General features: G+C 58.4%; 52 protein-coding genes (2 of these 52 running past the window's edge). 30 read left to right on the top strand and 22 right to left on the bottom strand.

What is annotated here, in order from left to right; genetic code table 11:
* From ACZ5FP_RS13260 to ACZ5FP_RS13240, 5 genes are all read left to right on the top strand, one after another.
* Positions 1–997: the 3' portion of a homoserine dehydrogenase gene (locus ACZ5FP_RS13260; protein WP_464660638.1), read on the top strand. 320 nt of this gene lie to the left of the window's left edge; 997 of the gene's 1,317 nt are visible here — the last part of the coding sequence; the start codon falls outside the window, past its left edge; its stop codon occupies positions 995–997.
* A gap of 214 nt (positions 998–1,211) precedes the next feature.
* Positions 1,212–2,201 (top strand): class II fructose-bisphosphatase, encoded by a 990-nt coding sequence (gene glpX / locus ACZ5FP_RS13255; RefSeq protein ID WP_105732619.1) that lies wholly within the window; start codon positions 1,212–1,214, stop codon positions 2,199–2,201.
* A 151-nt stretch (positions 2,202–2,352) separates the two neighbouring features.
* The gene (locus ACZ5FP_RS13250; RefSeq protein ID WP_464660636.1) at positions 2,353–2,994 is read left to right on the top strand and encodes a hypothetical protein; all 642 of its coding nucleotides are present in this window, start codon (positions 2,353–2,355) and stop codon (positions 2,992–2,994) included.
* A 71-nt stretch (positions 2,995–3,065) separates the two neighbouring features.
* Positions 3,066–4,856 carry a single-stranded-DNA-specific exonuclease RecJ gene (gene recJ, locus ACZ5FP_RS13245; protein WP_464660634.1) on the top strand — a complete coding sequence of 597 codons (1,791 nt, stop codon included), beginning with the start codon at positions 3,066–3,068 and terminating at the stop codon, positions 4,854–4,856.
* 98 nt (positions 4,857–4,954) lie between these two features.
* A complete protein-coding gene (locus tag ACZ5FP_RS13240) occupies positions 4,955–6,199 on the top strand; it encodes a Y-family DNA polymerase (protein ID WP_464660632.1) in 1,245 nt (414 codons plus the stop codon).
* A gap of 237 nt (positions 6,200–6,436) precedes the next feature.
* Here the strand turns inward: ACZ5FP_RS13240 and ACZ5FP_RS13235 are convergent, their stop codons facing one another.
* Entirely contained in the window at positions 6,437–6,694 is a 258-nt protein-coding gene (locus ACZ5FP_RS13235; RefSeq protein ID WP_464663263.1) for a YjhX family toxin, read from the bottom strand.
* Between the two features lie 67 nt (positions 6,695–6,761).
* Here ACZ5FP_RS13235 and ACZ5FP_RS13230 point away from each other — a divergent pair, with 67 nt between their 5' ends.
* Positions 6,762–8,099 (top strand): DUF6538 domain-containing protein, encoded by a 1,338-nt coding sequence (locus ACZ5FP_RS13230; RefSeq protein ID WP_464660630.1) that lies wholly within the window; start codon positions 6,762–6,764, stop codon positions 8,097–8,099.
* A 111-nt stretch (positions 8,100–8,210) separates the two neighbouring features.
* On the opposite strand, the gene ACZ5FP_RS13225 is transcribed toward ACZ5FP_RS13230, so the two are convergent.
* The gene (locus tag ACZ5FP_RS13225; protein ID WP_464660628.1) at positions 8,211–8,678 is read right to left on the bottom strand and encodes a hypothetical protein; all 468 of its coding nucleotides are present in this window, start codon (positions 8,676–8,678) and stop codon (positions 8,211–8,213) included.
* 65 nt (positions 8,679–8,743) lie between these two features.
* On the opposite strand from ACZ5FP_RS13225, the gene ACZ5FP_RS13220 reads away from it, so the two are divergent.
* From ACZ5FP_RS13220 to ACZ5FP_RS13175, 10 genes are all read left to right on the top strand, one after another.
* Positions 8,744–8,923, top strand: coding sequence for a hypothetical protein (locus tag ACZ5FP_RS13220; RefSeq protein WP_464660627.1), 180 nt, complete (start codon positions 8,744–8,746; stop codon positions 8,921–8,923).
* Positions 8,924–9,227: 304 nt separating this feature from the next.
* Positions 9,228–9,812 carry a hypothetical protein gene (locus ACZ5FP_RS13215; RefSeq protein WP_464660625.1) on the top strand — a complete coding sequence of 195 codons (585 nt, stop codon included), beginning with the start codon at positions 9,228–9,230 and terminating at the stop codon, positions 9,810–9,812.
* Between the two features lie 131 nt (positions 9,813–9,943).
* Positions 9,944–10,501 (top strand): recombinase family protein, encoded by a 558-nt coding sequence (locus ACZ5FP_RS13210; protein ID WP_464660623.1) that lies wholly within the window; start codon positions 9,944–9,946, stop codon positions 10,499–10,501.
* A 1,190-nt stretch (positions 10,502–11,691) separates the two neighbouring features.
* Entirely contained in the window at positions 11,692–12,435 is a 744-nt protein-coding gene (locus ACZ5FP_RS13205; protein WP_464660621.1) for a hypothetical protein, read from the top strand.
* 938 nt (positions 12,436–13,373) lie between these two features.
* The gene (locus tag ACZ5FP_RS13200; protein WP_464660619.1) at positions 13,374–14,015 is read left to right on the top strand and encodes a hypothetical protein; all 642 of its coding nucleotides are present in this window, start codon (positions 13,374–13,376) and stop codon (positions 14,013–14,015) included.
* Between the two features lie 65 nt (positions 14,016–14,080).
* On the top strand, positions 14,081–14,728 hold the full coding sequence (locus tag ACZ5FP_RS13195) for a hypothetical protein (protein WP_464660618.1): 648 nt from the start codon (positions 14,081–14,083) through the stop codon (positions 14,726–14,728).
* A gap of 9 nt (positions 14,729–14,737) precedes the next feature.
* Positions 14,738–15,259 carry a hypothetical protein gene (locus ACZ5FP_RS13190; protein ID WP_464660617.1) on the top strand — a complete coding sequence of 174 codons (522 nt, stop codon included), beginning with the start codon at positions 14,738–14,740 and terminating at the stop codon, positions 15,257–15,259.
* A gap of 433 nt (positions 15,260–15,692) precedes the next feature.
* Positions 15,693–15,932: a hypothetical protein gene (locus ACZ5FP_RS13185; protein WP_464660615.1), complete on the top strand. Its 240-nt coding sequence runs from the start codon at positions 15,693–15,695 to the stop codon at positions 15,930–15,932.
* 307 nt (positions 15,933–16,239) lie between these two features.
* Complete coding sequence (locus ACZ5FP_RS13180; RefSeq protein WP_464660613.1) at positions 16,240–20,079, top strand: hypothetical protein; 3,840 nt, start codon at positions 16,240–16,242, stop codon at positions 20,077–20,079.
* 505 nt (positions 20,080–20,584) lie between these two features.
* The gene (locus tag ACZ5FP_RS13175) at positions 20,585–20,872 is read left to right on the top strand and encodes a hypothetical protein (protein ID WP_464660611.1); all 288 of its coding nucleotides are present in this window, start codon (positions 20,585–20,587) and stop codon (positions 20,870–20,872) included.
* A gap of 334 nt (positions 20,873–21,206) precedes the next feature.
* Here ACZ5FP_RS13175 and ACZ5FP_RS13170 read toward each other — a convergent pair whose 3' ends face one another.
* The gene (locus ACZ5FP_RS13170; RefSeq protein ID WP_464660609.1) at positions 21,207–22,160 is read right to left on the bottom strand and encodes a GlxA family transcriptional regulator; all 954 of its coding nucleotides are present in this window, start codon (positions 22,158–22,160) and stop codon (positions 21,207–21,209) included.
* A 114-nt stretch (positions 22,161–22,274) separates the two neighbouring features.
* Between ACZ5FP_RS13170 and ACZ5FP_RS13165 the strand changes: the two genes are divergently transcribed.
* Positions 22,275–22,916, top strand: coding sequence for an HD domain-containing protein (locus tag ACZ5FP_RS13165; RefSeq protein WP_464660607.1), 642 nt, complete (start codon positions 22,275–22,277; stop codon positions 22,914–22,916).
* A gap of 9 nt (positions 22,917–22,925) precedes the next feature.
* Here ACZ5FP_RS13165 and ACZ5FP_RS13160 read toward each other — a convergent pair whose 3' ends face one another.
* The 5 genes from ACZ5FP_RS13160 to ACZ5FP_RS13140 form a co-directional block, all read right to left on the bottom strand.
* Positions 22,926–23,549, bottom strand: a complete 624-nt coding sequence (locus ACZ5FP_RS13160; RefSeq protein ID WP_464660605.1) for an ATP-dependent Clp protease proteolytic subunit — start codon at positions 23,547–23,549, stop codon at positions 22,926–22,928.
* A 36-nt stretch (positions 23,550–23,585) separates the two neighbouring features.
* Complete coding sequence (locus ACZ5FP_RS13155) at positions 23,586–23,966, bottom strand: SRPBCC family protein (RefSeq protein ID WP_464660603.1); 381 nt, start codon at positions 23,964–23,966, stop codon at positions 23,586–23,588.
* Positions 23,963–24,277 (bottom strand): ArsR/SmtB family transcription factor, encoded by a 315-nt coding sequence (locus ACZ5FP_RS13150; RefSeq protein ID WP_105732628.1) that lies wholly within the window; start codon positions 24,275–24,277, stop codon positions 23,963–23,965. The genes ACZ5FP_RS13155 and ACZ5FP_RS13150 overlap by 4 nt, the downstream gene beginning before the upstream one ends.
* Before the next feature lie 132 nt (positions 24,278–24,409).
* The gene (locus tag ACZ5FP_RS13145) at positions 24,410–24,895 is read right to left on the bottom strand and encodes an anthrone oxygenase family protein (RefSeq protein ID WP_346305993.1); all 486 of its coding nucleotides are present in this window, start codon (positions 24,893–24,895) and stop codon (positions 24,410–24,412) included.
* Position 24,896: 1 nt separating this feature from the next.
* Positions 24,897–25,757, bottom strand: a complete 861-nt coding sequence (locus tag ACZ5FP_RS13140; RefSeq protein ID WP_464660600.1) for an NAD(P)H-binding protein — start codon at positions 25,755–25,757, stop codon at positions 24,897–24,899.
* Between the two features lie 107 nt (positions 25,758–25,864).
* On the opposite strand from ACZ5FP_RS13140, the gene ACZ5FP_RS13135 reads away from it, so the two are divergent.
* Positions 25,865–26,512, top strand: a complete 648-nt coding sequence (locus tag ACZ5FP_RS13135) for a TetR/AcrR family transcriptional regulator (protein WP_464660598.1) — start codon at positions 25,865–25,867, stop codon at positions 26,510–26,512.
* A gap of 625 nt (positions 26,513–27,137) precedes the next feature.
* Here the strand turns inward: ACZ5FP_RS13135 and ACZ5FP_RS13130 are convergent.
* Complete coding sequence (locus ACZ5FP_RS13130) at positions 27,138–27,773, bottom strand: cysteine hydrolase family protein (protein ID WP_464660596.1); 636 nt, start codon at positions 27,771–27,773, stop codon at positions 27,138–27,140.
* 201 nt (positions 27,774–27,974) lie between these two features.
* Between ACZ5FP_RS13130 and gatB the strand changes: the two genes are divergently transcribed.
* From gatB to ACZ5FP_RS13105, 5 genes are all read left to right on the top strand, one after another.
* On the top strand, positions 27,975–29,477 hold the full coding sequence (gene gatB, locus ACZ5FP_RS13125) for an Asp-tRNA(Asn)/Glu-tRNA(Gln) amidotransferase subunit GatB (protein ID WP_464660594.1): 1,503 nt from the start codon (positions 27,975–27,977) through the stop codon (positions 29,475–29,477).
* Between the two features lie 3 nt (positions 29,478–29,480).
* Positions 29,481–29,990, top strand: a complete 510-nt coding sequence (locus ACZ5FP_RS13120; RefSeq protein ID WP_464660592.1) for an N-acetyltransferase family protein — start codon at positions 29,481–29,483, stop codon at positions 29,988–29,990.
* Positions 29,987–30,475: a GNAT family N-acetyltransferase gene (locus tag ACZ5FP_RS13115; RefSeq protein WP_403175128.1), complete on the top strand. Its 489-nt coding sequence runs from the start codon at positions 29,987–29,989 to the stop codon at positions 30,473–30,475. The genes ACZ5FP_RS13120 and ACZ5FP_RS13115 overlap by 4 nt, the downstream gene beginning before the upstream one ends.
* Positions 30,476–30,545: 70 nt before the next feature.
* Positions 30,546–30,944, top strand: a complete 399-nt coding sequence (locus ACZ5FP_RS13110) for an NADH:ubiquinone oxidoreductase subunit NDUFA12 (RefSeq protein ID WP_223613204.1) — start codon at positions 30,546–30,548, stop codon at positions 30,942–30,944.
* Between the two features lie 84 nt (positions 30,945–31,028).
* Positions 31,029–31,466: a DUF2155 domain-containing protein gene (locus tag ACZ5FP_RS13105; RefSeq protein ID WP_404928114.1), complete on the top strand. Its 438-nt coding sequence runs from the start codon at positions 31,029–31,031 to the stop codon at positions 31,464–31,466.
* 44 nt (positions 31,467–31,510) lie between these two features.
* Here ACZ5FP_RS13105 and ACZ5FP_RS13100 read toward each other — a convergent pair whose 3' ends face one another.
* From ACZ5FP_RS13100 to ACZ5FP_RS13065, 8 genes are all read right to left on the bottom strand, one after another.
* The gene (locus tag ACZ5FP_RS13100; protein WP_464660589.1) at positions 31,511–31,918 is read right to left on the bottom strand and encodes a VOC family protein; all 408 of its coding nucleotides are present in this window, start codon (positions 31,916–31,918) and stop codon (positions 31,511–31,513) included.
* A 159-nt stretch (positions 31,919–32,077) separates the two neighbouring features.
* A complete protein-coding gene (aat, locus tag ACZ5FP_RS13095; protein WP_464660587.1) occupies positions 32,078–32,692 on the bottom strand; it encodes a leucyl/phenylalanyl-tRNA--protein transferase in 615 nt (204 codons plus the stop codon).
* Positions 32,689–34,053 (bottom strand): acetyl-CoA carboxylase biotin carboxylase subunit, encoded by a 1,365-nt coding sequence (accC, locus tag ACZ5FP_RS13090; protein ID WP_403175109.1) that lies wholly within the window; start codon positions 34,051–34,053, stop codon positions 32,689–32,691. Before accC ends, aat begins: the two co-directional genes overlap by 4 nt.
* A 12-nt stretch (positions 34,054–34,065) precedes the next feature.
* Positions 34,066–34,542 (bottom strand): acetyl-CoA carboxylase biotin carboxyl carrier protein, encoded by a 477-nt coding sequence (accB, locus tag ACZ5FP_RS13085; RefSeq protein WP_346306235.1) that lies wholly within the window; start codon positions 34,540–34,542, stop codon positions 34,066–34,068.
* Positions 34,543–34,580: 38 nt separating this feature from the next.
* A complete protein-coding gene (gene aroQ, locus ACZ5FP_RS13080; RefSeq protein WP_105732638.1) occupies positions 34,581–35,024 on the bottom strand; it encodes a type II 3-dehydroquinate dehydratase in 444 nt (147 codons plus the stop codon).
* Positions 35,025–35,263: 239 nt separating this feature from the next.
* Complete coding sequence (locus tag ACZ5FP_RS13075) at positions 35,264–36,052, bottom strand: DsbA family protein (RefSeq protein WP_223613208.1); 789 nt, start codon at positions 36,050–36,052, stop codon at positions 35,264–35,266.
* Positions 36,053–36,104: 52 nt separating this feature from the next.
* On the bottom strand, positions 36,105–37,499 hold the full coding sequence (locus tag ACZ5FP_RS13070; RefSeq protein WP_403177643.1) for a M48 family metalloprotease: 1,395 nt from the start codon (positions 37,497–37,499) through the stop codon (positions 36,105–36,107).
* 185 nt (positions 37,500–37,684) lie between these two features.
* On the bottom strand, positions 37,685–40,612 hold the full coding sequence (locus tag ACZ5FP_RS13065; protein ID WP_464660583.1) for an Rne/Rng family ribonuclease: 2,928 nt from the start codon (positions 40,610–40,612) through the stop codon (positions 37,685–37,687).
* Between the two features lie 767 nt (positions 40,613–41,379).
* On the opposite strand from ACZ5FP_RS13065, the gene ACZ5FP_RS13060 reads away from it, so the two are divergent.
* The 5 genes from ACZ5FP_RS13060 (at position 41,380) to ACZ5FP_RS13040 (ending at position 48,058) form a co-directional block, all read left to right on the top strand.
* Positions 41,380–42,648, top strand: a complete 1,269-nt coding sequence (locus ACZ5FP_RS13060) for an N-acetylmuramoyl-L-alanine amidase (RefSeq protein ID WP_464660582.1) — start codon at positions 41,380–41,382, stop codon at positions 42,646–42,648.
* 289 nt (positions 42,649–42,937) lie between these two features.
* A complete protein-coding gene (locus ACZ5FP_RS13055; RefSeq protein ID WP_464660580.1) occupies positions 42,938–45,397 on the top strand; it encodes a penicillin-binding protein 1A in 2,460 nt (819 codons plus the stop codon).
* A gap of 113 nt (positions 45,398–45,510) precedes the next feature.
* Positions 45,511–46,639 (top strand): peptide chain release factor 2 gene (gene prfB, locus ACZ5FP_RS13050; RefSeq protein ID WP_288191627.1). Its coding sequence is split into 2 segments (ribosomal slippage): positions 45,511–45,579 and positions 45,581–46,639, totalling 1,128 coding nucleotides; the frame shifts between segments, so codons are not numbered across the junction.
* Between the two features lie 245 nt (positions 46,640–46,884).
* Entirely contained in the window at positions 46,885–47,328 is a 444-nt protein-coding gene (locus ACZ5FP_RS13045) for a hypothetical protein (protein WP_223613214.1), read from the top strand.
* Positions 47,329–47,491: 163 nt separating this feature from the next.
* Complete coding sequence (locus ACZ5FP_RS13040) at positions 47,492–48,058, top strand: GNAT family N-acetyltransferase (protein ID WP_464660578.1); 567 nt, start codon at positions 47,492–47,494, stop codon at positions 48,056–48,058.
* Here ACZ5FP_RS13040 and ACZ5FP_RS13035 read toward each other — a convergent pair.
* From ACZ5FP_RS13035 to bcp, 3 genes are all read right to left on the bottom strand, one after another.
* Positions 48,025–48,348 carry a pyrophosphatase gene (locus ACZ5FP_RS13035; RefSeq protein WP_464663261.1) on the bottom strand — a complete coding sequence of 108 codons (324 nt, stop codon included), beginning with the start codon at positions 48,346–48,348 and terminating at the stop codon, positions 48,025–48,027. The genes ACZ5FP_RS13040 and ACZ5FP_RS13035 overlap by 34 nt on opposite strands.
* 83 nt (positions 48,349–48,431) lie before the next feature.
* A complete protein-coding gene (locus tag ACZ5FP_RS13030; protein ID WP_464660577.1) occupies positions 48,432–49,724 on the bottom strand; it encodes a M23 family metallopeptidase in 1,293 nt (430 codons plus the stop codon).
* Between the two features lie 106 nt (positions 49,725–49,830).
* Entirely contained in the window at positions 49,831–50,298 is a 468-nt protein-coding gene (bcp, locus tag ACZ5FP_RS13025) for a thioredoxin-dependent thiol peroxidase (RefSeq protein WP_288191625.1), read from the bottom strand.
* Positions 50,299–50,506: 208 nt separating this feature from the next.
* Here bcp and ACZ5FP_RS13020 point away from each other — a divergent pair, with 208 nt between their 5' ends.
* Positions 50,507–53,845: an RNA-binding protein gene (locus tag ACZ5FP_RS13020; RefSeq protein WP_464660576.1), complete on the top strand. Its 3,339-nt coding sequence runs from the start codon at positions 50,507–50,509 to the stop codon at positions 53,843–53,845.
* A gap of 165 nt (positions 53,846–54,010) precedes the next feature.
* On the opposite strand, the gene tyrS is transcribed toward ACZ5FP_RS13020, so the two are convergent.
* Positions 54,011–55,264, bottom strand: coding sequence for a tyrosine--tRNA ligase (gene tyrS, locus ACZ5FP_RS13015; protein WP_464660575.1), 1,254 nt, complete (start codon positions 55,262–55,264; stop codon positions 54,011–54,013).
* Positions 55,265–55,373: 109 nt separating this feature from the next.
* On the opposite strand from tyrS, the gene ACZ5FP_RS13010 reads away from it, so the two are divergent.
* Positions 55,374–56,552: an anhydro-N-acetylmuramic acid kinase gene (locus tag ACZ5FP_RS13010; RefSeq protein WP_464660574.1), complete on the top strand. Its 1,179-nt coding sequence runs from the start codon at positions 55,374–55,376 to the stop codon at positions 56,550–56,552.
* A 117-nt stretch (positions 56,553–56,669) separates the two neighbouring features.
* On the opposite strand, the gene ACZ5FP_RS13005 is transcribed toward ACZ5FP_RS13010, so the two are convergent.
* A protein-coding gene (locus ACZ5FP_RS13005) for an alpha/beta hydrolase (protein WP_342588452.1) crosses the window boundary here: on the bottom strand, positions 56,670–57,127 show its 3' portion. It continues 286 nt past the right edge of the window; only the last 458 of its 744 coding nucleotides appear in the window; the start codon falls outside the window, past its right edge — the gene reads right to left on this strand; it ends in the stop codon at positions 56,670–56,672.

The following is a 57,127-nucleotide window of genomic DNA, read 5'->3' as shown; positions in this document are numbered from 1 at the left end:
GGCGCTTCTGGCCAAGCATGGCGTGTCTCTCGCCAGGATCGCCGAGGAAAAGGGTGTCCTGTTCAACTTCGAAGCGGCGGTGGCTGGCGGCATTCCCGTCATCAAGGCTTTGCGCGAGTCCCTGACCGGCAATACCGTGTCGCGCGTCTACGGCATCATGAACGGCACCTGCAACTACATCCTGACGCGGATGTGGGACGAAGGTATTTCCTTCGAGGATTGCCTCGCCGATGCCCAGCGTCTCGGCTATGCGGAAGCCGATCCGACATTCGATATCGAGGGCAACGATACCGCGCACAAGCTGGCGATCCTGACCAGCCTTGCCTTCGGCACGCAGATTGCCGCCGATGACATTTATCTCGAAGGGATCAGCAATATCTCGCTGGCCGATATCAAGGCCGCCGATGAACTCGGCTACCGCATCAAGCTGCTTGGCGTTGCGCTGAAGACAGACAGCGGCATCGAACAGCGCGTGCATCCGACCATGGTGCCGGTCGAATCGGTGATTGCGCAGGTGCATGGCGTAACCAATGCGGTTGCCATCGAGACCGATCTTCTCGGCGAATTGCTGTTGTCGGGTCCGGGCGCCGGTGGTGCCGCCACGGCATCCGCCGTCATCGGTGATCTCGCCGACATCGCCAAGAGCCGTCCGGGCTTCCAGCACGGCCCCGTCTTCGGCACGCCGGCAAAATCGCTGGCTCCGTACAAACGCGCCAAAATGCGCTCGCACGAGGGCGGATACTTCATCCGCCTGACCGTGCATGACCGCGCGGGTGTCTTTGCGGCGATTGCCAAGCGTATGGCCGACAATGATATTTCGCTGGAATCCATCGTCCAGCGTCAGAGTGCGGAAAGCCACCCGGATGCGACCAAGACAGTCATTCTCGTCACGCACGAAACCACCGAGGCGGCTGTCAAGAAGGCGCTTGAGGGCATCGTGAAGGATGGTCATTCCACGGACAAGCCGCAGATGATCCGCATCGAACGCGCCGGCTGACACGGCCGGCCTATGACCGTTTGTAAAAGGCTTGTATTGCTTCGTGAACGGCCGCTACCCCGTTTAATCGATTAGCTTTTTCGGTGAAGGCACTTTCCTGCCGGCGGGGTCTTGCCGCTGCTCTGCGACTTTGACAAAAGGTTTGCACAGCAATGCTAGGAAGTACCCTGTTGATCCGCAAAAGGGTAATTCCCACACGAACGCAGGATAGATTATGCCGAAAACTTCTGACCAGACTTCGATGGGCCTCGACCGTATTTTGACCCTTGAGCTCGTCCGCGTGACCGAGCGTGCCGCCGTTGCCGCTGCCCGTCTGCGCGGGCGCGGCGATGAAATGGCTGCCGATCAGGCTGCCGTGGATGCCATGCGTCAGGAACTCAATCGTCTTCCCATCAGCGGTACCGTTGTCATCGGCGAGGGCGAGCGCGACGAAGCGCCGATGCTCTACATCGGTGAAGAAGTCGGCACGCGCACAGGCCCCGAGGTCGATATCGCGCTTGATCCGCTTGAAGGCACCACCATCTGCGCCAAGAACCTGCCCAACTCACTCGCCGTGATCGCGATTGCCGAAAAGGGCAACCTGCTTTACGCACCCGACGTCTACATGGAAAAGATTGCCGTCGGACCGGGCTATCCCGCCGGAATCATCCAGCTGGATGCGCCTGCGGCGGAAAACATCGCTGCTGTGGCCAAGGCCAAGGGCGTTCCGGTCAACGAGATCACCGCCTGCATCATGGACCGCCCGCGCCATGCGCGCCTGATCGAGGAAGTGCGCGCAACCGGCGCCTCCATTCGCCTCATCGGTGATGGCGATGTCGCCGGGGTGATCCACACGACCGATCCCGATGAAACCGGCATCGATATCTACATCGGCATCGGCGGTGCGCCGGAAGGCGTTCTTGCCGCAGCGGCTCTGCGCTGCATCGGCGGCCAGATGCAGGGCCGGTTGCAGCTCAACAGCGACGACAAGATTGCCCGCGCCGCCAAGATGGGCATCAGCGATCCGAAGAAGATCTACACCATGGAAGAAATGGCCAAGGGCGACGTGCTGTTCGCGGCCACGGGTGTCACCGACGGCAATATGCTGTCCGGCGTGAAATTTGCCCGCGACTACATCCAGACCCATACGATCGTCATGCGTTCGCATTCGCAGACCGTGCGCGAGATCAAGGCGAAACACCAGGACATGACAAAATTCCAGTAAGAACTGGTATTTGAAACACTTTTTGCCCTGCAGTTCCTTCGGGCTGCAGGGCATTTTGTTAACTGCGTTGATGGCTCAATAGGAAATGCCCTATTGAGGCCATGCTTTTTGAGGTATTTTCAGAGCGGGAGTTCAGATCGGTGGAACAGCCATGAATATCCGAACGAAAATAACCGGTTGCCTCGTATCAACGCTCGTTCTTCTGGGCTCGCTGAACGGTGCTTTTGCGCAGGACCCATACCTTGATCTCATTCAAGGCTATCGCTCCAATTCGATTGCCGACCGGTTTCCGCAGATGGTCGGAGCCTTTACCCTCGTCAAACACAGCGTCAATCCGCAGGATTTCAGCGTGACGGCCGAATATGAAGCCGTTGACGCCAGGGCGACGGTGACAATGGCTGGCGTCAGGGCCAGCAACAAGGATGCCGCCTATCCGATCAAGGACGGTCCCGACGATCCCGTTGTGCGCGATCTCTTTGAAAAGGCCACCCAGTACCATTCGACCCAGCCCGGCGAAATCGCGGTGCAGACAACATTGCCTTACAGCGCAGGCCGGGCAATGCCGTGCGTGACGGCGGATGCGGCACAGGAGAAGCACGCCTTCCTGGTCTGCGTGATCGGCATGCACAGCCGCTATCTGCTGATCCAGCCCGTTGCCAACTATGCCAAAGGCAGCAAGGATGCGGCCGAGCGCAGCCTTGCCGATTTCGCGACCTCGATTGCCACGACGATGAACGATCTGGGGGCACCGGCGGTCAATGGTCAGGTCGCACCCGCGACAGCCCCGCAGTAATTGCAGGTTTGTGCACCGGATTGATCGTTCGAAGCATTGCATTCGGCGCAGCCGGATGATTGAACCCTTGCATGGCACCAGAACGGCTTTTCCTCGGCATTGAACATTCTGCAACCGGTCTGAAATGGGTTGACCGGCTGGGAGCGCGTGAAGCCAATATTGCGCTCGCCATGGCGCAGAACCATGGTTTTCCCGATCTCGTCACCCGCGTTCTCGCCGGGCGCGGCGTCGGAGTGGACGATGCGCCCGCTTTCATGGACCCGACCATCAAGGGCCTGATGCCCGATCCCGCGTCACTGACCGATATGGAGAAAGCGGCCGCTCGTATCGCGCAGGCCATCGGCAAACACGAGAAGGTGGCGATTTTCGGCGATTACGATGTGGATGGCGCCTGTTCATCGGCCATTCTCTCGCGTTTTCTCACCCATTACGGCGTTGCCAACCATATCTATATCCCCGACCGGATTTTCGAGGGGTACGGGCCCAATCCGCAGGCCATGCGCGAACTGGCGCAAAATGGCGCTTCCCTGATCGTGACGGTGGATTGCGGCACCAACAGTGCAGCGGCCATCGAGGCTGCGCGCGAGGTGGGTGCCGACGTGGTTGTCCTCGACCATCATCAGGTCGGCGGCGAACTGCCGGCTGCCGCCACGGCGGTGGTCAATCCCAACCGCGAGGACGATCTGTCCGGGCAGGGCCATCTTTGCGCGGCAGGGGTGGTGTTCCTCAGCCTGGTGCAGGTTCTGCGCACGTTGCGCGCGCAGCGCATTGCAACGGGAACACTGGCGCCTGATCTGTTGTCGATGCTCGATCTGGTGGCGCTTGCCACCGTGTGCGATGTGGTGCCGCTGAAGGAGCTGAACCGCGCCTTCGTGGTCAAGGGGCTGCTCGTCGCGCGGGCGCAGCAGAATGCCGGGCTGGCCGCCCTGGCGCGGGTGTCGCGCATCGGCGAACCGCTCAGCGCCTTTCATTTCGGCTATCTCATCGGTCCGCGCATCAATGCGGGCGGGCGCATCGGCGATGCCGGGCTTGGCGCGCGGCTGCTGACGCTGGACGATCCGAACGAGGCGGCGCGGATTGCCGCCGAGCTTGACCGGCTCAACACCGAGCGGCAGGCGATGGAAACCGTGATGCTGGAGCAGGCGGAAGCCGAAGCCATGCTGGAAATGTCGAGCGGTGGCGGACCCGCCGTTCTGGTGACGGCCAGCGACGACTGGCACCCGGGCATTGTCGGCCTGATCGCGGCGCGGCTGAAGGAACGGGCCCGGCGCCCGGTCTTTGCCATCGCCTTCAATGTCAACGGCACCGGCAGCGGTTCCGGCCGTTCGATCAGCGGGTTTGATCTGGGAAAACTGGTTCGAAGTGCTGTCGACGCGGGATTGCTGGTCAAAGGCGGCGGCCATGCCATGGCGGCTGGTATCACGGTGGAGCGCGGCAAGATGGGCGCGCTGCGGGCCTTTTTCGAGGAGCAGGCGGCCGAAATGGTCGGCCAGCTGCGCGAGAACCAGTCATTGGCCATTGACGGTGCGCTCAGCGCATCGGGCGCAACGGTGCCGCTCTACGAGACCATGGAACGGGCCGGGCCGTTTGGTTCCGGCCACCCGCAGCCGGTGCTGGTGTTGCCGCACCACCGGCTCGTCGATGCCCGCACCGTCGGGACGAACCATGTCAAGGCGACGCTGGCGGGCGCCGACGGCAAGCGTATCAACGCGATTGCCTTCCGTGCAACGGGCGGGCCGCTGGGTGATTTCCTGTTCGGCAATCTCGGCCAGTCCATGCATGTGGCGGGCAATCTGGCCTTGAACCACTGGAACGGCTCGACAACCACCCAGTTCCGCATCATGGATGCCGCGCGGGCCTGATCATCTGTCAGCAGGAAATGGCAGCACCTTCTGATTCAGTTGCATTCAATGGATCGATGTTCTATTTTTGTTCTCATTCTGCAGCGAGAACAGAACCCATGCGTAAACCGACCCATCTGGAAAAGCTCTATCTGGATTTCGACAGCTTTTTTGCCAGCGCCGAGCAGCAGCTCGATCCGGCGCTGCGCAACCGGCCCATCGCGGTGGTGCCGCTGGATTCGCCGCATACAAGCGTCATTGCCGCCAGCCGCGAGGCAAAACCCTTCGGCATCAAGACGGGCACCTCTGTGCGGGATGCCCGTGCGCTCTGCCCGGATATCGTGTTTCTCGAAGCGCGGCCCGATGTCTATGTGAAGATGCATAACCGGATTCTGTCGACCATCGAGACCTGCGTGCCGATTGCCGCCGTGCGCTCGATTGACGAGGTGGCGTGCACGCTGCTGGCCTCCGAGGCCAGGGACCCGCAGGGGTTGGCGGCGCGCATCAAGCGGGCGCTGCACGATGAAATGGGCGCGGTGCTGACCTGTTCGATCGGCATTTCCCTCAACGAGCTTCTTGCCAAGATCGCCGCCGAAATGGACAAGCCCGATGGCTGTGTCGTGCTCGGCCATGACGACCTGCCGGGACGGCTATTCGACCTCCGGCTGAAGGATTTGCCCGGTATCTCCAAGGGGATGGAACAGCGCCTGGGGCAGTCCGGCGTGAACGATGTGCGCGGTCTCTGGGCGCTGGCGCCCAAACATGCCCGCGCGATCTGGAACAGTGTCGAGGGCGAGCGTTTCGTCTCGGCGCTGCATGGTTATGCCGTGGAAAAGCCGGAGACCGTCAAGCGCATGTTCGGTCATGGCCGCAATCTGCCGCCGGATTGGCGGGCGCCGGACAAGGTGCTGCAATGTGCGCGGCTGCTGTGCCTCAGTGCGGCGCGCCGTTTGCGCCGATCGCATTACCGTGCCGGAGCGCTCAGCTACACCGTCGGGACACGCTGGGATAGCCGCGTGACGGTGGAAGGCCAGTTCCGCCCGGCGCGGGATGATCACAGTTTTCTCAATTGTCTCAATGATTTGCATGAGAAATTGATCAAGGCAGGTGAAATGAAGAAGGTCAATTCGGTCACCGTCGTGCTGCATGATCTTTCCGGCGAGACGGAAGCAAGCCTTGATCTGTTCGACACGCGGGGGATGACCGAGCAGCGCGGCCAATGGGAGCGCGTTTCGGACCTACTCGACAAGGTGCGGGTACGCCATGGCTCCAAGGCGCTCAATCTCGGGCTGACGACCGGCCCCGGCAATTACATCGGCTCCAAGATTGCCTTTGGCCGGATTCCGGAACCGGAAGATTTTTGAGGAGAGATACGGGCCATATTTGCATCAGCATTGTGCGTGGTTCGACAAGCTCACCATGAGGGAGAGTGAGGATTGCAGGGAGCCAAGTTCTGCAACGTTTGTGATTGATCTTGCACCAAACCACATCCCTCATGGTGAGCTTGTCGAACCACGCACGATATGGCTCTGCAAACGCATGGTTTGTGGAAACTCGTTGCATAAAACCGGCGGCGTGTTTCCACGCCGCCGGCCATGCCATTACCGGTTGTCCAGTTCTGCGCGCACCAGTTGCAGGCCGCGCCGGGTTACCCGGTAAGGGCCGCCGCCTGACGAGGCGATGGCCCTTTTCTGTTTGAGCTTGCGGAAGAGCCTGAGGTCGCAGGCCGTGTAGCGGGCACCATCGCGGGTCAGGCAGATGATATCCGTGATGGCCTTGCGCTCATCTTTTTCAAGCAAGATTTTGCCGCCCTGGGCGAGCAGGTGAAGTATGCGCTGTTCGTGATATTCCATAGGTATCCCCTTGTTATCCTTAGTTTTCAAGGTTATAGGTGGATATCAATGGTCTAAATACGAGGTCTAAAAGATGAAAACACCTAAGAAGATTGACCGGCTACTCATCCTCAAGACCAACATCTATCAGGTGAAGATAGGCATCCCAGCCAACCTTAGGCACCATTTCGGCGGAAAGACATCATGGGTCCAATCGACAGGGACCGGGGACATCAAGACTGCAAGGCTGCGGCGTGATGAGATTGAGCATCGTGTCAGGGCCATGTTCAGGAGTTCAGGCTCAGGGGAAACCGTAAGGGAACTGGGGGCTAACCTACGTGCTCTATGGTCAACCGCAGACTACCATAGCGAGCCGGGGGAGTTCTCCCAGAGAGACCACGCTGTAGATGCCGCCCGGACTGCCGCTGGAAAGCTCACAGGACATGACAAGGAAACCTTTGAGGATGCATGGCAGGGGTTGGAAGACGTCAACTCTTACATGGCTGACTGGTTAGGAGAGGCGGGTCTCACTCCGCAGACTACCAAGGAATATACCGGCCAGATTAACAGGTTGAGCGAATGGTTCTCTAAGGACGGCATAAAACTTTCTCAGGTGACACGTAAGGTCGCTGGCAAGTATGCATCCGAGGTGATGTCAGCGATGCACCCAGCTACAGCCCGTAAACAGTTGTCAGTGTTCAAGAGCTACTGGGGATACCTGCTTGCGCGGGGCCATGCTGACGAAGACTTAGGGAACGTTTGGAAGGACCAGCTACTCCCAAGGAAATCCAAGATGGGCGATAAGGAAGCCATGGACAAGGAGAGGGAGCTTACGAGGGCTGAAATCAACACTCTGGTCAACGGTGGCGGCACAGCCGATGCATTCCGGGCTGACGTGCTGGCCGAGCTTGTCAGGTTTGGCATCCTATCAGGGATGCGATTGAGCGAGATACTCCGGCAGACCGTAGAGAGCGCCACTGTGATCAAGGTTGCTGCGGACGGCACACCTATACAGTGCTTTGACCTAGCCAAGAGCAAGACCCGTGCTGGCGTTAGGGTCATCCCGGTGCACTCTGGTTTGATAGCAGCCGTTGCTAAGAGAGCCGAAGGGAAGCGCAAGGGTGACCTTCTGTTCCCTGAGTGGTCCGACACAGAGAACCCAAAGGGCGAGGTGAGCAAGGCGTTCAGGAAGTACCGGGAGGAGTTGGGCGTTGATGACAAGCGTATCGGGCGTAGGAGATCGCTGGTTAACTTCCACAGCACAAGGAAGACCTTCGTTGAATTTGCGCGTCATGCGGGTCAACCTGAGACTACCATAGCGGATACGGTGGGCCATAGTACGGGCGAGAAGAAGCTCATCACCTTTGAGGTGTATTCATCCGGGGCAAGCATCGAGCAGAAGAAGGCATGCGTAGAAGCTGTGAAGCTTTGAGAGGGGCGGGTGTTGCTGGGTACTGTAGGAACCACCCCTTGGTCATACCAACGCAGGGACCGGAGGCCGCTATGGATCAGACAACGCCCGGATAGTTGCCACGATAAATGGCTACGGAGAGGTCTCCGCTAAATGCTCCTCGGTGACCTCATCAAACCAGAAGCAAATCTCGATATTCCTCAGGTCATTCCATGATGTCCGTGCGTCCAGTGCGAGCTTGAGAATGCGATCTAAGTTGATGTCGGTGTTTTTTCTTCGCTGGATATCTCGTATCGAAAACTCACCGTTGGGGTCTTGATCAAGATGGCCGTGGGCTAGTTTATTCCGTTCCCCACCAAGCCTTCGAAGCTCACTCACAGGAAGACGATCTAGCTGGGGCAGCGCGGACGCGAGCAGTTCAAGAGCCGTAACCCGTCTTTCGAAATTGTCTTCGATCAGCCTTTTTGTGAGATGACCTTTTCTGGTTTCGGCAAGCGCCAAGATCACAAGATCAGTTGTTAGGCTTTCGATACTGTTGAAGGCCACGAGAAACTGACCCAGTGCGGCCTCATATTGCTGTTGAAAATCGTCTACTGCCATCTGTTATCTTCCTATCCACTCCAACATTCGCTGTAGTTTTAATTCCCTAACTGGAGAATGATTCGATGACCACTAAAGACGAGTCCCAAATAGACGAATACGTATTTATAAAAGCCAAAGACACGACGACGGATGTACGTATAGCAGTGGCGCTAGAGTTCATCGCATCGCAAGTGGGTGAAATAAATCGCGGCATTGATCATCTTAACACGCAGATGGACTCGCTGATCGCCAACGTTTCATAAGGTAGCCGATAGCGAACCCGGGGCCCGAATGGTGGAATAAAAATGCCACAAAAGTTCGAGGTCCCCAATCAGAATGGGGAATGACGCAAAATCCCCCGGGTGGGTGTCGTCGCCCCAGATGGCCTGCCGAGGAACATGACTCAGCGTGGCATGTCCAACTTGTGGCAACTCACGTCACCAGCGCCACCTGAGAGCAACGTGGGGAGGCATGCGTTCACTTGCGATCTCTTTCCCGTTCATCCTAGACGGGCCCCGACGTTGCCCCTAGGCTCTGGCGCGTCTCCACACCAATTAGAAGGTGATTATGTCTCAACTTGAACATGCCGATTGGCAAGGCCCTGAAGATCGGATGCCTGAGGCTGAGGTCTCGATACGCTTAGCGGAATACCTCAGTGAGCTAGACGGGTTCGATGGTCACGTTGATGTTGCCATTGATGGCGCTTCGGTGGCCGTGCAGGGTGCGGTCATCTTCGACATTGCATCTTACATGCGCACTTACGGCTGGTCTTTGATCGCAGGATCATCAACGGGCAAGAACGCTTGGGCTGCCACGTATGGGAGGAACGGTGCCACAATGAAAGTGCACTCCCATCCCGGCAAAGGCGATGTTGTGGCCTCTATAGGTGGTCGTAAGGTTATTGCTGAGTGCAAGAAGGGGCCGCTCATCATGAAAGTGGGTAGTCCAGAGCTTCCACTTCTCTATGCAGCGCTTGGGCAGGCCATCCTGTTCAACGCGGATGAAGACGACATTGTTATTGCTGCGGTCCCTGACACGTCGAGGTTCCAGCGCATAGCGGCAGACTGGCGGGAGCGACCACGATTGAAAAGGGCTGGCATTCAGATTGTCTTGGTTAGCAGAACGGGGGCTGTGTCGGGTTTAGTTCTCTGAGTGCAATCTCTGTCTTAAAAGTATACTCACAAGACCTCTTTCGTGCCCCTCATCAAATGCCCTGTTTACAATGTCTCGCGAATGTCTTAGAAGATGCATTCTTATTACTCTTAACAAGCGAGACAAGCAGAATGGCAATGATTGGATACGGGCGGGTTTCATCAGTCGGGCAATCCCTTGATGTTCAGGTGGAGAGGCTGACCATGGCTGGGGTTGTGGCTGAGCACCTTCACACTGAGAAGCTGAGCGGCAAGGACAGGGACCGACCAGCCCTTAAGCAGGCGCTGATGACGCTACGGTCGGGGGACGTGTTCGTGGTGACCAAGATCGACAGGCTTGCCAGATCGACATCCGACCTCTTGAACATCATCAAAGAGATCGAAGCGAAAGGTGCATCCTTCAAGGTTCTGGACCAGAGCATCGACACAGCGACATCATCAGGCAGGCTGACATTGTCCATCCTTGCGAGCGTGGCTGAGTTCGAACTGAGCATCCGGGCTGAGAGGCAGGCGGATGGCATAAGGAAGGCCATGGTGGACCCAAAGACGAAGTTAGGTGCACGGGTGGCACAGAAGGGAAGCAGGCAGGTTGAGGTGAAGCGGCTGCATGCGGAGAAGCGGTCTATCAAAGAGATCATGGAACTGACCGGGATATCCAAGGCTAGCGTTTACAGGCTCTTGGAATTGTGAAGCCGGGCATGGGCAACACTTAAAGCGTTGTCTTTTTTGCGAAGGACTGCGGAAGGCAAAGTGAATTCGTTTCACTTAGCGCTGGCATCAGTGCACCAGAGCAGGCATCAGCGGCCTAACATGCACCTCTAGCTACAACGAAGCGCTTTCGGTCATCGCAGGACCTAACATGCACCACTAGCTATATGAATGCCGTTGCTCGCAGGCGCTCCGCTCCCCGGTTCTTCTAGGACACCTTGGCTCACTCTGGCGGGCCTCTGGACCTAACCACCCCCTCTGGCACTACGAAATGCTTTCGGCTGGCGCGTAGGCAGGTGCCGAGCATCAGGGACGTTAGGTGCCCCCCTAGCTATCTCATGACGAAATGGCCGGCGGACATTGGCCCACCCCCTAGCTACAACGAAACGCTTTCGGGTCTCACTCGCGATTTCGAATAACCCCACCCCTAGCATTAATCTCATGATTTCGGCCTTTTGGGGGGTTAGGTATACCCCTAGAACTACGAAGCAGCTTTCGTGTCTCTCAGGACACCTTGGCCCACTCCGGTGAGTGCCTCGGCATGAATGCCTGTAGGCTTAGGACCTAACCACCCCATCTAGCACTTTCCCGCGATGGTATTTCTGATTGCCGCTCTTTGGACGTTATGGTGAGGCCTAGCTGTACACCGGCAAGTTCGAAGCTATGGGGCCCCACTAGGTACGACAACGGCGTCTCAGGACGTTAGGTACCCCCCTAGCAATTCACATCCGCAAATCTGGTGTGCTCCGAAGTCAAACCCATGGGCTCCTACGTGGGGGATGGTTTCGTTGAGCACCCTTGGTTTGCGGATTGTTTTTCGGAGGATGAGCACACCTTCCCTACCATGTAGTGGGCCAAATCCTCGCCGATGTCTTTGTGGTCATCAGTGCTTTTGGAACATGAGCAGAAATAGACCAACCCCAGCCACCCAAGCCCACCGAGAGGAACTTAAGCCAATGAATATAACACCAGCACCAACTTATGCCGCCCTTTCGCGGGGCCGGATACGCCATGCAGTACACCCCGACATCGTCAATTCATGGGCTGTGTGCGCTGCCGACATTCAGATCATGGAACGCGAACGAAAGCGGGACGATACCCGTGTTGAGTTGCCGAAACATGTCGAGCGTCTATCGAGCATCGCAGCTTACAATGTCCGGCTGGAATGCCACATGGCTAACCAGAGGGTGGCGGTCTCTCGGCAAGGGCAGGAAGTCTATGCGCCCATCACGCTTTCCTATGATGATCAGGACCTTGAAGGCTTTGACTTCCATCAGGCGTTCGAGGACCTCAGGGCGCGTTGCGAGAACTATGTCGGACCGCAGGACACCCCGGCCTTCAAGTGCCTGAAGGATAATGCGGCATCGCAGAAAACGCAGGAACACCTATGGCATGTCCGGGCGGGTAATGAGGTAGTTAATCCCGAAACGGGTGAGATCACCGTAGTCCCAGAACGTGACATATACGCCGCTGGGGACAGGAAGTTATCCGACGTTGCCAAAGGTCTCGGAAGCGGCACTCGGCGGTCCAGAGCCTTCCTTGTGTCAATAGGGATGCTTCACACTGAAGTTGAAATGAAGACGGTTCACATGCTCACAGACCCGAACCAGTCACGACCAGAATACAGTGACCGGCTAAGAGTATCTGAGTGGGCTGTGAAGATGGGGCATGCCAAGCAGACCAAAAGCGGAAATGGCCGGGGCCTTGACTGGATAACTGCGACGGGGATGACCTATATCGAGGCCATGGTGCAACTGGAGAAGGCGTTCGCTGAACCTGTGGTTGCCAAGGTGAGGGCCGCTGACCAGATCAGGGCATTGCTGGCGATTGAGCCGGACATGCGACAGGTTGATATCGTGAAGCGAACGGGCTTGTCCAAGATGACCGTACACAGATGCCTCGTGAAATGTGCCTGATGAAAAGGTAACATTTCCCATCCTTGCGCATTATAGAACCAAAGTTATCTTACGGTGGCTTCATGGTGTCGGTTAAGATGAATTACCCGAACTGATCCCATCACCTTTTCCCATTAATACCGACTGAAGCGTACCTCCCAGCACCGTGACAATTGATATACGCAATGCGGAGGTGATCTTCAGTTTGATCATGGTGCAAATGAGTTGAGGGCCATCCGGCGGCCCCCATCTAAATCCTTCCCATAACACTGACCACAGCTTCCTTCGAATAACCATGACAATGGGAAAACGAGTACGAAGGGCTATGTGGTCAGGCATGCAATGGAGCTTGCGCTCTTTCTGTGCGTGGTCTCCCGGGAATAATTCCCCCAAGGTGTCGAGATACACAATTTGGATAACCGGGAACCAGATGACCAAAGACTGCTCTCGTTAATACAATCCAGATGACCGAGATTTGGTCCCCGTCATGCGGGGCCGCTCAACCTGCCTGCTCAAACATTCAGCCAAACATCAGCGAGCAATTCACCTTGCATATCCCAGTAACTGGGTGAGCCAAGGAACACGCTCGTTACACCCAGAGCAATGCTCAAGATGGATCCCCTCATCGGGGGCCTTCACACCAAAACCCACAGACATCAGCGCTGATACACCTTGAAGCTCCTCGTAACGAGGTTGGCCAAGGACAGCCAGCGTTCATCCAAAATCCTACCCAACGGAGCACTCAACAGCCAGATGACCGATCAACTCATGAAACAGTTCCACCTGAAGACGCCACAGAACATCCAATCAATGACCAAGTCCGAGTTCGTACAGCGAACGAAAGAACTGGCCTACGCCCGAGCCGAGGATGTGTATCGCATCTGGCTACGGGGCACGAACGGCAAGGCTTATGCCAGCCAATTCCCATTCAACCCATACTTTAAGCGCGGACTACACTCATGACAAAAGCACAACTACCGTACAACCAATACTCCAAGCGAGCAGACATCCGAACAGTAGGCACCGACGCAACAATCAAACGGACCCAGCCAAACTGGTTGGTAGAGTGCGTCAAGGTAGGCATTCCCCTTTACAGCTTGCCAGAGGCACCAGCAGCCAACGCCACCCATGCCGAAAAGACCAAGTACACATGGAAACTGCGGAAGCTCTGGTCCAAGAAGACCGGACGGAAGATCGAACGCCTGACACCCACAGGCTACAATGACAAGGAAACCCTAAAGCGCAGGGCTAGAAACATCGCCATCCCATCAGGCGTGGCTGTGATTGACGCCGTTCTGGGCAAGCCAAAGGGGGCGCGTAGGGGCCGTGAGAGCGTTGAACAGCTTATAGCCACCGAGGAACACAGCGTAGCCCTAGAGGTCCACAGTGGATCACCCTGGACGAATATTGACACCCGCGTGGCCGACGCAGATGCCGATAGGCTGTCTGGGGTCTCCTCCACGGTAAAGCCCGGATATCGCTGGGTCCGTGACGATGCACTTCCGTCTGAGAAGGTGGAGACGCGCAACACCTCAGTGACCGAGGCGGTTCATAGGACAGTCCGCCGTATGCCTAGCGGCGCTGTGTATTCTCAGCCATGAGCAGCCCCAGCGATAGCACCCCGGCCACCGTATATGCACCAGCGGCAACCCCAGTGGCATTTGAGATGGCTCAGGCATTCCCTGAAGTTGGCGGAAAGATACTTGAGCCGTCCACAGTCGCAATCGGCATTCGCTACGTGTTGATCAAACATCGGCCTGAGAGCTGGTCAGACCTCGCTGGTCATCTTGGGATCACCGAGGAACAGTGCCGACACGCATCGAACAGCATGGGTCTTATCCATGGGATTTGGGACTGCGGAGAAGCAGCCCTGAATGAACAGTTTGACCGCTATGCCGATGAGAATGCCACCTTCAACCATAAGGCGCGTCTGGCAGCCGTCAGGCAGCACTATGCAGAGGGGCGGGATGATCAAGGCTTTGCCCTTCCACAGGCAACGGCTGAGGTCTCCAAGTATAGGTTCCCGACTGACCACCGAAGACCGGGACATCCGAACGCCGCCGCCAAGGAACTCATCGAAGCTGTAGAAGCATCCAAGGCAATAAGCTGGGATGACCTCTCGGTCAAACTCGACTGTAATCTTGGTGACCTCATGGACTTCTGCAAGTTGCTGTCGAGTGAATACAGCTTCTATCAACTCTCCATGCGCAGCCTCTACGACTACTTCCATGGCAATGCCGCAAGGCAGGCCGCACAGGCTCTTGCCGAGCAACCCACTACCATCAACCAATCAAACCCAACTACAACAATCTAAGGAAATAACATGTCATCATATATGGGCTATCAGGCTGGTTCAGAAACTTCCAGCAATGCAATTGTTGACCGGACACCAACCTTAACCGACGGAACGATCGAAGCTCTTGGCGGAATGGGTAAAGTCGCCCGCAACCGCCTTCTATCATCCATGGACGCACAGGCAGCGGCGCATGCAGCCGATATTGCCGAGAAGATCAAACTTATGCCGTGGATGGAAGAGGCCGTTCGCTCTGGTGATGCGGCGGCAGCACGTGCAATGCAAGGACGTTCTCAGAGGATGACTATCGTTGATGGTCAGGGCGTCTACACAGACCTAACCCCAGACTACAAGCAAGTGGGGCGTTCAGCGTTGGGCATGCATGCCACCGACCCAGCCACCGTCAACATCCGGGTCCACGGCATCGAGATGTCTCCAGATCAGGCCAAGGATTATCTGAAGCAGGGTCTCATCACCAAGGCGCAGCACACCGCCGGTCTTGAACAGGCAATGTCAGACGCGGGCAACAAGGGCTGGAAAGCTCCGCGCTAATAGCACTCTCACACAGCGACGTTTGAACAGAGGGGACCTTCGGGTCCTCTTTTCGTTTGAAGCCGCTCCACGACATTAGACAGGAAGAACAAACACCTATGCAGATCGAACTAGCGGGCAGCTACATGGCTCGCACGACATACAGAGCAGTCCCGTTTGAAATCACAACCAAGGGTAAAGACCCCGTGCCGGTTCTCGCAAGGGAACTCATGAAACGCGGGGCACCAGCCGACACCATCGCCACCGTACTCCGCTCGGGGAAACCCATCTGGAAACGTAATAGGACCCTAGGCGGCTGGGGTGCCATCTCGATTACCGAAAATGACAAGGGCATCATCTGGCAGCGGTACGTCCCGCACCCGATGGCCGTCGCTCGTGATGCGGCAGCGGCCCGTTCAGGGCGTCGCCCTTGCACACAGGCAGAACTCCCAGCATGAACACCGTCATAAACCTACAGGCAGTCCGCTTTGACCGAGCAGTCACCCGCCTCTCTGAGGACCTCACTGCCTTCGCTGATAACCCAAGCTGGTTTAATTCCAGCAACCCCGCAGACTATCCGCCGGAGTTGGAACCAGAGCTAGTCGAGTGGGCCGCTGGTATCGCAAAGATGGCTGAAGAGGCACAGGCATTGTTAGATCAAGACGAATGCAAGACCGAGCCTTCCTACGTCTAAGGATATGGCGGGTATCCCGGGAACAGACACTCTCCAATGGGATCCGGGATGCCGTCCTACTCCTTAGAACTGGCCAGTATCCCGACATTGAAAGCCTTGCTCAGGCGATGCGCCTTTCGGTCCCAGCCACCAGATGGCGCTTAAGGGAAGCCGTTCTCCGTGGTCTCGTTACCCAGCGGTTCTTCAAAGCCTTTGAGGCAGCAGCCCAGCCGGTCGGGACGCCTCTCACCGCCATCAGCACAGGAAGCCACGCAGGCACTCGGGCCGAAGCCCTCGCCGAGCACTCCCCAAAACAGAAAGATAAACCATGACAACAGACGCACTATCCATCATCAGGCAATTCGAGGGCCACATTACCTCAGCAAAGTGGGATGTTAACGCCTTCCGGGCCGGGTATGGTTCCGACACTACAACCCTTGCTGATGGTACGGTCCAGCGGATCACCAAAGACAGCATAGTCACCCGAGAGGATAGCGAAAGGGACCTTTCCCGACGAGCAGGCATCTTCGCTGACGGCGCTGCCAACAAGGTAGGCCGTGAAAAGTGGCAGGCCCTCCCAGCGGCAACCCAAGCAGCCCTTACATCCGTGGCCTACAACTACGGTTCACTCCCCGATGACATCACGGCAGCAGCCCAGACAGGTGACGTCAACGCAATCGCCAGCGCTGTATCCTCCCGTGGCTCAGACAACTCAGGGGTGAACCAGAAGCGCCGTAACCTTGAAGCTGGCGTCATCCGTGGGGGCGGGGCATCCGCTACTATATCCCCGGACGTTGCATACACCGGCGACACCGAAGTGCCCTTTATGGCCAATGAAGCAGTCGCAGGTGCTCCGCGTGAGACACAGGCGGCATACGATAAGCGTATGGGCAACGATCAGTCTCTCTGGGAAATCGAGAAAGACAGCTTCCAGCAGCACACCGATACCGCTTACGTCTACAAATCCGCCATGAACCACATGTTCGACAGTGACGTATACAAGGCCGATCCAAGCTGGCAGAAGCCTGATGCCGAGAAGCTCCTCGCTGACCTCCAGACATCCGGCCTCGATCCAGAGCGCTATGCAGGCTTTGTTGCAGGCTCTACCTCACGGGCTGGTTATGCCAAGCAGCTTCAGAACGCCATGGAGGACCGAGACAGACTTGAACGGCTCAGCAAGACCGGATTGACGGGTGATGCCTTGGCTGTTCTAAATGTCATCCTTGACCCTGTAGCCCGGGCTTCGGACCTCGCAGTTGGTGCCGTTGCCCCTCAGTTCGTCTTCGGGAAGTACGGTCTGCGCGTAGGCAAGACCCTTGGCACTGCTCTCATCGGCGGTACGGCTGGTCTCACACAGGGAGCAGTTTCTTACGGCTTCAACCCGAATACATCCAAGGCGGATGTCCTGATCGGCACGGCCATGGGCTTTGGCATTGGTGGCCTCGTAGGCAAGCTGGGAGCACGGACTGCGACAGCACCTGAAGCTCGACAGTTGCAGGCAGTAGCCCATAGGACACTGGCAGAGCACGAGGGCGTCCCTTACGTGGCCCGTGGTAATGGCTCGTCCTCAGTTGGCGCCGCACAGGTAAACATCCCCGACCCAAGGCTCAACCCAGACCACGCTCTGGCAGGCCTGACGCTGGCAGATACACCTGATGCAGCTATGCGAGGGGCACGGTATGATCTAGCAGCGACCTTCAACAGGTCAACGAACCCGCTGGGCAAGGGCATGGGCAGCGCTCTGGTGCAGGAGGGTGTCGGGAAGGTCGAGAACGTTGCAGGAAAGCCACTCGCAGCGGTCAATGGTCGTGCAGCGTCGGAAGAGGCCGAGAACCTTTTTAACCAGTTCAACGTTGCGGCCCACCGGACGTACAAGGCACAGCTTGCCGAGTACTTCAAGGAAGCGGCAACTGACATCACTGATCGCCGCCTCAAGGGTGCCGCCGAACGCAAGTTCAATGGCCAGATTGACGCTTACATGCGCGATACAGGGACCGACAGGGCAAGCCGTTACAGCAAAGCCGTCCAGACAGTGGGCGACAAGTATGCAGCCATCTATGCCGAACAGAACGCTCTCTTAAAGAACCCATGGGCACGTGAAGGCAAGACAGGCCGAGCAGTCTTCGGGCACGAGAACATCCCGGCGAATAAGCACTACGCTCCTCGTCAGTTCGAAATGACCCGTGTCCGGCAGGTGCATGAAAACATGGAAGCTGGGACCCTTGAGAACCTATTCTTCGGAGCTATGCGTTCAGCCAATCCAGCAGTACCGGAGGATGTCTTGAGGAAGACAGCCAAGGGCTTCACCAATGCGTTGACTACAAGGTCACAGGGGATCACCGACGATGCACTTAGGGCACTCTCAGGTGACAATATCGACGAAATGGTCGGCCTATTGAAATCTCACGGTGGCTTGGGTGACGCTGAAGCTGAGGCAATTGCCGAGAACTTCCACAAGGGCAAGCCGAACAGCGATGCGGGTAGGGACACTCACCAGCGTCACCGAACCCTGATGGATGAGAACTTCAAGCTTGGCTACAATCCCAAGGACCTAAACGGCATCGTTGACGAGCGCGGCCTCTCAATCCGTGACCTCATCAACACCGATGCGACCGGCCTCATCACTCGGTACTCCCGCCGTTCGGCTGGGAACATCGCTCTTGCACGTATCCGGCTTGTCGATAGCCAAGGCATTACCGCAGTGGATGGGATCACATCAGACGGCGAATGGGACAATTTCATCAAAGCCACATGGAAGAAGGCGGCTGACGATAGGATTGACCCGAAGGAGACGGCGGCACTCGTTAAGAACCTCCAGTTTGCCTATGACAGCATCAAGGGGCGTTCGGTAAACAAGGTCGAGGTAGACAATCCCGAGGCAGCTTTCTGGCTTCGCTCGATCCGCAAGTTGAACTTCAGCCGCGTTATGAACCAAGCAGGCTTCTCCTCCGTACCGGAACTCGGTAACGTCTTGGCCTCGACCGGCCTGAAGGCTTCCATGTCCCAGATGTCTTGGTTCAGTAAGATCGTCAATGATGCAGGCGAACTGGCGCACACCTCACGCTTTGCCGATGATATCGAACACACCTTCGGCACCGGGGCGGAGCGCTTAACCCGTTACAATCCCACTGACAGGGAATTTGATGACGTCTTGGCCTCTTCGGTTGAGAAGGTTGGTTCCGGTTGGCGTGGGACGGCTGACAACCTCCTAGAGAGGGCTAACAACTTCACCTCAGACATTGGCGGCTTGTCCTTCGTGAACCAGACATCTCAGCGCTGGGCACACAGGGCCATCATCCAGAACTTCGCGAACATTGCGGCAGGTCGTAAGGGCGTCTTCGGTCAAACATTGAAGATGTCACCCCAGCGATTGGCTGATCTTGGTCTCGATTTGCCGATGGCCAACCGTGTCTATGCCGAGCTTCGGTTGGGGACTATCGTCAACATGAACGGCGCTAAGGTGGCCGGTCTCGATCTAACCAAGGCCGTTGACAAGGAAGCCGCAGAAGCTTTCAGGTTCGCTGTAGCCCGTAAGGTGGGGCAGGCTATCCAGAAGAACGATATCGGGAACCTCATGCCTTGGATGAGTACCGAGACCGGCAAGATGATCATGCAGTTCCGCACGTTCATGGCCGCAGCCTACGTCAAGCAGACCCTCAAGAGCCTACACATGCGTGATCCTGAGGCTGCAATCGGGGTCGCTACGACAGCCGCAATCGCCGCGATGAACTACAGCCTGAGGTCGCAGCTGCAAGCAGTTGGAATGAATGCCCGAGACAGACAGGAGTTCCTGTACGGCAAGAACGGCAAGCTAACGATGGGCAACATAGCAGCCGCTTCGTTCGCTGGTGCTGGTTGGTCATCAATCATCCCAACGCTTACGGACACCTTCTCAGACACCGGCCTCTATGACCCAGTATTCTCTAACACTCGGTCATCCGGGCAAGCATCATCCGCCATCTTTGGTGTCCCTTCGGTGGGGCTGGTGACGGATGGTTTCAATGCGATCAAGGGTGGCGTGAATGCCGCAAAGGATGGGATGTCTCAGGAAGAGGAAAGGGCCATGCTCAGGATATTGCCATTTGCTCAGGCCATTCCGTTCGTAGAGTTCAACAACGCGTTGATCTCAGGCGTAGGCGATCTGCCCCACAATCGCGGCCGCCACTAATACATGGGGCACCATTGGGGACTTAGGTTCTCCGTGGTGCCTCGTAGGAGGGCGTTCTGATCTTGAGGGTGGCTTAGGTCATTTTGGAGACAGAACGCACTTAGCGCCGTTTGGCAGGAGCGGGAAACGCGTACCCAGATAGCAATGCCAGCACAGGCTTATGCAGGCACAGCGATCATCTCCACCGCGATCTGTTCACCGGAACCAAATCAGAACCTCTCCACTCTGGCAATTATTGCGTTGATGCAATAGTTTCGTAAGTACAAGTAAGTATCTGAAATATATTGATTAATGTATGTTGACTAGTGGATTGGTGTAAGGCTACATCTCCGTTGCCGCCCATCTGATTTGAGGCGTCTAACGAGAGAGAGACTGTAATGCTTATCAACACCCGCCGCTTTGAGATCGAACTACACCACGACAGCCTGTACTTGCGCATAACAGCCTTCGGGCGGACCTTTGCGACCTTCAGGGACTTTGCTGGCCGTGGGCTGAGTGCGACCAATTGGACGAAGAACACAGCAACTCTGACAACTTCGGAGGAATTGAATTGAGCGACTTCTCCAATATGCGCCAGCAGATTATACAACGCAGGGCAACGCTGAGATCAGAGCTAATTAGTGCAGGTGTAACAGATGCAGCAGTACGGAACCGGCTCATAGAGGAGGTACTGGACATGGATGACGAGTATGGATTTGAGACTGTAATCGTTGAGAGTTGGCCCGACGATGGGAGCGACTTTGTACCGGAAGCAGAAGTTCACGAAATGATCAAGCACATAACCTCTAACTGATCGACCTACTAATGGTCTAAACTCGTGGTCTAAAGTTGGACCAAAGTGCCTTAAAACTCAGTATTTGCTGGGGTTATGGCGTTCCGAGTAAGAATGCGCTGTTCGTCGCGCGAAATGTCCATTGATCCAAGTCCTGGGAAAACGGGCAAAAGCCCATGAGAACACGTCCGCTGCCAAAGAACTTTGGCGCGGGGCTCCTGTTTTCACGCCCCAACCTTCAAAGAAGCTGGGGCTTTAGCGGGACTCAGACTGATTAGACATAAACACTCCATCGGTGTGGACGAGCCGTATAAAAGAAGAAGACGGCGATGTCAAAGCGCGGGGTGCAGCGCCGCTACAGATAACGCCGCCTGTACTCCGCTGGTGTCACGCCGACATGGCGCACGAAAGCACGGCGCAGCGTGTCGGCATCGGCAAAGCCGCATTCGGCCGCGACCTGCTTCGGCAGCCGGTGGCTGGTTTCCAGAAGCTGGCGAGCGGTGTTGATGCGTGCCGTTTCCACCCACGCCGCGGGTGTAACGCCGACTTCCTGCTGGAAGATGCGGGCAAAATGGCGGGGGCTGAGACCCGTACGCTGTGCCAGGCTGGCGACGGAGTGATCTTCCGAAGGATTGGCGGCAACCCAGCGCTGTACCTCCTGCAAGGCGGAGCGCCCGCCCGGTTCCGCTTCGCCGCGGCGGCTGAACTGCATCTGTCCGCCGGGCCGCTTGAAGAACATCACCAGCTGCGCGGCGACTTTCAGGGCGATATCACGGCCAAGATCCTCTTCGACCAGGGCGAGCGCCATGTCGAGACCGGCGGTGACACCAGCCGCCGTGCGCAAAGGACCATCGCGCACATGCAATGCATCGGCGTCCACCTGCAGCGCGGGGTAGGTTGCTGCGAGCGCATCCGCCATGGCCCAGTGCGTGGTCACCCGCCTGCCATCGAGAAGCCCGGCAGCCGCAAGAAGGAAAGCGCCGCTGCACACCGAACCAAAGCGCCGCGCCTGAAGGCAGGAGGTTCGCAGCCATTGCCGCTGCTCCGCGGTCAGGCGGATGTCGGCTGCATGCGGGCAACCGGCAACCAGCACCGTATCGCTGATATCGGCTTGAATATCCGTCGTGACGCGGTCCGGCAGCAGACGTACCCCGGACGAACTGCGGATCGGTCCGGCTTCTGCGCCGACCACCTGCAGTTGATATTCCGCGCGTCCAGCCTGCACATTGGCCTCGGCAAAGACGTCCATCGGCCCGGAGACGTCGAGAAGCTGGACGCCGGGCATGGCCAGAAGTGTAATGGTTCGCATGTCTCGCTCCATGGCATCGGAGGTCGTATATTGGCAGAATATGACGTGTCCAGTCAATTGCTGCCATAAAGTGTACCCCGTAGATTGAGGCTCCCAAGACAAGGAGAAATTCATATGTCCCTCTCTATCGGCGGTATCGCCATTCCCGACACAAAACTGGCGCGCGGCGTGACAGAACTGGTGCGTGACACCGCCTCCGAACTGCTCTTCAACCATTCGAGCCGCGTCTATTATTTCGGTGCGATTGCCGGGCAGCAGAAAGGCCTGAAATTCGATGCCGAGCTGCTCTATACGGGTGCCATGTTCCACGACATGGGGCTGACCCATCAGCACAGCAGTGCCGACGAGCGGTTCGAAGTCGATGGTGCCAATGCCGCGCGGGATTTTCTGCGCAGCCACGGCATTGCACAGGCGGATATCGACACGGTGTGGACGGCGATTGCCCTGCATACGACGCCGGGTATTCCGCAGCACATGCATCCCGTCGTCGCTCTCGTGACCGCCGGGGTGGAAATGGACGTGCTGGGCCTGACCTACAAGCAGTACAGCGATGCGGAGCGCGAGGCGGTGGTCAAGGCTTTCCCGCGCAGCGCGCATTTCAAGGAGGATATCATTCAGGCCTTCTATGACGGCATCAAGCACAAGCCGCAGACAACATTCGGCAACGTCAAGGCCGATGTGCTGGCGGACAAGGATCCGCATTTCCATCGCGGCAATTTCTGCGACGTGATCCGCTGCTCGCACTGGAAGGCCTGAACGGTTTCGTCAGTCCTTTGTCAGCTGCAGCGGATTGCCGTCGCGCTTGCTGATGATCGTGTCGACGAGGCCCCAGTCGAGGCCTTCCTGCGCGGTCATGAAATGGTCGCGGTCGAGGGTTTTCTCGACCTCTTCCACCGTGCGGCCGCAATGCTGGGCATAGAGCCGGGTCATACGCTGCTTGACCACCGCCATTTCCTGCGCCTGAATGAAAATATCCGAGGCCTGTCCCTGAAACCCGCCGAGCGGCTGGTGCACATGCAGGCTCGAATTGGGCAGAGCGGCGCGGTGGCCGGGTTCGCCCGCCATCAGCAGGAATGAACCCATGGAGCGCGCCGTGCCCATGCACAACGTGGCGACAGGGCAGGTGATGAACTGCATCGTATCATAGATGGCAAGGCCCGCCGTGATGACCCCGCCGGGCGAGTTGATGTACATGGAGATTGGCTTTTTCGGATTTTCGGATTCGAGAAACAGCAGCTGCGCGCAGATCAGCGCTGCCATGCCGTCCTCCACCTGACCGTTCAAAAAGACGATCCGTTCGCGCAACAGGCGGGAAAAAATATCGAATGACCGTTCACCACGGCTGGATTGTTCCACGACCATAGGGACGAGCTGCATCATGTCGCGCATGGCGAACACTCCTTCATCAGTTGTATTTCTGTGTGTTTAGGCGGCGAGGCGCATGGTCGTCGGCGGCGCGTTGCCATTGGCCGCGGTGCGACCCTGCGGCATCACTGCGACAACAGGCTCATGCACGATGCTGAAAATGGTGCCGCCGGAGCCATTGGGGTTGAGCCGGAAGGTGACGATGCTGTCAGCCACGGCATCATCCTCTTCGTGCATGGAATAACGGACGAAATGCTCGGTGTCGGCTTCGATCATTTCAAGCGAAATGCGCGGTGGCTCCTGCGGCGCCTGCGGATCGGGCAGCAGCCAGCGGGCAACGAATTCCGGTACGGTCAGCGCGCGCCAGACTTTTGAAGGCGCGGCATCCAGATCATATTCATAACGCAGTGCGGTACCGGTTTCCGCTGTTTCGCTGGTCATTGATCCATTTCCTTCAAAAGCTGTTTCAACTCATCGACACGCTGCGGCCAGAAGGCGCGGTAGCGGTGGAGCCATTGGTGCAGTTGCGCCAGGCCATCGGGGTTGACCCGGTAATGAACGTGGCGGCCCGACTTCTGCTCGGCGACAAGGCCGGCGGAGCGCAAGACGGCCAGATGCTGCGACATGGCGGGCTGTGAAAGGGAAAAACCCTCGCGCAGCTCGGTCGCATTCTTCTCGCCATCGGCCAGCCGCTCGAACACGGCGCGGCGGGTGGGGTCGGCAAGGGCCTTGAATATATCGACTTCGGACATGCCGATACATAAGCATAGACTTATGTGAGTCGCAAGCGTGATTTTTTGCAGGCGCGGGAAATGAAAACCCGGCCGTGGGGACGGCCGGGTTCGATGGCATAGGAGCGGGTGAATGCTTGAGGCCGCCAGTGCCTAAGCCTGCGATTGCTGGGCGAAAGCGAAGATGAAGGCGGCGAGGGCGGCGAAATTTGCCACTGTCCGCACATGGTTCCACGGCAGCCAGTCGTTCAGATAGGTTGTCCATGCACTCGCGCCTTCGGCGCTTGTCGGGCTGATTGCAGCCAGCGTGTCATTCAGCGGCACGTTGAACACCATGGTGACGATGATGGTGCCAACAAGGAAAAGCACGCTGCCGGCCAGCAGCGCCAGCGACCCGGATTCACCCCAGCGCATGACACTGACCACGCCGAGGACGACACAGATCGCCGCCGTGCCGAAAAACGCCAGGGAGAATGAGAAATTGAGGATCGTCACGTTTATCGAATTCATCGCGGCGATACCCTGTTCGGCTGGCAGTTTGGCCAGCGCGGTCATGACGAAGCTTGAAAAGGCGAAGAACAACCCTGCCATCAGGCCGCTTCCCAGGGCGGCCAAAAGGGTGAGAATGGGTAGCCACATGTTACTGTCCCTCCGAAATACCGGACCAGATGCCGGTCGCTGCTGTTTCCTGAACGTAGTGCGAGAAGTCACGCGGGGCGCGGCCCAGCGCCCGTTGCACGCCATCGGCGAGATATTCGTTGCGCCCGTCGAGCACCTGGGTGAAGAGCTCGTTGAGCAGGCCGACGATCTCGGGCGGAAGCTGTTCCTGCGCCAACCCCTGCGCGAACTGTTCCGGCGTGATCGTCACATAGCGGATATCGCGTTTGACGGCGCTGGCGATTTCTTCCGTCGCCTGCGCAAAAGTCAAGAGACGCGGCCCCGTGACCTCATAAAGCTCACCGATATGGCGATCGTCGGTCAGCGCTGCCGCCACCACATCGGCAATATCGTTCGCATCGATGAACGGCTCGCCCACATCGCCGACCGGCAGGGCGAGTTCGCCGGCAAGAATGGAGGCCAGCATGACGTTCTCGCTGAAATTCTGGGCAAACCAGCTGGCGCGGACGATGGTCCAGTCAGCGCCGGACTGCTGAAATGCCTTTTCGGCACGCTGGGCTTCGTGTTCGCCGCGCCCCGACAGGAGCACGAGCCGTTTCACGCCATTGTCCACGGCAAGCCGCGCGAACGCCTCGACGGTTTGTGTCGCGCCGGGAATGGCAATGTCCGGATAATAGGTGATGTAGGCGGCTTTGACGCCCTCGAGTACGGGAAGCCAGGTATTGCGGTCTTCCCAGTCAAAGGCCGGGTTGCCGCTGCGCGAACCGATGCGCACGGGCACATTCTGCGCCGTGAGCCGTTCCGCCACACGGCGTCCGGTCTTGCCCGTACCGCCGACGATGAGAATGGGTTTTGCTGTCGATATGCTGTTGCTGCTGGTCATGGTGATCTCCCTTGTGTAAATATGAGTAATACTCACATTTGCAATATGTGATAAATCCTCATATTCTGCGAGTCAAGCGGAATTTGAGAACCTTGGAGATCCTGCCCATGAACGAGATTGCGTCTGTTGTGCCTGCCTCCGGCGACAGGGAAGCCACCATGCCGCGCAAGGAGCCGACACAGCGTCGCAGCAGGGAGAGGGTGGAGCGTATTCTGTCCTGTGCCTCCACGCTCATCGCCACGGGCGGCAGCGACGCCATGCGCATGAGCGATGTGGCGCAGATGGCGGAAATATCGATCGGGTCGCTCTACCAGTATTTTCCGGACAAGGGATCGATCATCAGGACCCTGGCGGAAAGGTATAATGCACTGGGGCGCGAATGCATTGCGGATGCGCTGCAAAACGTCAGTGATATGAAGGACTTGCAGTCATCTTTTGCAGAACTGATCGATACCTATCACGCGATGTTTCTGGCCGAACCCGTCATGCGCGACATCTGGTCGGGAACGCAGGCGGACAAGGCGCTGCGCGATATCGATCTGCATGACAGCCGCCTGAATGGCGCCGTGCTTGCCGAGGCGCGTTTGCGCATCAACCCCGCGGCGGACCGGGCGACGCTCGAAAGCTCCAGCTTCCTGATCATGCATCTGGGCCAAGCCACCATGCATCTGGCGATTTCCGTCGACCGCGGGGAAGGCGATGCGCTTGTTGAAACGTTCAAGCGGATGGTGCTGCGGGAAATGCTGGCGGGTTAGGCGATCTGGAGGGCATTTGCATTGTTCGTGGTGTGTGGTTCGACAAGCTCACCATGAGGGAAGTTTGTGGGCTGCAATCAAACCACCTCTCTCATGGTGAGCTTGTCGAACCACGCACCACAGTTTTGCCGCCCCAAATAAAAATCACACCAACTTATCCACCACGTCCCATCCGCGCTTATCCTTCTCGTGTCCTTTCCGGCGGGAATGCTTCCGGAAACCTTCGCAAGTCGGGAAAGGATCGGCGCTTCGGCTTCACAGGGAGGAAAACCTGTGCGGCAGGGGAGGTTTGGCTCAATGGTTGCGCATTGGGCAAAAACCCTCAAAAATCGCCGGGGCGGGTGGTCCCCAGGATCGCAAGCATTGCATACCACATACCCCAAGACCCGCGTTCCTGGGACCGCCCGTCTTTCCCACCTTTCAACAGCCAGACGCAATTGCGGGCGTGGCAACGGAGAACAGCGTTGCAGAACAATCCTGCGTGGTTCGACAGGCTCACCATGAGGAAGGTAGTTTAGTTGCAATGCTAATCGCAAAAGTTGCGAGAATAGTGCTCCCTGCAATCCTCAACCTTCTTCATGGTGAGCCTGTCGAACCACGCACCAGGCACGTGATATCCCTTGGTCTATCGAACCGCTGCAGAGAGTTCCTCGACCGTGCACAGCATCGCGTCGCCCATATAGGCCAGGTTGGCCATTGACCGCTCCGCCGCTTCCGCGTGGCCGCCGCCGCAGGCATCGGTCAGGACGACGGGGATGAAGCCAAGATCGGCGCCGTGACGAACCGTCGGATCAATGCCGATTTCCGTGGCGATGCCGCAGATGATGAAACTCTTGAGACCGCAGTCGCGCATGGCGATGGCCAGCGGCGTGCCTTCGAACGCCGAGAAGGTGATCTTGTCGAGAATGGCTTCGTCGTCGCGGACGGCCAGTTCCGGGGCGAGTGCAAAGCCGGGACTGTCGCGCAGGAACCATGGCTCGACATTTTGAGCGGATGATTGGCGCTGCCACGCCATCATCTGCCTGTACTGAAATACGCCAGCCATTTTCTTGGGCAGGGACATATGGCGCATGAAAAAGATGCGGATACCGGCGGACCGGGCGATCTCGAGGGTTTGCAGCACCTTTTCCAGAATGGCGCCGCCGTCCTGCATCTGCCGCAATATGCCGACCTGCATGTCATAGACGACCAGCGCCGTTGTCTCGGGCCTGACCGTCTCGGCAAGGGTTTCGGGGATGGCAAGGCCATAAATGTTCTGCATCGGTGTCCTCCGAATGTGTCGGGCGATCCTCTCCCGATCACCGCTGCCTGGAATCGAGCCTAGCATTGCTGCGCCGGAAAAACAGGCCGAAGCGGCGCATTTCCGCAATCGCGCGGCTTCGGGATGGAGAAACACTTGCCTCAGAGGGCTGTTTCGACTAGCCAGTAGACAGACAAATTTAGCCAGGAATGACAGCCCAGCATGACTCTCGTTGATACCCGTACGCCCGAACCCAAGCGTTTCATTTCCGGTGCCACAGGCGACTGGGAAATTGTCGTTGGCATGGAAGTGCATGCGCAGGTCACATCCAATTCGAAGCTGTTCTCCGGCGCTTCCACGACATTCGGTGCCGAACCCAACGAAAATGTCTCGCTGGTCGATGCTGCCATGCCCGGCATGCTGCCCGTCATCAACGAATGGTGCGTGCGCCAGGCGATTCGCACCGGTCTGGGCCTGAACGCGCAGATCAACCTGAAATCGGTCTTTGACCGGAAGAACTATTTTTATCCGGATCTGCCGCAGGGTTACCAGATTTCGCAGTTCAAGCAGCCCATCGTCGGCGAAGGCACGATGATCATTTCGGTCGGCCCCGACAACAAGGGCCAGTTCGAGGATATCGAGATCGGCATCGAGCGTCTGCATCTGGAACAGGATGCCGGAAAATCCCTGCATGACCAGAACCCGACCATGTCCTACGTGGACCTCAACCGGTCCGGCGTGGCGCTGATGGAAATCGTCTCCAAGCCGGACATGCGCTCGGCCGACGAAGCCAAGGCGTACCTCACCAAGATGCGCACCATCGTGCGCTATCTCGGCACCTGCGACGGCAACATGGACGAAGGTTCCATGCGTGCCGACGTCAATGTCTCGGTGCGCAAGCCGGGCGGGGAATTCGGAACGCGGTGCGAGATCAAGAACGTCAACTCCATCCGCTTTGTCGGCCAGGCGATCGACTATGAAGCCCGCCGGCAGGTTGCCATTCTGGAAGACGGCGGATCGATCGATCAGGAAACGCGCCTGTTCGACCCGGTGAAGGGTGAGACACGCTCCATGCGTTCGAAGGAAGAAGCGCATGACTATCGCTATTTCCCGGATCCCGACCTTTTGCCCCTCGAATTCGAGCAGTCCTATGTCGACGAGCTGCGGGCTGACCTTCCGGAGCTGCCGGATGACAAGAAGGCGCGGCTTGTTTCAGTGCTCGGCCTTTCCGTCTACGACGCCTCCATTCTGGTGACGGAAAAGGCGATTGCCGATTATTTCGAAGCGGTGGCTGAAGGGCGCGACGGCAAGCTTGCCGCCAACTGGGTGATCAACGATCTGCTCGGTGCGCTGAACAAGGCCGGCAAGGGCATCGAGGAATCCCCCGTGTCGCCGGATCAGCTCGGCGGTATTATCGACCTGATCAGGGAAGGCACGATTTCCGGCAAGATCGCCAAGGACCTGTTCGAGCTTGTCTGGAACGAGGGCGGCGATCCGCGCGCACTGGTCGAGGAGCGTGGCATGAAGCAGGTAACCGATACTGGCGCCATCGAGAAAGCTGTCGATGATGTCATTGCTGCGAATCCTGATAAGGTCGAGCAGGCGAAGGCAAAGCCCACCATGGCCGGCTGGTTTGTCGGGCAGGTGATGAAGTCCACTGGTGGCAAGGCAAATCCGCAGGCTGTCAGCGATCTGGTCAAGGCAAAACTCGGGATTGTCGATTAAAGCATGTGGATTCGAAGCGCGACGAAGGACGATCTGGCAACTGTCCGTGAATTGCTCGTAGAGACTTGGCACGCCACCTATGACGACGTCTACGGCGTCGAAAAGGTCAATGCGGTCACCAATCGCTACCACTCGCTGGATGCCTTGAAAAAGCAGCTGGCAAAACCCTATTCCGAGTTCATTCTTGCCGATGATGGCGCCGATCTTTACGGCATGGCCTATGCCTCGCAGAGGGATCACAAGCTGGCGCTGCTCAACCAGCTCTATGTGCACCCGGAAAAGCAGAGCAACGGCGTGGGTTCGCTGCTTTTGGCGGAAGTGGAAAGCGCTTTCCCCGGTGTGTTCATGCTGCAGCTTGAGGTGATCGAATCGAACCAGAAGGCCCGCCGCTTCTATGCAAGCCGGGGCTTTGATCTGACCGGCGCGCGGACGGACAATTGGGGGGAAGCCAATTCCGGTATTTCCGTGCTGGTCATGGAAAAATCCCTGTCAGGCTATGAGCTTGCGCCGTGACCTCTGCCGCTGAGCCCGTTTTTCGCCGAGCCGAGCGCGCGGACTTGCCGGCGCTGATTGCGATTTTCGCCGAGGATGTGCTCGGCGGCCATGGCGACACGACGGATCCCGAATTTTTCCCGCGCTATGCGCGCGCCTTCGATGCGATCGAAGCTAGCAATTGCGACGAGCTGATTGTCGGCGTGCTGGAGGGGGACGTGGTTGCCACGGCGCAGGTGACGTTCACCACGACATTGCCCAGCCGAGGCACCACCAACATGACCATCGGTGCGGTGCAGACGCGCAGCGACCTGCGCGGCAAGGGGATCGGCGCCAAGCTGATCCAGCATTGCGTTGCGCTGGGCAAGGCGCGCGGCGTGGGGCTGATCCAGCTGATGTCGAACGCCAAGCGCGTGGATGCGCATCGGTTCTATGAAAGGCTGGGGTTCAAGAAGAGCCATGCCGGTTTCAAAATGCTCGTGGAAGCCGTGCCAGCGGCAACTTGACCCTTGCTATCCCCTGGCGATACGGCCATAACCCGAAGAGTTGAACGACATAGTTCGAAGCAGGATTGCAATGAAGACCTTCCTTTTACAGTTTTTCACCTGGTGGAACAGTCAGACGATCGGTACGCGCGTCTTTACCTGGCGCAAGGGTACGAAAGTCGGTGAGGACGAGTTCGGCAATGTCTATTACGAAGGCACGCAGGACTCCGAAGGCCGCACGCGCCGCTGGGTGATCTACAAGGGCTATGCGGAAGCGTCGGCCATTCCTGCAGGCTGGCACGGCTGGATCCATCATCGCGCCGAAACGCCGCCATCGCGTGAAACCTACAAGGCGCATGCCTGGGAAAAGACCCACCAGCCGAACCTGACCGGTTCCGCCGCTGCCTACCGTCCGAAGGGCTCCATTGCCCATGGCGACAATCGTCCTGCGGTAACGGGCGATTATGATGCGTGGACACCGGGATCCTGAGCGGATTTTCTTCTGCCACAATTGGCGATTATCGACGGGCTGGTAAGAAACTGTCCCGTCAGCCTGAACACAGCCGGAATTGAAATGATCCGTCCCAACTTGTCCTTTCTGTTCCAGAACAAAGCCCGTCTTCTCGCGGCCGGTTTGATGGCTGTCGGCCTTTGCGCACCGGCGCATGCCGCCGACGACAAGATTTCCAATCCGATCGCTGTTTTTTCCGGGCTCGACAAGATCACCGGACGAATCACCTCGTTTGACGTCTATATCGACGAGACGGTTCAGTTCGGCGCGCTGCAGCTGACGCCGCGCGTTTGCTACACGCGTCCGGATACGGAAACACCGAAAACCGATACCTTTGTCGAAGTGGATGAAATCACCCTCGACCGCAAGATCCGCAAGATCTTCTCTGGCTGGATGTTTGCCGACAGCCCCGGTCTCAATGCCGTCGAGCATCCGGTGTATGACGTCTGGCTCAAGGGCTGCAAGCAGTCCTCGGACGTTCCCGCGCCAGCCAAAAGCTGATCGATCCCGGCACTTGAGCACCGGGATCAACTGCCCAAACCAGATTACATCGGTTTGGCGTGGTTGATGATCCAGGGTGTACCGAAACGGTCCACCAGCATGCCGAAGCGTATCGCCCAGGAGGTTTCGCCGATAGGCATGGTGACGTTGCCGCCCTCGCTCAATGCACCGTAGATTCTGTCGGCTTCTTCCGGGGAGTCGAGATGAAGGGCAACCTGCATACCCTGCATTTTCTGGAAGTATGGTGGCGGTGAATCTGAACCCATCAACGAATTGTCGCCGACAGTCATATGGACATGCATGATCAGATGTTCCGACCCGGGCATCTGGGCGCCTTCCGGCATATCGCCGAAGCGGCCCATGAACTGGATCTTGCCGTTCAGGACCTTCTCGTAGAATTTGAATGCTTCTTCGCATTGTCCGTCAAAATTCAGATAGGCATTGATTTTCATAACAGTTCTCCTCACATGGATTGGGTCTTCCCGTCCAAGGACGTATGGAGAGATCGCAACCCGACACTGTTCATCAGAAAAATATTCGGCCGGTCTGCTCCCGTCGACAGTTACGGCCAAGGGCACAATACTACAGATTCATCCGAGGACTATGACGTTTCAAAACTCTGCTGACTGCGCCAGGGCATTGTCGAGCATCTTCTGGTATTGCCGGCGGGGAACTTCGACTGCGCCGAAGCTTTCCAGATGAGTTGTGGTGAACTGGGTGTCCAGCAGGGTAAAGCCCTTTTCGATCAAATGGCTGACCAGATGAACGAGGCAGACTTTCGATGCATCGCGCTGACGCGAGAACATGCTTTCGCCGAAAAATGCCGATCCCAGCGAGATGCCGTAAAGACCGCCGACAAGCCGATCCTCCTGCCACGCTTCGACCGTATGGCAGTGGCCGAGGGCAAACAGCTTGCCATAGGCTTCGCGGATGGGTTGGTTGATCCAGGTGCGGGCACGTTCGCCGCTGCCGCTGGCGCAGCCGTCGATCACGCCGGTAAAGTCCGTATCGAAACGGATATCGAAGCGCCCCTGGCGGATGGTTTTGCGCAGGCTGTGCGAAACGTGAAAATTCTCGAAGGGGATGATGCCGCGCCGTTCCGGACGAACCCAGAAGATTTCCGGGTTGTCAGCCTCTTCGGCCATGGGAAAGACCCCGGTTGCATAGGCGCGCAGCAGCAACTCGGGGTCTATTTTGAAGGTCTCTGCCGGGTCCTTGCCCGTCATGCCTCTTCTTCGGCAATAGCGGTATCGCCGGCCAGATATTTTTCGAGCCAATGGATATCGTAGTCACCGTTGGCGATATCAGGATTGTTGATCAGGTCCTGAAACAGCGGCAGGGTCGTCTTGATGCCATCCACCACGAATTCATCCAGCGCCCGGCGCAGACGCATCAGGCATTCCACGCGGTTGCGGCCATGCACGATCAGCTTGCCGATGAGGCTGTCGTAATAGGGCGGAATCTTATAGCCGGTGTAGACGCCGGAATCGACACGGATGCCGAGGCCGCCCGGCGTGTGGTAATGGGTGATCTTGCCGGGCGAGGGCGCAAAGGTGCGGGGATCTTCCGCATTGATGCGGCACTCGATGGCATGGCCATGGAAGCGGATATCGTCCTGGGTGACGGAGAGACCGCCGCCGGAGGCAACACGGATCTGTTCATGCACGAGATCGATGCCGGTGATGGCTTCGGTGACCGGATGCTCCACCTGCAGACGGGTGTTCATTTCGATGAAATAGAACTCGCCGTTTTCGTAGAGGAACTCGATCGTACCGGCGCCGCGATAACCCATATCGGCCATGGCGTTGGCGCAGATCATGCCGATGCGGTCGCGCGCATCCGCATTCAGAGCGGGGGAGTTGGCCTCTTCCCAGACCTTCTGGTGGCGGCGCTGCAACGAGCAGTCGCGTTCGCCCAGATGCACGGCCTTGCCCATGCCATCGCCCATCACCTGAACTTCGATATGACGCGGCTTCTGCAGGTATTTTTCGATGTAGACGGCGTCGTCGCCAAAGGCTGCGCCGGCTTCGGAGCGGGCAGTCGACAGGGCGATGGACAATTCGTCTTCGCTCAGCGCCACCTTCATGCCGCGTCCGCCACCACCGGCCGAAGCCTTGATGATCACGGGATAGCCGATTTCGGCGGCGATGCGCGCGGCTTCCTTGTCATCGGTCACGCCGCCATCGGAGCCGGGAACCACGGGGATGCCCAGGCGCTTTGCGGTGCGCTTGGCTTCGATCTTGTCACCCATGATGCGGATATGCGCCGCGGTGGGGCCGATGAAGGTGATGCCGTGCGCTTCGAGGATTTCCGCGAACTTGGCGTTCTCGGACAGGAAGCCGTAGCCGGGATGGATGGCATCGGCACCGGTGATTTCGCAGGCGGCAACGATCTGGTGAATATTCAGATAGCTTTCGCGCGAAGGGGGCGGTCCAATGCAGACGCTTTCATCCGCCAGGCGGACATGCATGGCGTCGGCGTCGGCGGTCGAATGGACCGCGACAGTCTGAATGCCGAGCTCCTTGCAGGCGCGCAGGACGCGCAGGGCAATTTCGCCGCGGTTGGCTATGAGAATTTTCTGAAACATCACGCTCTCGATTTATTCGATCACAACTAGCAATTCGCCGTATTCGACCGGCTGGCTGTCCTCGATGAGAATGGCCGTGACGGTTCCGGCGCGCGGCGATGGAATCTGGTTCATCGTCTTCATGGCCTCGATGATCATCAGTGTCTGGCCTTCCTTGACCTTCGAACCGACTTCGATGAAGGCGCGGGCGCCCGGCGCCGGGGAGAGGTAGGCCGTGCCGACCATCGGCGAGGGAACCGCATTCTTTGACGGATCACCGGCAGGCTTGGCGGCATCGGCCGGCGCCGCGGAGGCGGCTGGCGCAGCGATGGCGGCGGGAGCCTGCGCATAGACGGCCTGCGGTGCCGCAGCCTGCATCGTGATCTGCCGCGATACGCGAATACGCAGGTCGCCCTGTTCGATCTCGATATCGGTAAGATCCGTCTCGTTCAGAATTTCTGCGAGATCGCGGATCATGACCTTGTCGATCCCGTTGTTTCTGCTAGCCATGCTTTTTCAAGCCCCTTATTTCTGTTCGGCAGCCCTTGTTATTGGGGTGCCGCTGCTTTGACGAGTGCGCGCAAGCCCATCACATAGCCATCCACTCCGAAGCCACATATCACCCCTTTGGCCAAAGGGGAAACGTAGGAGTGATGGCGGAATGACTCGCGCGCGTGAATATTGGACAGATGAACTTCCACCAGCGTGACGGCAGCCGCGCGGATGGCATCATGCAATGCGATTGATGTATGCGTATAGGCAGCCGGATTGATCAGGACAGCGGCGTTTTTCTCGCCTGCCTCCTGAATCCAGGAGACCAGATCACCCTCATGATTGGACTGGCGGAATTCGATCCCGGCGCCCAGCTTTTCCGCCTCGGCGCGGCAGAGAGCCTCGATATCGCTCAATGTGGAAGCGCCATAGATTCCCGGCTCACGCTTTCCCAGCATGTTCAGGTTCGGGCCATTGAGGACAAAGATCAGCTGTTTCATACCATACCGGACATAGTGACGGGTTTCGGAACCCGATGACGGGTCCCATATAGAGCAATGGATAGCCAAATGGAACTAGTTCTCTTTTCCGGATGGCGAAGCAATCCACAAGGAAGGTAGCAGGTCCGATGTTTCTCCACCGGACGAAACTGCCTGACAAAGCGGGTGTTCGCCAGCCGAAAAATCACGCGATTGCCTGTCCGCAAATGGTTTCTGCAGTCATTGGCATGAATGCAGCGCTATTTGTTGCGAATATGGCTGATTTTTTCCGCCAGTGCATCGGCACCGAGGGCACCCGGAACCACCTCGTTGCCGATGATGTAGGACGGTGTGCCGTTGATGTTCAGGGCGTTGGCGAGGTCGTAGTTCTGCTGGAAGGCCTGGGCGATATCAGGTGACTTCATCTTTTCGCGGATCGCTTTCTCGTTGCCGCCGAGCTTGACCGCAATCTGCATCGCCGCGTCTTCCGTAGCGCGGCCGTCACGGCCGAGGAGGTCGCGGTGGAATTCCAGGTATTTTTCCGGCATCAAGGCCTTGAACGCCTTGGCGACAATGTGGGCCTTGGTGGAGTCAGGTCCCAGAATCGGGAATTCCTTCATCACGAAGCGCAGCTTCGGGTCGCTCTTGAGCAGGGCGTCCATGTCGGGCAGGGCGCGCTTGCAGTAGCCGCAATTGTAGTCGAAGAACTCGACGACGGTGACATCGCCCTTGGGATTGCCGAAGACGGCGTCGAGCGACGAGTTGAACAGCTTGTCGTGGTTCTGGCTGATGACCTGACCCTGCGCCTGCTGCTGCGAGGCTTCCTGCTTGGCGCTGAGTGCCGCCTGCGCTTCAAGCAGCACTTCCGGGTTCTTGATCAGGTAATCCTTGATAATGGCCTCAACTTCGGCGCGGTTGACGGTGGAGGACATGGCGGGCTGCGGCGTTGCAGCGGTGCTGGTCTGTGCCATGACAGCCTGTTGGCTGAAACCGAGTGCGGCCAGGACCGCGAGGCCTGCGGATGCACTTACCAGAGCGACTTTTTTCATAACGTCATGTCCTTGTTTGTATCGATGTTGGCAAAAAGCAGGATGATCATGCTCAATTGCGCTTGGAATTGATGATGTCCTGGGCGCGAACCCAGTCTGGCGATCCCTTTGCAAGGGCGCGCTGGGCCCGTATGGCGAAGATCTGTGCGTCCTGGATCTTGCCGGAATAGTATTTTTCCTCAGCTGCGGCGAGGTCCGAACGCGGTCCGTCGCCAAGCTGGCCATAGGCCTGCGCCAGATAGCCGTAGCCGTCGGGGAATTCGCGGTCCCGGTCGATCCCGGCCTGAATTTCCTTGATCGAAGCCTTCAGGTTGGCGGGCGTGCCGCTCAGCATCAGCGCGCGGCCATAGGCCATGCGGATCAGGCCCGATTTGCGCGGATCAAGCGTGCTGGCCTTCTGGTAGGCCGCCGCCGCCTCCATCACCTTGTTCTGCTTCAGGAGGATTTCGCCGCGCATTTCGTGAAAATAGGGATTCTTCGGCTGCTCGCGGATGAGCGCATCGATCTTTCCGAGTGCTTCCTGCGACGAGCCGTTGAGGTAGGTGGCGATGGCATTGCCATAGCGGGCGCCGATATTGTTCGGGTCCTTGCGGAAGTTCTGCAGCACGCTGGCGCCGCCGCCGGTATAGGCGGCGATCTTGCCGCGCATCAGATCATGACGCTGCTGCAGCGCAGGACTGTCCGTCTTGTCGAAATAGGGGCTGGCGCGGGCGAGCGTTTCCAGATTGGCAATGCGCTCGCGCGGCATGGGATGGCTGATGCGGTAGGGATCGGTGCGCGTGCCGCTGAGCGACAGGGCATTGGAGAAACGCTCGAATGTCGTCAGCATGCCCTTCGCCGATTGCCCGGTATTGGCGAGATAGGTGATTGCCGAGCGATCCGCTGCCATTTCTTCCGTGCGCTGATAGCTGAGCAGGCTGCGCATCGCCATCTCCGTGCCGCCCATGGCCACGCCTGTCCCGGCCTGCGCCATGCCGCCCTGCTTGGTCGCGGCCCCTGCAACGGCGGCACCAAGGCCAACCAGCCCGGCAACAACCGCCATGGTCTTGGCGTGCGCCATCTGCTCGCGCAACTGGAACTGGTGCCCGCCCGCCAGGTGCCCGGTTTCATGGGCCAGCACCCCGATGATCTCATTGGGTGTTTCGGCCTGCAGCAGCGCCCCGGTGTTGATGAAAATACGCCGGCCATCCACAAACGCGTTGAAACTGCTGTTGTTGACGAGAACGATGCGAATGGCGCGTTTGCCCAGACCCGCCGTGTTGATGATCGGCGTGGCGTAGTCGGTTACAAGCGCTTCGATTTCAGCATCGCGGACGATGGGAACATTGGACTGTGCCGCAGCAATGCTCGTCTGGACCAGGCTGACAGCGCCCGCAACGAGAGCCGCGACCGTGCTGCGCGCCATGGCAGTCAACGATTGACGGGAAATGATCTGTCGAACTGTCATCATGGCTTATTCGTATCGAAGTCGGTCTTTGAAGGAAAGAGAAGCAAACAGTGTTCTCTTTTTTGTGAGATGGCGGATTATTCCGGCAAATCTGAGGCCCGGCTTAAGGATAGCGCGGGCCTTGATAAAGAAGAACCGGCAAAGATGCCGGTTCTCCAGTTCAGTTATCCACGCGTTTCTGGCTCTCAGAAGAAACCCTTCTTCTGCCACCAGCCGCGCTTCGGCGACGCTTCGCCGTCCTTCTTGTCCTTGGGAGAGGTGGACGTGACGACTGGCGTGCTGTTTTCCACCTTTGCCGGTTCCGCCTTTGCGGGGGCAGCGGGCTCGGGCTGGATTTCCGCCGGAGCGGCAGCTGGCGCCTCCGCCTCGACTGCCGGTGCAGGCTCGGCAACCGTTTCCTCGGCAACCGCCTTCTTGGCGGTCTTGCGCGGTGCGCGTTTCGGCTTGGCTGGAGCCTCGGCTTCGGCTTCAACGGGCGCAGTCTCGGCTGTGGCTTCTGCGACCGGCTCGGCTCCCGCCTTGGCGCGCGGCTTGCGGCGGGAAGGCTTCTTGGCCGGTGCGTCTTCGGCAATCGCCGGTTCCGCTTCAACCACGGTGTCTGCAACGACAACCGTCTCTTCAACCGCAGTCGCCTTGGTTTCAACGGCCGCTGGCTTGCTGAAATCCGGCAGAGGGATGGTCACGAAGACCGGTTCCGCATCGGGCACGGATCTGGCAGCGATCTCCTGATCATCGCCATCTTCCGGACGACGGTTCTTGCGTCCGCCGCGACGGCCGCGCCGGCGCTTCTTGCGGCGTTCGTTCTCTTCCTCGCGGGCTTTGGTTGCTGCTGCATCCTCGCCTTCGACGGCCGGAACATCCGCATCATCACCATCGGTGTCACCGCGCACGGCCTGGCCGGGCTCGCCGGCTGCCGCTTCCTGGCGGTCACGACCGCCGCGCCGCCGCCGCTTGCGCCGGCGTTTGCGGGATGATTCGTCCTGATCGCCCGTGCGGGCGGTTTCACCGGGCTGGGCTTCGCTGTCGGCGTCTTCGTCGATCTCCTCGATCACCGGATCGGTCTCGTCGAAGTCGTCGACAATGCCAAGGGCCGGCGTTTCCGTCAGCGGAACAATCGGGCCAAGCGCAATGGAACCCTTGTCGATGGCGAAATGCTGCGCACCCACGCTCTCGTCGGCCTCGATGCTGATCGTCAGGCCAAAACGCGCTTCCAGATCGGCAAGGTTCTGACGCTTGTGGTTGAGCACATAGAGCGCCGTTGCAACCGTGGTGCGAACGATGATGTTGTTCTGCGAATGACGCAGCAGATATTCCTCGATCGAACGCATGACATGCAGTGCGATGGAGGAGGCGGAGCGCACATGGCCGGTGCCGCCGCAATGCGAGCAGATCTGCGTGGTGCTTTCCAGCACGCTGGCGCGGATGCGCTGGCGCGACATTTCAAGCAGGCCGAAGTGGGAAATGCGGCCGACCTGAATGCGGGCGCGATCGTCCTTCAGGCAATCCTTCAGGCGCTTTTCCACCGCACGGTTGTTGCGGTTTTCTTCCATATCGATGAAGTCGATGACGATCAGACCGGCAAGATCGCGCAACCGCAACTGGCGCGCGACTTCATCTGCCGCTTCAAGATTCGTCTGCAAGGCCGTATCTTCAATCGAATGTTCGCGTGTCGACCGTCCGGAGTTGACGTCGATCGCCACCAGAGCTTCCGTCTGGTTGATGATGATGTAACCACCGGATTTCAACGTCACCTGCGGCTGCAGCATGCGGTCGAGCTGCGCTTCGATGCCGTTGCGCGCAAAGATCGGCGTCAATTCGCGATAGGGCTGCACCACCTTGGCATGGCTCGGCATGAGCATGCGCATGAAGTCCTTGGCCTCGCGGTAACCGTTTTCACCGGCGACGAGCACTTCCGTGATGTCCTTGTTGTAGAGATCGCGGATGGAGCGCTTGATCAGGCTGCCTTCCTCATAGACGAGGGTCGGCGCGCTGGAGGCGAGGGTGAGGCTGCGGACATTTTCCCACAGGCGCATCAGATATTCGTAGTCGCGCTTCACTTCCGGCTTGGTGCGCATCGCACCGGCCGTGCGCAGGATCACACCCATGCCCTTGGGCACTTCGAGGTCCTTGACGATATCCTTCAGGCGCTTGCGGTCCTGGATGCTGGTGATCTTGCGCGAAATGCCGCCGCCGCGCGCGGTGTTCGGCATCAGGACGGAATAACGGCCGGCGAGCGAGAGATACGTGGTCAGGGCCGCGCCCTTGTTGCCGCGCTCTTCCTTGACAACCTGAACCAGCAGGATCTGCCGGCGCTTGATCACGTCCTGGATGTTGTACTGGCGGCGCTGGAAGCGCTGATGCGTCGGAACTTCTTCCATGGCATCTTCGGCACCGATGGAATCGACTTCGTCGAGCTCGTCATGCGGCTCTTCCTTGTCGTCCTGCGACCGGCGCTTCGACCGGCGCGGCTGGTGGTCGCCGTCGTCAGCCCTTTCAGCGGCATCCGTGGCAGCGTCGGCCGCATCGTTGGTGTCAACGACAACGGCTTCCGAAATGACATCGGCGTCGATGGCGGCAGCAAGTGTCTGCCCGCCATTGTTTTCGGAAGAGGGGTTTTCATCCGATGCAGCCTGCTCCGATGATTCGTGGCTGTCGCCAGCTTCATCGGCGGCAGCGTTCTCGTCATCCGCCGAATCGAGCTTGACCGATTCGTCGCCCTGGCGCGTGCCGCGACGGCTGCGGCGGCGATTGCGCTGTCCGCGATCGTTGCGATCGCGGGTGCGCTGCTCGCCGGCGGCTTCCTCGTGGTCTTCGTCCTGGCTGGCTGCCTCGGCTTCCGCGTCGATCAGGGCCTGACGATCCGCCATCGGAATCTGATAGTAGTCAGGATGGATTTCGCTGAACGCGAGAAAGCCATGGCGATTGCCGCCATATTCAACGAAAGCTGCCTGAAGCGATGGTTCTACACGTGTGACACGCGCGAGATAGATATTGCCTTTGATCTGTTTCTTGTGTTCCGACTCAAAGTCAAATTCTTCAATCCGGTTGCCGCGAACCACGACAACGCGCGTTTCCTCCTGGTGGGAGGCGTCGATTAGCATTTTGTCCGACATTATGATTCTTCTCCCCGGCTGAAACGCTCAAAACGCGGGACAACCGGGACGCCCAAAGGGGTGCCGGAGCCGCGGTTTCACATTTGCCGGATATATTAAGGTTCGCAGAAACAGACAGACACGGCATCACGCGGTGTTGCTTTTCAGCACCCGCGGCTTTCAAGCCGGTAATAGTCACGCCTGTGTCAAACATTTCTGTTCCTGACGAAACGACCTCTACGAATGGCATGCTCTGAAGCATTGCCGACCCGTTACTGCGCCGTGCGTCTTTTCGGACGCACAGAGGCGCAGTAACAACTAAGATTGCGCATAATCCTTATCCAAAAATCGAAAATGATCTTTGGGGTTATGCGGTAACACCCTCGAAAGGGCTGGCTCGACGCGCCTTGTCTGCGCCATCTGCCGTTCACACAAAGCGCAGCCGACATTCCCTGTCTGCTCACGCCAAATTCTTTTCCGGTTACCACAGCGATGCTTCGCTTCTGCCACTCCGTGTCTCTGCCTTCAGTGTCAGCCGGCCAATTGCCGTGACATAGCGAGCATGATTCCGGATGGCGGAAAGTAACCCACCTTTGCTTTTAGGAGGTGTGTCGCGTTATGACAAGGCCTTCTTCATAATCGTGTCATCGCTATGGCACAGAAGTGGCGGTCACGATAACAGCGGGATAACGGGGATAGGCGGTTAATAAGATTAAATTAACCACGACGAGTTACCTATCATTCACATATAATGTGGCTCCGTCTGATACGAAATAGCACCAGAGGGGATGATTGCCCGGCACGCGCCGGCGTCCATCTGCAATGACATGAATGTGATCTGCCGGTTTTTGGTAACAGTCTTTCTGGTCTCGGTTGCTGTCGCGCAATCCGGCCAGGGCGCGGTTGCGGCCGATGAACTGGCGGCGCTGACCTACCAGGCGGCTGGCGACGAACTGCGCACCCGCGTCGTGATCAATTTCGACCATGAGCCAGAAGTGTCGACGCTGCTGCTGGGCGAGCCGCATCGCCTGGTGATCGATCTGCCGAAAGCCGTCTTTGCCTTTGACAAGAAATCGCTGGAGCCGCGCGGACTGATCGACAATGTGCGTTACGGGATGATCAGCGATGCCCGTTCGCGGCTCATCTTTACCATGAAGGGCCCGTTCAGCGTCGAACGCGTCGATGTGCTCAAGAATGACAACAGTCCGGGCTATCGCCTTGTTGCCGATCTTGTCGCCTCGTCGGACCGGCAGTTCGCCGATGTCCTCAAAAACCAGAATGCACCCACCGCATCCACGCAGGTTGGCCCCAAGGGCGACCGCGTTGCCAGTGCTGCGCCCGTGGAAGTCGACAAGGCGCCCAAGCCGTTCACCGTTGTCGTGGATGCGGGGCATGGCGGCATAGACAGCGGCGCGGAAAGCACCGGCGGCATCATGGAAAAAGATGTCACCCTGATGTTCGCACGCGAGCTGCGCGATCAGCTGAGCAAGATTCCCGGCCTGCGGATCGAGATGACGCGTGACAGCGACGAATTCCTGCGCCTGCCGGAACGCGTGCGCATCGCCCGGCAATATGAGGCTGATCTGTTCATCTCGGTGCACGCCGATACGATCAACCAGCGCAACATTCGCGGCGCGACGGTCTATACGGTTTCAGACAAGGCGTCCGATGCCGCATCGCGCGCCATGGCCGACCGCGAAAACAAGGCCGATGCGGTTGCCGGTGTTGCCTTTGACAATGAGACGCCGGAAATTGCCGATATTCTCATGGATCTGACCCGGCGCGAGACGCATACGTTCTCGCTCAGTTTCGCCAAGGGTGTGGTGCGGGCGCTCAAGGGCGATGTGAACATGATCAACAATCCGCACCGTTTCGCCGGGTTCCAGGTGTTGCGGGCACCCGATGTGCCGTCCGTGCTGGTTGAAATCGGCTATTTGTCCAATGACGAAGACGCAAAACTGATGCTCGACCCGGCATGGCGGACCCATGTGGCGGAACGGCTTGCTGCAGCCGTTGGCGAATTTTCAGGAAAAAAGACAGCAGGCGCATCGAATTGACAGTTTCCGACAGCGTTTATGCAACGATTGACCATCAGACAGTTCGCGGAGCCTAATATACTTGTCTGTGCGTTGCCGAAACTCCACAATTGGTATTTAAATTGTGCGCAGAACCGGGTTGTCCTTGCCTTTGTCACATTTGTCGCTCAATTGCGTCACTGAATTTGCCGGGCGTTGTGTATTCCGGTTGGAGTACCGGGAACCTGCTTCCCGGAGTGCGATTTGCATTGACCAAGATCGTGCATCGATTATCGATATGCCAAATGGATGAAACGGGTTCCGGATACAAATGATACGCTTGATCGGATATTTTTTCGGAATCGGTACCGTCGTCGCGCTGCTGGCCGCGGGCGGTGCAGCGCTCTATGTGGTCAAAGTCTCCAAAGACCTGCCCGATTATGAAGTTCTGGCCAAATACGAGCCGCCTGTCATGACGCGCATTCACGCGTCCGATGGAGCGCTGATGGCTGAATTCGCCCGGCAGCGCCGCCTCTATCTGCCGATCCAGGCCATTCCGGACCGGGTGAAGGCCGCATTCGTGTCGGCGGAAGACAAGAATTTCTATCAGCATCCGGGTATCGACATCAGCGGCCTTGCCCGCGCCGTTATCGTCAACGTGCAGAATTGGGGCTCGCGCCGCCCGGTTGGTGCATCCACCATTACCCAGCAGGTGGCAAAGAACTTCCTCCTGTCGTCCGACCAGACGATGGGCCGCAAGGTGAAGGAAGCCATCCTGTCCTTCCGCATCGAGCAGGCCTATTCGAAGGACCGCATTCTCGAACTTTACCTCAACGAAATTTTCTTCGGTCTCAATTCCTACGGTATCGCCGGTGCGGCACTGACCTATTACAACAAGTCGGTCAATGAGCTTACCATCGCCGAGGCGGCCTATCTGGCTGCGCTGCCCAAGGGACCGTCCAATTATCATCCGTTCCGCCAGACGGAGCGGGCGCTGGAGCGCCGCAACTGGGTGATCGACCGCATGGCCGAGAACGGCTACATCACAACGGACGAAGCCAAGACGGCCAAGACCGAACCGCTCGGCGTGACCCCGCGTCATACCGGCAACTACCTGTTCGCGTCCGAATATTTCACGGAAGAAGTCCGCCGTCAGATCATCGGCAAGTATGGTGAAAACGCGCTCTATGAGGGCGGGTTGTCCGTGCGCACCACACTTGACCCCAAGATGCAGGTGCAGGCCCGCGCCGCCCTGCAGCACGGGCTGTTCAAGTATGACGAAGCCAAGGGCTACCGCGGTCCGTACAAGACGATTTCCACCATCGGCGACTGGGGTATTCCTCTGGCCGAGATCAAGCCGTTTTCCGATGTTCCGGACTGGCAGCTCGCGGTCATTCTCGAGGTAACGCCGACCCAGGCGGTCATTGGCCTGCAGCCCGAGCGCAACGATGCCAACAGTCTGGTTACCGCGCGCAAGAAGGGCACGATTGCCGCTGCCGATATCAAATGGGCCATGAATCTCTACAAGGATGGCAGGCGCACATCGGTGAAATCACTGGAGGGCGTGTTCAAACCCGGTGATGTGGTGTTCGTGCAGAAGAAGGAAGGCAGTGATACGGCCTTCGATCTGCACCAGGTGCCGGGAATCGAAGGTGCAATGGTTGCCATGGACCCGCATACCGGCCGTGTGCTCGCGATGGTCGGCGGCTTCTCCTTCGCCGAATCGGAATTCAACCGCGCCACGCAGGCCATGCGCCAGCCGGGTTCCTCCTTCAAGCCGTTCGTCTATTCGGCCGCGCTGGACAATGGCTACACCCCGGCATCGGTGGTGCTGGACGGTCCGATCTCGATCGACCAGGGCGGCAGTCTCGGCATTTGGGCACCGAAGAATTATGGCGGCAAGTTTGCCGGCCCGTCCACCCTGCGCTACGGCATCGAGCAGTCGCGCAACCTGATGACGGTGCGTCTGGCGCAGGACATGGGCATGAAGCTCGTTGCCGAATATGCCGAACGGTTCGGCATCTATGACAAGATGCTGCCGGTTCTGGCCATGGCGCTCGGGTCGGGCGAAACCACCGTGATGCGCATGGTGACGGGCTATTCGATCATCGCCAATGGCGGACGCAAGATCACGCCATCGATCATCGACCGCGTGCAGGACCGTTACGGCAAGACCATCTTCAAGCACGATGAGCGCAAATGCGACAACTGCTCTGCCGAGGACTGGAAGAACCAGCCGGAGCCGGAGCTGGTCGACGACCGCGATCAGGTGCTTGACCCGATGACCGCCTATCAGATCACGTCGATGATGGAAGGCGTCATCCAGCGCGGTACGGCAACCATCCTGAAGAGCCTCAACCGTCCGATCGCCGGCAAGACCGGTACGACGAACGACGAGAAGGACGCCTGGTTCATCGGCTTCACGCCGGACCTCGTTGTCGGCCTCTATCTCGGCTACGACACGCCGACGCCCATGGGCCATGGCGGCACCGGCGGCGGCCTTGCGACCCCGGTCTTCAAGGATTTCATGGATGCTGCCATGAAGGGCCAGCGTTCGGTTGACTTCCGTGTGCCGGAAGGCATGACCGTTGTGGCGATTGACCGCAAGACCGGCATGCGCGCCACCGAAGGCCAGCCGAATGTGATCATGGAAGCCTTCAAGCCGGGCACGGGCCCTGCGGACAGCTATTCCGTCATTGGCGCGAATTCCTTCTCGGAAGGAGCGCCCATGGAGGTGCAGTCTCCGAACGTCAACAGGGTCATTCAGGGCGGCGGCGGCGGACTTTTCTGACCGATCGAGCCGGTGAACTTTCGTAAAGTCTGAAGACTTTACATCGCGCGGACCAGTGAATATGGTCCGCCGCAATTCGAAAACAATGCAAAAGCAGAAGGAACGGACAGCCAATGCGCGCTGAAATCGAGACGCTGGTCGACGAGATCAAGCAGGCCATAAGCCTGCTGAGGAGGCATCTTTGACTGGGATACGTCAATCAAACGCCTTGGCTATCTGAACCAGCTTGCCGAAGATCCAGCGCTGTGGAATGATGCGCAGGAAGCCCAGAAGCTCATGCGCGAGCGCCAGCAGCTGGAAGACGGCATCAACTCCATCCGCACGCTCAGCCAGTCGCTCGAAGACAATATCGAGCTGATCGCCATGGGTGACGAAGAGGGCGACAAGTCCATCGTCACCGAGGCGGAAGAAGCCATTCGCGCCATCAAGGTGGAAGTGGACCGCCGCCAGATCGATACGCTGCTGTCGGGCGAAGCCGATGCCAATGACACCTATGTCGAAGTGCATTCAGGGGCAGGCGGCACGGAAAGCCAGGACTGGGCATCGATGCTGCTGCGCATGTACACGCGCTGGGCCGACCGCAAGGGCATGAAGGTCGAGCTGCTCGAAATCCACGACGGCGAAGAGGCGGGCATCAAGTCGGCCACCATCCTGATCAAGGGCCACAATGCCTATGGTCTGATGAAGACCGAATCGGGCGTGCACCGGCTGGTGCGCATCTCGCCGTATGATTCCAATGCGCGGCGCCATACATCCTTCTCCAGCATCTGGGTCTATCCCGTCGTCGATGACAATATCGAGATCGCGGTGACGGAATCGGATGTGCGCATCGATACCTATCGCGCGTCTGGTGCCGGCGGTCAGCACGTCAACACGACGGACTCGGCCGTGCGTATCACGCATATCGCAACCGGTATCGTCGTGCAGTGCCAGGCGGAACGCTCGCAGCACAAGAACCGTGCCACGGCATGGTCGATGCTGCGCGCGCGGCTCTACGAAGCGGAACTGGAAAAGCGCGAGCAGGCGGCCGATGCCATCTCCGCGTCCAAGACGGATATCGGCTGGGGCCACCAGATCCGCTCCTACGTCCTGCAGCCCTATCAGCTGGTCAAGGATTTGCGCACCGGCGTCGAAAGCACCAGCCCGCAGGATGTGCTCGACGGCGATGTCGACATGTTCATGGAAGCGGCTCTCGCGCACCGCGTGCACGGCAGCGATGTGGAAGTGCAGGATATCGCTTAAATCCAGGCGTATTGTCTGAACAAAAATCCCCGGCTGGAGACGTCCTGCCGGGGATTTTTTATGGGCCAACCAATTTTTCCCGATATTTTGTTCAGGTTATTTGTTTCGAAATCTTTCTTCAGGTTTTGAAAATATTTGTATAATTTCGATTTGAGTTTTAATTACAATAATTTGGATATTGCTGTTGAGTATCTCTCTATATAGCTTCGCCGCGTCCGGGGTGGACTGTATTACTTGGGGGAAATATGAAACGGATTGCTGTCGGTCTTATGTCGTTGTTTGTCACCGCATGTGCGACAACGAGCGAAATGCCATTGGCACAGAATATGGTGCGGCTTGACACGCAGGCAAGCGGACTGCTGTTTGTAGGCAGTGCTCCCGCCATAACCATGAAGAAGGCCGCTGAAGCGACCTTAAGACGGGGGTATACCCATTTCCGCTTGGAACAAGCTTCAACGTCACAAGGTGAAAGACTAGCCGGAATACAGACTTGGGGTTCGGGCACCGCCAACGCAAATCTGTACGGCAACACCGCCTATGGCACCTACACGAGACAGGGATTTGCAACACCAGTCTATGCGCCAACGGCAAATGTTGGGGTTACCGTCGTTATGTTTCGAGCGAAAGAAGCAGGTGCACGTGGCGCATTTGACGCCAATGATGTTCTGAAAAAGCAAGGTAAGTTGTAGGGCAAACTTTGCAGTACAAAACCCGCTATCTGCGGGTTTTGTACTTTCTGGGCGTGAATACGAGAGGTGGCGACAGTCAGGTTGCTCATAGCTACCGGATAGCAACGATGAAACTGTCACGGACCTTTGGTAGGAACCGGGTGAACAAGCCGGGACAGCCTTCGTGATCACTTTTGACAACGTACATCTGCGCGCCTTCCGATACGATGAAGTTGAAACGCTGCGGGCCATCGAGCGGGTCGCCCGCTCGCGCTATGCACAACTCGACGGTTTTGCAGCCGTCGTGCAGGCGCCGCCGATAGCGCCGGAACGCTTTCTAAGCGGGGAGACCGTGGTCGCTGAAGCCACTGGCAAAGCTTGCGGGTATGTGTTGATGCAGCCGCTCGATGGAATGATGTACATTGCCAACATCATGGTCGAGCCTGCGGCCTCCGGCAGAGGCGTGGGAGCAGGGCTCTTGGCGGCGGTTCACAGCCGAGCAATGGAACTGAACCTTTCCGGAATCGCGCTCACGACGTTTCAATCGCCCCGCTGGAATGGTCCGTGGTTTCGCAAGGCTGGTTTTATATCCATGCCAGACGACCGGATCGGGGATGGATTAGCCGCGATCCTTTCGCGCCATGCCACGTTTCTGGACATGAGCAAGCGCGAAACGCTGTGGAAGAAGCTTGGCGACAAACATCCGGGCGGCTTGGCTCAATCCCTGCCGTCTGCTTTGTCCCAAGGATAAAACTGCCATTTTCGTTTGATTGCGGCGTGCAGGTCGAGCCCGTTCTGATCGGTAAAGAGGATGATATGGCCGAACAGATCAGCAGCTTCATCGGCAAGGTCCTGCCGGAGTTCTGCTTCTGATCGGCCCTTGTGTCGCGCACGTCCGTGGAGCCTGTTCCAGACCTGGGTCAGTTCGCCGATTTCCTCGTGCATCTTGAGAACGAACCAGTCGCGGTCTCTCTTGATGCCATTCAACTCCGCATAGCTTGCGGACGCTCTTTCAAATTGCGCTGCCAGTGATCGAAGCATCATTTTCCTCATCGTAGACGTATGCGTTCACGATATGTTCGATGCTTTTCCATGTCAATTTTGAAAACTCAAAGCAGGCGATTTTAAAGTTCCGCGGCGACCTCGCGGCCGATGGTCAGGAAACCCGCAGGATTGACGGCGCTGCCGTTCCGGCGCACCTCGTAATGGAGATGCGGGCCGGTCGAGCGCCCGGTGCTGCCGACCTTGCCGACGACGTCGCCGATCTTGATTTTTTGGCCGGGGGTGACGAGAATCTGGCTCATATGGCCGTAGCGGGTGGAGAGGCCGTTGCCGTGGTCGACCTCCACCATATTGCCGTAGCCGCCATTGTAGCCCGCTTCGGTGACCGTGCCGTTGGCTGTGGCGCGCACCGACGAGCCGCTCATGGCGCGAAAATCGATGCCGGAGTGAAACGCCATCGAGCCGATGATCGGGTCCTTGCGCACGCCGAACGTGCTGGAAACCGGCATGCCGGGGACCGGATTGGAGATCGGGATGGATTTGGCAAGGGCCTTGGCGCCTTCCAGCCGTTCGAGTGCCTGATCGAGATCGTTCAGCTTGGCGTCAAACGGGGCAATGCTGCCGGCGGGAATGAACGGGCCGCCCGTATCCGACTTTTCATCGAGAACGGGTTTCACCCCGGTTGCGGCAAGCGCTTCCATGATCTTGTCGGCATTCTCGTAGGCCGTATTGGACAGCGCCTGCATCTGGGCGATCTGTTTGGTCTCGATATCCGTCAGCGATGTATTGACCGATTTCAGCAGCAGTTCGGCCTTGTCGACACTCTTGCGCGGCTTGTCATCGCGCGGTGCCGGTTTGCGGGTCACGCTGGTCGGACCGGTGATGATCGGATCGATGCCATAGAATGCGTCATCATCATTCGATTTGACGATATCCTGGCCGTTGCTGTCCATCGGCGCATTGCTGTCCGCCTCGGGCGGAATGGCAGCGCCGGCATGTTCTGCCCGCTGCAGCATGGGGGCAAGCTTGGCATGGCGTTCCGTAAGGGATTTCTGTCGCTGGATGAGTTCGGCGACCTTGCCTTCCATCGCCTGCTGGTCGAGCAGCTGGCGGCTGGTGACCTGATCGAGCTGGGTGCGCAGGCTGGCGATGCGGTCTTCATAGGCCTGCTGCAGCCGCGCCTGACGCGCGACGCTGCCATTGATCAGGTCATCGCGGAAAACCAGATAGGAGGTGGCAATGAGGTAGGTGCCCGCCAGCGCAAAGGCCAGTGTGCCGCCAAGAATGGCGGCCCAGGGGCGCAGGGTGAAATGACGGATCGTTTCGCCCCGCGCGATGATGATCGTGTGGGGTTCCTGCTGGTTGCTGAAGATGGGGGAGTGTTTTGCCTTCTTCATGGCCGCTTCGCTCGTCATTTTGCAGCTTCAATTTATAGAAGGCATTACACCCCGTTATGGTTAACAAATCCTGACGGAGCGCCGATTTTCCATCAATTTCAGGTAGAAAGCGGTTGAGTTCGGTCTAGAGAGCCCTGGTTGCTTCGAGAACTTCGGCCGCGTGATTGGGAACCTTCACCTTGTTCCATATTTTTGCGATCCTGCCGTTCGAATCGATCAGGAAGGTGGTGCGTTCAACGCCCATATATTTGCGGCCATACATGCTTTTTTCGGCCCACACGCCATAGGCTTCCAGAATGGTCTTCTGCTCATCGGCGACCAGATCCACCTTGAGATCGTACTTCGTCTTGAACTTGTCGTGCTTCTTCGTCGGATCGGGCGACATGCCGATGACCTTGGCTCCAAGCTTGTCGAATTCCGGCTTCAGCCCGGAAAACTCGATGGCTTCCTGGGTGCAGCCGCTCGTATCGTCCTTGGGATAGAAATAGAGAACGACAGGTTTCCCGCGCAATTCAGCCAGGGAAAGCGTTCCGCCGCCATCGCGGGGAAGGGTGAAATCCGGGGCAGAACTGCCGATATCGAGCGTTGTCATAGGAAAGCCTTTCTTTCATCATTGAATGCGCGTCTCAGTTAGGCAACTATAAGAGAGGCACGGGAATCGTCTACGGTTTCCCACATGATTCCTCAATTGGCTTGGGAATTTGACAGAGAAACCGAAAAGAGTCCGTTTTACAAAGCGGGACTTTCTAAAATTTCATCATTACCCCTCTGCGGTCGAGCAAGGCGAGGTGCCCGTGGCCATGCCCGCGCGCCGCTCGCGGTTTCGTTTCGCCTGCGGGGCACTTGCGTCATTCCTGATTCTCCTTGTGGTTCTGGCCGGAATAGCTTTTGTCGTCCTGCGGGTGGGTATCGGCGGCGAGGCCCTGACCCAGCGTGCCCAGACCGCGCTCAAATCCGTTGTCGGTCCCGATACCGACGCGACGATCCAGTCGGCGCAAATTTCCCTCGACCAGCGCAAGCACGTTGCGCTTGAGGCGCGCAACGTCAATATTTCGGACGTCAAGCGCGGGGTGGAGATCAAGAATATCCGTTCCGTGCGCATTGGTCTGGCCACCCTGCCGCTGCTGCAGGGCGATGTGAAGGTGCAGAGCCTCGAACTCACCGGCGCGCAGATCACGGTTGGTGCCAGCCAGGAGCCGTTCGATTTCATGTCGATCCTGCCGCAGGATGATCGCGGCCTCGTCAACCTCGACGGTGTGTCCCAACTCATTTTCACCGGATTGCAAAATGCCGTTTCGCTGCTGGATCAGCGGGAAACCCGTGACATCACGGTTGCCGATACACGCTTTGATTTCACCGTTGCGGGCCGGCCGGAAAACCTGCGCATCATCCGTCTGGAATTGACGGAAACCGGCGGCCCCGTTGCCATCAAGGGCACGGTGGAATGGCGGGGAAAGGTCATCGACGTTGCGGCACAGGTCAAGCGCGCGGCCCTTGGCGCCAGGATCGATTCATTCTCTTTGGCGATCAGCAGGATTCCGCTGATCGGCAAACAGGGCGAAGCACCTGTTCCCGATGCCGATGGCATAAAGCCGGATACATCCTATCTCGCCTATAACAATGAAGCTGAAATCCGGCTGGACGGCATTGCGGGAGCGGACACCATACCCATGCGGATTTCCGGTTCGCTCAATGTGAGCGAAGGACCGGTGAGCATCGGCAATGTGGAGGATATGGGTGCCGGTGCCCAGATCAATTTCGAGCATGTTTTCGGTACTGAAAAGGTCGAGATTACGCCGTCAGCCATCCATTTCGGCGGCTTCAAAGGAGTTGTCGAGGGGGCGGTCGGACCCGAACCGCTGCCGGAGGACGCGACGGCTGTCGCTGCCGTTGCCAATCCCGGCTATCGTTTCGAACTGATCACGCAGGAAGCCGTTTCCGCTCCAGCGGATTCGAGCGAGCCGCCGCTCGCCTTCAATGCCCGCATTGCCGGCCGGTTTGCGCCTGGGGAGGCCAAGCTGGACATTTCCGAGATTGCCGTGCGCGCCGATGGCGAAAGCGAACTTTACGGGCAGGGCAGTGTGGTGTTCGGCAAGGGTTCGCCAGCCATGACATTGGCGCTGCGCATACCGAAAATGCCCACCGCACAGGTGAAGCAGCTCTGGCCGATCTGGGTGGCGACCGGCGCGCGCCGCTGGGTGCTCGACAATCTGTTCGGTGGCGATGTCAGGGACAGCCGGGTGGATGTGATGTTTGCCGCCGGCCGTTTCGACGGTCCGGGCAAACCGCCGCCGCTGACGGCGGACGAAGTGCAGGTCGATTTCAACGTGCAGAACACGCGTTTCGATATTGTCGGCGATCTGCCGCCCATTCGCGATGCGGATGGTGCAATCAGCGTGCGCGGCGCCTATACCACGATCAAGCTGCTGAAGGGCTCGGCGTTTACGCCCGGCAACCGGGAAGCGCATATTGTGGACGGCACGCTGATCATCCCGTGGGGCCCGCAGCGTCCGGTGCTGTCGGAGCTTGATCTGAACATTGCCGGCGACGCCTCGGCCATCGCTGAAATCGCCGGTTTCAAACCGATCAATGCGGTGAAAGGCGTGCCCTTTGCACCGGCTGATATCAGCGGCGATGTGAAAACCCATGTGCTCGTGACATTTCCGGTCACTCGTCATGCGCCGGAGGGAAGCCTGCAATGGTCGGCGGAGATCGCCCTGAACGGCGTGAACCTTGCCAAAAAGGTCGATGGCCAGACCATAACCAATGCCAACGGGACGCTGAACGTCAACGACACCGAAGCGAATATCGATGTCAAAGCGCAGCTGAATGGCGTGCCGGCCGATATCACCATGTTCGAGCCGCTCGGCAGCAATCCGGCCAAGCGCAAACAATCGGTTTCCCTGCAGCTGGACGACAAGACGCGCAACACGCTGTTCCCAAGTCTCGATCCGTTCATATCCGGCCCGATCAGCATCAACATCGACAAGTCGGCGGATGGCTCGCAGGTCGCTGTTGCGGATTTGTCCAAGGCCGAGGTCAAGCTGGCGCAACTCGGCTGGACCAAGGGCGCAGGGGTGAAGGCCACCGCCAAATTCGGCCTGCAGCAGGATGCGGACAATATCAGCATCCGCAATCTCGATATCGCGGGAGAGACGTTCCGGCTGCGCGGGGACATCTCCGTGGTCAAGGGCGATCTGGTATCCGCGGATTTCAGCCAGGTCAGTCTCAACCGGACCGATGACATCGCCGTCAAAATATCGCGCACCGGCTATGGCTACCGGGCCGACGTGAAGGGGAAATCCTTCGATGCACGGTCGCTGCTCAACCAGGTGACCGACAAGAAGCAGGCGGGCGACAGCAATGACAAGAAGCGCATTCTGGTCAATGCCGATATCGACGATGTTCAGGGCTTCTATTCCGAAAGTTTCGGCAATGTCTCGCTGTCCTATGAGGGCGTCGGTTCGCATGTCTCGGGCCTTGCCTTCAACGCCGTGACCAAATCCGGCCAGAAGGTGATCGCAACGGACAGTTCGGAAAGCGGTGCCCGTTCCGTCAGCCTGCAGTCGAAGGATGCGGGTGCCGTACTTCGTTTCACCGGCTTTTATGACAAGATGCAGGGCGGCAGTATTCTTGTCGCACTGGATTCGAAGGGGGATGGCCCCTTGCGCGGGCAGATCGATGCACGCGACTTCACCCTCGTCAATGAGCCCAGGCTGGCCAGTCTCGTGTCATCGTCGCCGAATGGCACGAGCCTCAACGATGCGGTGAAAAAGAACATCGATGTGTCGGTGGTGACCTTCGAGCGCGGCTTTTCGCAAATCGAGAAGGGCAAGAACTACATCAATCTTGCCAATGGCGTGGTCCGCGGTTCGACCATCGGCACCACCTTCCAGGGCGTGCTCAGCGATCCCCAGGGCAACATGGCACTGACGGGCACCTTTATGCCCGCCTATGGCATCAACCGCATCTTTGGCGAATTGCCCGTCCTCGGCCTTCTGCTTGGCAATGGACGGGATCGCGGCCTGATCGGCATCACCTACAAGCTGCAGGGGCCGATCAAGCAGCCGCAGATCATCGTCAATCCGATTTCGGTGATCGCACCGGGTATTTTCCGGTCGATTTTCGAGTTTCAGTGAGAAGTGCTAAGCAAAACCATTGTGCGTGGTTCGACAAGCTCACCATGAGGGAAGTGGTTTGGTGCAGGTCAATCGCAAACGCTGCAGAATAGTGCTCCCTGCAGCCCACTCCATTCCTCATGGTGAGCTTGTCGAACCACGCACAACCGCACTGTCAGTCCGGTCTTAGACCGGACGAACGAGAATGTGCTTCTTCTTGCCCAGCGACAGCTTGACGATGCCGTCGCCTGTCACGTCAGCGGTCGAAACCTGCGCCTTTTCGTCGGACACGCTGGCGTCGTTCACCCGGACCGCACCGCCCTGAATGTGACGGCGGGCCTCGCCATTCGAACCGGCCAGGCCGGCCTTGACCAGCAGCGTCAGGATGCCGATGCCGCCCTCAAGCTCGCTCGTCGCGATGTCGATGGATGGCAGGTTGGCAGCAAGTGCGCCTTCCTCGAAGGTCGTGCGCGCGGTTTCTGCGGCCATGGCGGCGGCTTCGCGGCCATGAACGATGGCGGTGGCTTCGGTCGCGAGGATTTTCTTCGCCTCGTTGATTTCCGAACCGCCAAGCGCTTCCAGCCGGGCAATTTCATCGAGCGGCAGGCGCGTGAAGATTTTCAGGAAGCGGCCGACATCGGCATCTTCCGTGTTGCGCCAGTACTGCCAGAAATCATAGGGGCTGAAGACATCCTCGTTGAGCCAGACCGCGCCGGTGGCCGATTTGCCCATCTTGGCGCCGGAGCTGGTGGTCAAAAGCGGCGTCGTCAGTGCGTAGAGCTGCGGCGTCCCCATGCGGTGACCGAGATCGACGCCATTGATGATGTTGCCCCACTGGTCCGAACCACCCATCTGCAGAACGCAGCCATGGCGGCGGTTGAGCTCGACGAAATCATAGCCCTGCATGATCATGTAGTTGAATTCGAGGAAGGAGAGGGACTGCTCCCGGTCCAGCCGCAGCTTGACGCTGTCAAATGACAGCATGCGGTTGACGGAGAAGTGGCGGCCGACCTCGCGCAGGAACTCGACATAGCCCAGTCCCATCAGCCAATCGGCATTGTTGACGAGGAAAGCATCGGTCGGGCCGTCGCCAAAGCGCAGGATGCGGGCGAAAATCCGCTTGATGCCTTCGATGTTCGTGTTGATCGCCTCGGGTGTCAGCAGCTTGCGCTGTTCGTCGCGGAAAGAGGGGTCGCCCACCATCGAGGTGCCGCCGCCCATCAGCGCAATCGGCCGGTGGCCGGTTTCCTGCAGCCAGTACAGCATGGTCGCGGAAATGAGGTTGCCGATGTGCAGGCTCGTCGCCGTCGCATCATAGCCGACATAGGCTGTCACTGTCTCCTTGGCGAAAAGCGCATCCAGACCGGCCTCGTCGGAGACCTGATGGATGAAGCCGCGCGTGGAAAGCGTGTGCAGAAAGTCGGATTTGAAGGCAGACATGAGTTTTTCCTGAAACTTTACGTAGGGAAGCGTCCAGCATGAAGAACGTGCCGAACAAGACGTGGCCGTTTAACATCATTCGGGGCCGAATCACAAGAAAGGGTGTGACGTGACAGCGACAAGGCGGGCAATTGGCCTGATGAGCGGAACATCCATGGATGGAATCGACATCGCGCTCATCGAAACCGACGGCAGAAACGCGGTGCAGCGCGGACCTTCGGGCTTTGTCGGCTATGACCCGGCATTCCGGCGGCAGATCGAGGCAGGGCTCGAGGATGCCAAATCCATCCGCAAGCGCGATCAGCGCCCCGGCGCTCTCGCCGCCATCGAACGGGAACTGACGCGGCGGCACGGCGAGGCGGTGCTCGGCTTCCTCTCGGATTATAAGTTAAGCACCGATACCATTGATATTATTGGTTTTCATGGTCAGACCGTTCTGCATCGCACGCAGGAACAGCTGACCGTCCAGTTGGGTGACGGGCGGTTGCTGGCCGATATGACAGGCATTCCTGTTGTCCATGACATGCGCGCCAACGATATGGTGCATGGCGGGCAAGGGGCACCGCTGGTGCCGGTCTATCATCAGGCACTCGCAGCGAGGGTTCCGGTCGAGCTTGGCAGGGGCAAGCCGGTCGTCTTCGTCAATATTGGCGGTATTTCCAATGTCACGATCGTTTCGGTGACAGGAGATCCGATTGCCTTCGATACCGGGCCCGGCAACACGCTGATCGACCAGTGGGTCGCCGACAGAGCGGGAATCGCCTATGATGCGGGCGGTATGATTGCCAGCGAGGGCCAGGTGCTGGCCGGCGCCGTGGCGCGCTACATGGCAAAGCCGTTTTTCGCGCTGAAGCCGCCGAAATCGCTCGACCGCAATGATTTCACGCTTGAGGACCTTGGCAATCCGGAACTGGCCGATGGCGCCCGCACGCTCGCCAGGGTGACGGCCGATGCCATTCTCCAAGCCGGCGCCTATGCGCCGGAACAACCGGCGCTCTGGGTGATCTGCGGCGGCGGGCGCAAGAATGCGACTGTCATGGCTGATCTTGTCGAGGGCGCGGCCAAATCGGGTGCTGTTGTGATTGCTGCCGAGGAATTGGGCCTGAACGGCGATTCGATGGAGGCGGAGGCCTGGGCCTATCTCGCCGTGCGGGCCCTCGATGGCCTGCCGCTGACATTTCCGACCACGACGGGTTGCGATGTGGCGGTTTCCGGCGGGGTGGTGGTGAAGCCTAACCCGCAGGAGGCTGGCAGGAACATTGTGTGTGGTTCGACAAGCTCACCATGAGGGATATGGAGGGTTGCAGAAAGCCATTTCTGCAACCTCTGAGACTATCGTTGCAGACCATGCCTCTCCTCATGGTGAGCTTGTCGAACCACGCACAATTCCGGTGCAGCGCGTTTTTTAACGCAGACGTTTCGGCTTGGCTTCGACCAGCTCGCCGTTCAGGCGGCGGTCGAGATATTCGGAGCATTCGCCGATGACCTCGTCGGTCATCCCCGTGAAGAAGTGATTGGCGCCGACCATCGTCTTCTGCGTGATGGTGATGCCCTTCTGGGTCTTCAGCTTGTCGACCAGTCCCTGCACATCCTTGGCCGGTGCAACCTTGTCCTGATCGCCGTGAATGATCAGGCCGGATGAGGGGCAGGGTGCGAGGAACGAGAAATCATAGGTGTTCGGCTGTGGCGCGACCGAGATGAACCCTTCGATTTCCGGACGGCGCATCAGGAGCTGCATGCCGATCCACGCGCCGAAGGAATAGCCGGCGACCCAGCACGTCTTGGAATCCGGATGCAGCGACTGCACCCAGTCAAGCGCGCCGGCCGCGTCGGACAATTCACCCGAGCCATGGTCGAATTCGC

The organism is Phyllobacterium sp. T2-21 (genome assembly GCF_055378485.1).
Note: the sequence above shows the minus strand (reverse complement) of the source record. Positions and strands in the feature narration are given on the sequence as shown.

Coding starts and splice junctions, on each gene's coding strand:
- ACZ5FP_RS13100 (WP_464660589.1), bottom strand. CDS start 31,918: ATGAAAATCAATGCCTATCTGAATTTTGACGGACAATGCGAAGAAGCA.
- ACZ5FP_RS13060 (WP_464660582.1), top strand. CDS start 41,380: ATGATTGCCCGGCACGCGCCGGCGTCCATCTGCAATGACATGAATGTG.
- ACZ5FP_RS13250 (WP_464660636.1), top strand. CDS start 2,353: ATGAATATCCGAACGAAAATAACCGGTTGCCTCGTATCAACGCTCGTT.
- ACZ5FP_RS13240 (WP_464660632.1), top strand. CDS start 4,955: ATGCGTAAACCGACCCATCTGGAAAAGCTCTATCTGGATTTCGACAGC.
- ACZ5FP_RS13075 (WP_223613208.1), bottom strand. CDS start 36,052: ATGAAAAAAGTCGCTCTGGTAAGTGCATCCGCAGGCCTCGCGGTCCTG.
- ACZ5FP_RS13200 (WP_464660619.1), top strand. CDS start 13,374: ATGACAAAAGCACAACTACCGTACAACCAATACTCCAAGCGAGCAGAC.
- ACZ5FP_RS13225 (WP_464660628.1), bottom strand. CDS start 8,678: ATGGCAGTAGACGATTTTCAACAGCAATATGAGGCCGCACTGGGTCAG.
- ACZ5FP_RS13130 (WP_464660596.1), bottom strand. CDS start 27,773: ATGCAGAACATTTATGGCCTTGCCATCCCCGAAACCCTTGCCGAGACG.
- aat (WP_464660587.1), bottom strand. CDS start 32,692: ATGACGGGCAAGGACCCGGCAGAGACCTTCAAAATAGACCCCGAGTTG.
- ACZ5FP_RS13210 (WP_464660623.1), top strand. CDS start 9,944: ATGGCAATGATTGGATACGGGCGGGTTTCATCAGTCGGGCAATCCCTT.
- ACZ5FP_RS13030 (WP_464660577.1), bottom strand. CDS start 49,724: ATGACGAGCGAAGCGGCCATGAAGAAGGCAAAACACTCCCCCATCTTC.
- ACZ5FP_RS13230 (WP_464660630.1), top strand. CDS start 6,762: ATGAAAACACCTAAGAAGATTGACCGGCTACTCATCCTCAAGACCAAC.
- ACZ5FP_RS13065 (WP_464660583.1), bottom strand. CDS start 40,612: ATGTCGGACAAAATGCTAATCGACGCCTCCCACCAGGAGGAAACGCGC.
- ACZ5FP_RS13070 (WP_403177643.1), bottom strand. CDS start 37,499: ATGACAGTTCGACAGATCATTTCCCGTCAATCGTTGACTGCCATGGCG.
- ACZ5FP_RS13215 (WP_464660625.1), top strand. CDS start 9,228: ATGTCTCAACTTGAACATGCCGATTGGCAAGGCCCTGAAGATCGGATG.
- ACZ5FP_RS13135 (WP_464660598.1), top strand. CDS start 25,865: ATGAACGAGATTGCGTCTGTTGTGCCTGCCTCCGGCGACAGGGAAGCC.
- ACZ5FP_RS13220 (WP_464660627.1), top strand. CDS start 8,744: ATGACCACTAAAGACGAGTCCCAAATAGACGAATACGTATTTATAAAA.
- accB (WP_346306235.1), bottom strand. CDS start 34,542: ATGGCTAGCAGAAACAACGGGATCGACAAGGTCATGATCCGCGATCTC.
- ACZ5FP_RS13105 (WP_404928114.1), top strand. CDS start 31,029: ATGATCCGTCCCAACTTGTCCTTTCTGTTCCAGAACAAAGCCCGTCTT.
- ACZ5FP_RS13055 (WP_464660580.1), top strand. CDS start 42,938: ATGATACGCTTGATCGGATATTTTTTCGGAATCGGTACCGTCGTCGCG.
- ACZ5FP_RS13165 (WP_464660607.1), top strand. CDS start 22,275: ATGTCCCTCTCTATCGGCGGTATCGCCATTCCCGACACAAAACTGGCG.
- ACZ5FP_RS13155 (WP_464660603.1), bottom strand. CDS start 23,966: ATGACCAGCGAAACAGCGGAAACCGGTACCGCACTGCGTTATGAATAT.
- ACZ5FP_RS13160 (WP_464660605.1), bottom strand. CDS start 23,549: ATGCGCGACATGATGCAGCTCGTCCCTATGGTCGTGGAACAATCCAGC.
- gatB (WP_464660594.1), top strand. CDS start 27,975: ATGACTCTCGTTGATACCCGTACGCCCGAACCCAAGCGTTTCATTTCC.
- ACZ5FP_RS13035 (WP_464663261.1), bottom strand. CDS start 48,348: ATGCTTCGATCACTGGCAGCGCAATTTGAAAGAGCGTCCGCAAGCTAT.
- recJ (WP_464660634.1), top strand. CDS start 3,066: ATGGCACCAGAACGGCTTTTCCTCGGCATTGAACATTCTGCAACCGGT.
- ACZ5FP_RS13045 (WP_223613214.1), top strand. CDS start 46,885: ATGAAACGGATTGCTGTCGGTCTTATGTCGTTGTTTGTCACCGCATGT.
- ACZ5FP_RS13195 (WP_464660618.1), top strand. CDS start 14,081: ATGGCTCAGGCATTCCCTGAAGTTGGCGGAAAGATACTTGAGCCGTCC.
- bcp (WP_288191625.1), bottom strand. CDS start 50,298: ATGACAACGCTCGATATCGGCAGTTCTGCCCCGGATTTCACCCTTCCC.
- aroQ (WP_105732638.1), bottom strand. CDS start 35,024: ATGAAACAGCTGATCTTTGTCCTCAATGGCCCGAACCTGAACATGCTG.
- ACZ5FP_RS13150 (WP_105732628.1), bottom strand. CDS start 24,277: ATGTCCGAAGTCGATATATTCAAGGCCCTTGCCGACCCCACCCGCCGC.
- accC (WP_403175109.1), bottom strand. CDS start 34,053: ATGTTTCAGAAAATTCTCATAGCCAACCGCGGCGAAATTGCCCTGCGC.
- ACZ5FP_RS13140 (WP_464660600.1), bottom strand. CDS start 25,757: ATGACCAGCAGCAACAGCATATCGACAGCAAAACCCATTCTCATCGTC.
- ACZ5FP_RS13170 (WP_464660609.1), bottom strand. CDS start 22,160: ATGCGAACCATTACACTTCTGGCCATGCCCGGCGTCCAGCTTCTCGAC.
- ACZ5FP_RS13185 (WP_464660615.1), top strand. CDS start 15,693: ATGAACACCGTCATAAACCTACAGGCAGTCCGCTTTGACCGAGCAGTC.
- ACZ5FP_RS13180 (WP_464660613.1), top strand. CDS start 16,240: ATGACAACAGACGCACTATCCATCATCAGGCAATTCGAGGGCCACATT.
- tyrS (WP_464660575.1), bottom strand. CDS start 55,264: ATGTCTGCCTTCAAATCCGACTTTCTGCACACGCTTTCCACGCGCGGC.
- ACZ5FP_RS13145 (WP_346305993.1), bottom strand. CDS start 24,895: ATGTGGCTACCCATTCTCACCCTTTTGGCCGCCCTGGGAAGCGGCCTG.
- ACZ5FP_RS13190 (WP_464660617.1), top strand. CDS start 14,738: ATGTCATCATATATGGGCTATCAGGCTGGTTCAGAAACTTCCAGCAAT.
- glpX (WP_105732619.1), top strand. CDS start 1,212: ATGCCGAAAACTTCTGACCAGACTTCGATGGGCCTCGACCGTATTTTG.
- ACZ5FP_RS13020 (WP_464660576.1), top strand. CDS start 50,507: ATGCCCGCGCGCCGCTCGCGGTTTCGTTTCGCCTGCGGGGCACTTGCG.
- ACZ5FP_RS13205 (WP_464660621.1), top strand. CDS start 11,692: ATGGCTAACCAGAGGGTGGCGGTCTCTCGGCAAGGGCAGGAAGTCTAT.
- ACZ5FP_RS13110 (WP_223613204.1), top strand. CDS start 30,546: ATGAAGACCTTCCTTTTACAGTTTTTCACCTGGTGGAACAGTCAGACG.
- ACZ5FP_RS13120 (WP_464660592.1), top strand. CDS start 29,481: ATGTGGATTCGAAGCGCGACGAAGGACGATCTGGCAACTGTCCGTGAA.